At 60.4% G+C, this 57516-nt stretch carries 51 protein-coding genes (1 of these 51 only partly in view); 33 read left to right on the forward strand and 18 right to left on the reverse strand.

All coding sequences use genetic code 11. The features are described 5' to 3' along the window. The coding region (locus F451_RS0107645; protein ID WP_020680768.1) for a transposase at nt 1-119 on the reverse strand (119 nt) is incomplete at its 3' end. A gap of 1393 nt (nt 120-1512) precedes the next feature. Between F451_RS0107645 and F451_RS0107650 the strand changes: the two genes are divergently transcribed. From F451_RS0107650 to F451_RS0107725, 15 genes are all read left to right on the forward strand, one after another. Next, a complete protein-coding gene (locus F451_RS0107650; protein WP_026291594.1) occupies nt 1513-3102 on the forward strand; it encodes a phage tail sheath family protein in 1590 nt (529 codons plus the stop codon). A gap of 116 nt (nt 3103-3218) precedes the next feature. Next, complete coding sequence (locus F451_RS0107655) at nt 3219-4259, forward strand: alpha/beta hydrolase family protein (RefSeq protein ID WP_020680770.1); 1041 nt, start codon at nt 3219-3221, stop codon at nt 4257-4259. Between the two features lie 225 nt (nt 4260-4484). Further along, nucleotides 4485-6686, forward strand: a complete 2202-nt coding sequence (locus F451_RS25030; protein WP_020680771.1) for an ExeM/NucH family extracellular endonuclease — start codon at nt 4485-4487, stop codon at nt 6684-6686. Nucleotides 6687-6925: 239 nt separating this feature from the next. Continuing rightward, on the forward strand, nt 6926-7828 hold the full coding sequence (locus tag F451_RS0107665; RefSeq protein WP_020680772.1) for a sulfotransferase domain-containing protein: 903 nt from the start codon (nt 6926-6928) through the stop codon (nt 7826-7828). Nucleotides 7829-7986: 158 nt separating this feature from the next. Further along, nucleotides 7987-8340 carry a RidA family protein gene (locus F451_RS0107670; RefSeq protein ID WP_020680773.1) on the forward strand — a complete coding sequence of 118 codons (354 nt, stop codon included), beginning with the start codon at nt 7987-7989 and terminating at the stop codon, nt 8338-8340. A gap of 170 nt (nt 8341-8510) precedes the next feature. Next, nucleotides 8511-8831 (forward strand): GNAT family N-acetyltransferase, encoded by a 321-nt coding sequence (locus F451_RS28065; RefSeq protein WP_169434467.1) that lies wholly within the window; start codon nt 8511-8513, stop codon nt 8829-8831. Between the two features lie 129 nt (nt 8832-8960). Then, nucleotides 8961-9161: a GNAT family protein gene (locus tag F451_RS0107680; protein ID WP_020680775.1), complete on the forward strand. Its 201-nt coding sequence runs from the start codon at nt 8961-8963 to the stop codon at nt 9159-9161. Nucleotides 9162-9249: 88 nt separating this feature from the next. Next, a complete protein-coding gene (locus tag F451_RS0107685) occupies nt 9250-9567 on the forward strand; it encodes an antibiotic biosynthesis monooxygenase family protein (RefSeq protein ID WP_026291595.1) in 318 nt (105 codons plus the stop codon). A 298-nt stretch (nt 9568-9865) separates the two neighbouring features. After that, nucleotides 9866-10444 (forward strand): HD domain-containing protein, encoded by a 579-nt coding sequence (locus F451_RS0107690; RefSeq protein ID WP_020680777.1) that lies wholly within the window; start codon nt 9866-9868, stop codon nt 10442-10444. Nucleotides 10445-11017: 573 nt separating this feature from the next. Next, on the forward strand, nt 11018-11269 hold the full coding sequence (locus F451_RS0107700) for a hypothetical protein (protein WP_020680779.1): 252 nt from the start codon (nt 11018-11020) through the stop codon (nt 11267-11269). Nucleotides 11270-11495: 226 nt separating this feature from the next. After that, nucleotides 11496-12416 carry a glutaminase gene (locus F451_RS0107705; RefSeq protein WP_020680780.1) on the forward strand — a complete coding sequence of 307 codons (921 nt, stop codon included), beginning with the start codon at nt 11496-11498 and terminating at the stop codon, nt 12414-12416. Nucleotides 12417-12873: 457 nt separating this feature from the next. Next, entirely contained in the window at nt 12874-13437 is a 564-nt protein-coding gene (locus F451_RS26645) for a dimethylamine monooxygenase subunit DmmA family protein (RefSeq protein WP_020680781.1), read from the forward strand. Next, nucleotides 13437-14387: a PDR/VanB family oxidoreductase gene (locus F451_RS0107715; RefSeq protein ID WP_020680782.1), complete on the forward strand. Its 951-nt coding sequence runs from the start codon at nt 13437-13439 to the stop codon at nt 14385-14387. The genes F451_RS26645 and F451_RS0107715 overlap by 1 nt, the downstream gene beginning before the upstream one ends. Before the next feature lie 11 nt (nt 14388-14398). Then, the gene (locus F451_RS0107720) at nt 14399-15418 is read left to right on the forward strand and encodes a heme-dependent oxidative N-demethylase family protein (protein ID WP_020680783.1); all 1020 of its coding nucleotides are present in this window, start codon (nt 14399-14401) and stop codon (nt 15416-15418) included. 26 nt (nt 15419-15444) lie between these two features. Further along, nucleotides 15445-15774 (forward strand): DMT family transporter, encoded by a 330-nt coding sequence (locus F451_RS0107725; protein ID WP_020680784.1) that lies wholly within the window; start codon nt 15445-15447, stop codon nt 15772-15774. Between the two features lie 785 nt (nt 15775-16559). Here the strand turns inward: F451_RS0107725 and F451_RS0107730 are convergent. From F451_RS0107730 to F451_RS26650, 4 genes are all read right to left on the reverse strand, one after another. Beyond that, complete coding sequence (locus F451_RS0107730) at nt 16560-17927, reverse strand: NAD(P)-binding domain-containing protein (protein WP_020680785.1); 1368 nt, start codon at nt 17925-17927, stop codon at nt 16560-16562. 138 nt (nt 17928-18065) lie between these two features. After that, a complete protein-coding gene (locus tag F451_RS0107735; protein ID WP_020680786.1) occupies nt 18066-18848 on the reverse strand; it encodes a PAS domain-containing protein in 783 nt (260 codons plus the stop codon). After that, on the reverse strand, nt 18845-19525 hold the full coding sequence (locus tag F451_RS0107740; protein WP_020680787.1) for a response regulator: 681 nt from the start codon (nt 19523-19525) through the stop codon (nt 18845-18847). Before F451_RS0107740 ends, F451_RS0107735 begins: the two co-directional genes overlap by 4 nt. Continuing rightward, a complete protein-coding gene (locus tag F451_RS26650) occupies nt 19522-20718 on the reverse strand; it encodes a sensor histidine kinase (protein WP_169434469.1) in 1197 nt (398 codons plus the stop codon). Before F451_RS26650 ends, F451_RS0107740 begins: the two co-directional genes overlap by 4 nt. A gap of 298 nt (nt 20719-21016) precedes the next feature. Here F451_RS26650 and F451_RS0107750 point away from each other — a divergent pair, with 298 nt between their 5' ends. From F451_RS0107750 to F451_RS0107765, 4 genes are all read left to right on the forward strand, one after another. Further along, a complete protein-coding gene (locus tag F451_RS0107750; RefSeq protein ID WP_020680789.1) occupies nt 21017-23314 on the forward strand; it encodes a DUF1989 domain-containing protein in 2298 nt (765 codons plus the stop codon). Between the two features lie 337 nt (nt 23315-23651). Continuing rightward, the gene (locus F451_RS25050; RefSeq protein ID WP_020680790.1) at nt 23652-24977 is read left to right on the forward strand and encodes an ammonium transporter; all 1326 of its coding nucleotides are present in this window, start codon (nt 23652-23654) and stop codon (nt 24975-24977) included. Between the two features lie 82 nt (nt 24978-25059). Then, nucleotides 25060-25227, forward strand: a complete 168-nt coding sequence (locus tag F451_RS28070; RefSeq protein WP_020680791.1) for a hypothetical protein — start codon at nt 25060-25062, stop codon at nt 25225-25227. A gap of 145 nt (nt 25228-25372) precedes the next feature. Continuing rightward, nucleotides 25373-26503, forward strand: a complete 1131-nt coding sequence (locus F451_RS0107765) for an aminomethyl transferase family protein (protein WP_020680792.1) — start codon at nt 25373-25375, stop codon at nt 26501-26503. 255 nt (nt 26504-26758) lie between these two features. Here F451_RS0107765 and F451_RS0107770 read toward each other — a convergent pair whose 3' ends face one another. Further along, on the reverse strand, nt 26759-27352 hold the full coding sequence (locus F451_RS0107770) for a helix-turn-helix domain-containing protein (RefSeq protein WP_020680793.1): 594 nt from the start codon (nt 27350-27352) through the stop codon (nt 26759-26761). 250 nt (nt 27353-27602) lie between these two features. Between F451_RS0107770 and purU the strand changes: the two genes are divergently transcribed. The 10 genes from purU (at nt 27603) to folD (ending at nt 38742) form a co-directional block, all read left to right on the forward strand. Continuing rightward, on the forward strand, nt 27603-28475 hold the full coding sequence (gene purU, locus F451_RS0107775) for a formyltetrahydrofolate deformylase (protein WP_020680794.1): 873 nt from the start codon (nt 27603-27605) through the stop codon (nt 28473-28475). A 28-nt stretch (nt 28476-28503) separates the two neighbouring features. Continuing rightward, nucleotides 28504-29745, forward strand: coding sequence for an FAD-dependent oxidoreductase (locus tag F451_RS0107780; RefSeq protein WP_020680795.1), 1242 nt, complete (start codon nt 28504-28506; stop codon nt 29743-29745). A 9-nt stretch (nt 29746-29754) separates the two neighbouring features. Further along, nucleotides 29755-30021, forward strand: a complete 267-nt coding sequence (locus F451_RS0107785) for a sarcosine oxidase subunit delta (RefSeq protein WP_020680796.1) — start codon at nt 29755-29757, stop codon at nt 30019-30021. After that, nucleotides 30005-32914 (forward strand): 2Fe-2S iron-sulfur cluster-binding protein, encoded by a 2910-nt coding sequence (locus F451_RS0107790; RefSeq protein WP_020680797.1) that lies wholly within the window; start codon nt 30005-30007, stop codon nt 32912-32914. The genes F451_RS0107785 and F451_RS0107790 overlap by 17 nt, the downstream gene beginning before the upstream one ends. Before the next feature lie 79 nt (nt 32915-32993). Continuing rightward, nucleotides 32994-33470: a hypothetical protein gene (locus tag F451_RS0107800; RefSeq protein WP_020680798.1), complete on the forward strand. Its 477-nt coding sequence runs from the start codon at nt 32994-32996 to the stop codon at nt 33468-33470. Continuing rightward, entirely contained in the window at nt 33467-34801 is a 1335-nt protein-coding gene (glnT, locus tag F451_RS0107805; protein WP_020680799.1) for a type III glutamate--ammonia ligase, read from the forward strand. The genes F451_RS0107800 and glnT overlap by 4 nt, the downstream gene beginning before the upstream one ends. A 37-nt stretch (nt 34802-34838) precedes the next feature. Continuing rightward, entirely contained in the window at nt 34839-35744 is a 906-nt protein-coding gene (locus F451_RS0107810; protein WP_026291597.1) for a class II glutamine amidotransferase, read from the forward strand. Between the two features lie 14 nt (nt 35745-35758). Continuing rightward, a complete protein-coding gene (locus F451_RS0107815) occupies nt 35759-36442 on the forward strand; it encodes a GltB/FmdC/FwdC-like GXGXG domain-containing protein (protein WP_020680801.1) in 684 nt (227 codons plus the stop codon). Between the two features lie 76 nt (nt 36443-36518). Continuing rightward, nucleotides 36519-37847 (forward strand): FMN-binding glutamate synthase family protein, encoded by a 1329-nt coding sequence (locus tag F451_RS0107820; RefSeq protein ID WP_020680802.1) that lies wholly within the window; start codon nt 36519-36521, stop codon nt 37845-37847. A gap of 10 nt (nt 37848-37857) precedes the next feature. Then, entirely contained in the window at nt 37858-38742 is an 885-nt protein-coding gene (gene folD / locus F451_RS0107825; RefSeq protein WP_020680803.1) for a bifunctional methylenetetrahydrofolate dehydrogenase/methenyltetrahydrofolate cyclohydrolase FolD, read from the forward strand. Nucleotides 38743-39294: 552 nt separating this feature from the next. Here folD and F451_RS28075 read toward each other — a convergent pair. Genes F451_RS28075 through F451_RS0107845 form a run of 4 tightly spaced genes read right to left on the reverse strand, consistent with a single transcriptional unit; the run spans nt 39295 to nt 43130 of the window. Continuing rightward, the gene (locus F451_RS28075) at nt 39295-39459 is read right to left on the reverse strand and encodes a hypothetical protein (protein ID WP_020680804.1); all 165 of its coding nucleotides are present in this window, start codon (nt 39457-39459) and stop codon (nt 39295-39297) included. Between the two features lie 2 nt (nt 39460-39461). Beyond that, nucleotides 39462-40829 (reverse strand): ammonium transporter, encoded by a 1368-nt coding sequence (locus F451_RS0107835; protein ID WP_020680805.1) that lies wholly within the window; start codon nt 40827-40829, stop codon nt 39462-39464. Between the two features lie 16 nt (nt 40830-40845). Continuing rightward, nucleotides 40846-41694 carry an ethanolamine ammonia-lyase subunit EutC gene (gene eutC / locus F451_RS0107840; protein WP_020680806.1) on the reverse strand — a complete coding sequence of 283 codons (849 nt, stop codon included), beginning with the start codon at nt 41692-41694 and terminating at the stop codon, nt 40846-40848. After that, nucleotides 41691-43130, reverse strand: coding sequence for an ethanolamine ammonia-lyase subunit EutB (locus F451_RS0107845; protein WP_020680807.1), 1440 nt, complete (start codon nt 43128-43130; stop codon nt 41691-41693). The genes eutC and F451_RS0107845 overlap by 4 nt, the downstream gene beginning before the upstream one ends. 188 nt (nt 43131-43318) lie before the next feature. Between F451_RS0107845 and F451_RS0107850 the strand changes: the two genes are divergently transcribed. Continuing rightward, a complete protein-coding gene (locus F451_RS0107850) occupies nt 43319-44296 on the forward strand; it encodes a helix-turn-helix domain-containing protein (protein WP_020680808.1) in 978 nt (325 codons plus the stop codon). Between the two features lie 178 nt (nt 44297-44474). On the opposite strand, the gene F451_RS0107860 is transcribed toward F451_RS0107850, so the two are convergent. From F451_RS0107860 to F451_RS0107885, 6 genes are all read right to left on the reverse strand, one after another. After that, nucleotides 44475-44960, reverse strand: a complete 486-nt coding sequence (locus F451_RS0107860) for a hypothetical protein (protein WP_020680810.1) — start codon at nt 44958-44960, stop codon at nt 44475-44477. A gap of 574 nt (nt 44961-45534) precedes the next feature. After that, nucleotides 45535-47703 (reverse strand): multicopper oxidase family protein, encoded by a 2169-nt coding sequence (locus F451_RS0107865; protein ID WP_020680811.1) that lies wholly within the window; start codon nt 47701-47703, stop codon nt 45535-45537. A gap of 65 nt (nt 47704-47768) precedes the next feature. Further along, the gene (locus F451_RS0107870; RefSeq protein ID WP_020680812.1) at nt 47769-48863 is read right to left on the reverse strand and encodes an NAD(P)/FAD-dependent oxidoreductase; all 1095 of its coding nucleotides are present in this window, start codon (nt 48861-48863) and stop codon (nt 47769-47771) included. After that, nucleotides 48863-50701, reverse strand: coding sequence for a LodA/GoxA family CTQ-dependent oxidase (locus tag F451_RS0107875; protein WP_020680813.1), 1839 nt, complete (start codon nt 50699-50701; stop codon nt 48863-48865). The genes F451_RS0107870 and F451_RS0107875 overlap by 1 nt, the downstream gene beginning before the upstream one ends. A gap of 358 nt (nt 50702-51059) precedes the next feature. Next, nucleotides 51060-52139 (reverse strand): sensor domain-containing diguanylate cyclase, encoded by a 1080-nt coding sequence (locus F451_RS0107880; protein ID WP_020680814.1) that lies wholly within the window; start codon nt 52137-52139, stop codon nt 51060-51062. A 238-nt stretch (nt 52140-52377) separates the two neighbouring features. Then, on the reverse strand, nt 52378-52713 hold the full coding sequence (locus tag F451_RS0107885) for a putative quinol monooxygenase (protein ID WP_020680815.1): 336 nt from the start codon (nt 52711-52713) through the stop codon (nt 52378-52380). A 326-nt stretch (nt 52714-53039) separates the two neighbouring features. Here F451_RS0107885 and F451_RS0107890 point away from each other — a divergent pair, with 326 nt between their 5' ends. The 3 genes from F451_RS0107890 (at nt 53040) to F451_RS0107900 (ending at nt 55825) form a co-directional block, all read left to right on the forward strand. Further along, nucleotides 53040-53459, forward strand: coding sequence for a group I truncated hemoglobin (locus F451_RS0107890; RefSeq protein WP_205623990.1), 420 nt, complete (start codon nt 53040-53042; stop codon nt 53457-53459). A 54-nt stretch (nt 53460-53513) separates the two neighbouring features. Next, nucleotides 53514-54326 (forward strand): EcsC family protein, encoded by an 813-nt coding sequence (locus F451_RS0107895; protein WP_020680817.1) that lies wholly within the window; start codon nt 53514-53516, stop codon nt 54324-54326. A 233-nt stretch (nt 54327-54559) separates the two neighbouring features. Continuing rightward, nucleotides 54560-55825: a DEAD/DEAH box helicase gene (locus tag F451_RS0107900; RefSeq protein WP_020680818.1), complete on the forward strand. Its 1266-nt coding sequence runs from the start codon at nt 54560-54562 to the stop codon at nt 55823-55825. Between the two features lie 59 nt (nt 55826-55884). On the opposite strand, the gene modF is transcribed toward F451_RS0107900, so the two are convergent. Beyond that, on the reverse strand, nt 55885-57306 hold the full coding sequence (gene modF, locus F451_RS0107905; RefSeq protein ID WP_020680819.1) for a molybdate ABC transporter ATP-binding protein ModF: 1422 nt from the start codon (nt 57304-57306) through the stop codon (nt 55885-55887). A 107-nt stretch (nt 57307-57413) separates the two neighbouring features. Further along, a protein-coding gene (ilvC, locus tag F451_RS0107910; protein ID WP_020680820.1) for a ketol-acid reductoisomerase crosses the window boundary here: on the reverse strand, nt 57414-57516 show its 3' portion. It continues 1373 nt past the right edge of the window; only the last 103 of its 1476 coding nucleotides appear in the window; its start codon lies off the right edge, out of view — the gene reads right to left on this strand; the stop codon is at nt 57414-57416.

Here is a 57516-nt window from a genome sequence, read left to right on the forward strand (position 1 = left end):
TTGTAGTAGGTTGCATCTGATATCCCATGTTCACGACAGACGTCTTTGACCATGCAGCCCGCCTCGACGGACTTCAGGATCTGAACGATCTGTGACTCGGTGAAGCGTGACTTCCGCATCGTGTGTTCTCCATCAGCATCGTTGAAGTATGCCGGAGAACTCTAGTTTTGGCTGGTCCGATTTTAAGGGAGGGTTACAATACTAAGTAATGCATTTATAGTCAGTAATTTTTCCTAACACCTATGAGCCGTCCCCACGTCAATGGGCATTAAAAATTCTAGGCCTTTTGGAATTCCGCGGACAGTAAACCCGGTTCCGCGATCCGTACTAATATCGTCACATTATCGAACCCTCGTTGGACAAGGATGTTGATCGAAACGCCGGAAGGCAATCTCATGGCCGAGGTCCAACGGCCTGCGTGTCTAAAACACAAATGTTATGTTTAAAATGGGCCGACATGGCTACATCGATATAGAGAATCATCGAAATGGCACCGAGCACAACAAAGACTATCAAGATATACGGTGGCTGGGTATTGGTCTGTCAGGCCGTTTCGGCGTACGGAGCATTGTTCGAAAGCCATGGCGAATACGGAATTAGTTCTCATATGTGGCTGACAATCACGGGTTTACCCTCGTCGCTATTGTCATGGTTCATTGTTCCAAACGGCACATTTACAGGTGCACTGGCAGCAGGTTCCTTAGGGCTAGTTCAATGGGCGGCGATTGCTGAAGGCGTCGTGAGGTGGCATGCTTGGCGCAAATAAAAGCTAAATGAAAAATAGCAATGGGGTCAAGATCCTCACTGTTGTTCACTGGGCGTTATGTGTTACAGGGATGTATGAAACTTAGTGCTTTTCAAGCGATTATTCTATCTGTAGCCGCTCCCGGTCTAATAGTTTTTTTGGGTGTGCAATCGTCGTACTGGCTAAATCTACGATCAAACCTCGCTACGGTCGAAATGGCGTATTCGTTGTTAGCTATTCTTATTGGCGTTTACTCATTCAAGAACATAAAAATTATTTCAAAGCCAAAGCTTTTGATAGCATGGCTAATTTATTTGTTGGTTTTAGTTTTCATTATTTTTTGGGTTTGTTTATTAACTGCATGTGGTAATGGTGACTGCCTATGATAAAAAAACATCGCGCAGGGAACGAGCGAACCTTTCTTAATGGATCTATTGAGATTACGTTTGATCAGCAGCACCGAAAAGACAGACGTTATTAACTTGGCCTGCCAATAGGTTCATTCATATTCCTATTCGGGGATTAGGCGCCTATTACTGTGCTGCCATCGGTGGATGTATAGCTGTTTGTAAGAAGACCACTCCGCGGGCGAATAGGGCTTTGGTGAGCAACCGATTCTCTGAAGACCGGGCTTCTACAAATTTTCGGCACTGCTCCGGCTGAGATGTATTTGTCAGCCGGGTTAATAATATCTTTTTATGCAGTGTGGCTGTATAACTATAGCGACGCAGATTATTTGAAGACTCTAACCCAAGGGAAAGAAAGGCATGACCACCTCTAATATAAAAACACCCGGCGTGTACATAAATGAGATAGATGCATTTCCCAATTCTGTTGTCCCCGTGGCAACGGCGGTGCCGGCGTTTATCGGTTACACGCCCGCGGCGGAATGCGAAGGAAAGTCTTACTTTGATAAGACACAGAAAATTTCCTCGTTCGCTGAGTTTCAAGCCATATATATGAAGCCCGATCCGGCACCGCCGGCTGATCCTGCGTCGCAATATAGTCCAGAGTATTATCTGGTCGAACAAGAGCAGAAACCGTCCCAAGGGGATTATCTGGCGATAAACGGCACTTTTTATGCTGTCATCCCTGACGCAAGCACCCTCTACTATCTCTACAACAGCGTTCGACTGTTTTATCAAAATGGCGGCGGGGATGCGTACATTGTTTCTGTAGGCTCCTATGGCGCGCCAAGTCGCAGGGCGGCGGATGTAGGAGCACAAATTGTCAATCCAAATGTTCAGCTGGCCGATTTGCAGCGTGGCCTGGAGCTGCTCAAACATGAGCAGGAGCCAACCCTGTACATCTGTCCCGATGCGACTCTGTTGTCAGTGGACGACAACGGCACGCTAATGCAAAGCATGTTGTTGCAGGCTGAGGAACTTCAAACAGCGATGTGCCTGTTCGACGTTATTGGCGGCAAAGCACCAGACCCCGTCACCTATACCCAGGATATTGAGACATTCCGCAATCATACCGGGTCCAATGGTTTGATGTTTGGCGCCGCCTATTACCCGTTTATTGGCACGACCATCATGGGGAATGGCGATATCAACTATACCCATCTGTTTGGTGGTGATATCAAACCACTGGCAGCTATTCTGAACCCGCCCTCTGCGCCCAATGCCGCGGTTGAGAAGATCATTGGCATGATCGAAAATCCGCCGAATACCGGTGCATTGACCCGCTCTCAGCTTAATGCGGCGCTGCTATATGCGTCCAGGACCTATGGGCAGATTATTGAGCATGTGCTGGCGGACGCCAATATACTTCCGCCAAGTGGCGGTATGGCTGGGGTCTATACGGTCAACGATAATGAAAATGGCGTTTGGCATGCACCTGCCAATACCAGTATCGTCGGCGCGGCCAGTCTGCCCATTCGTTTGAATGATACACAGCAGGCAGGTCTGCATGTCGATGCGGTATCAGGCAAGTCCATCAATGCGATTCGCTTTTTCAACGGTCAGGGGATTCTGGTGTGGGGCGCCCGCACGCTGGATGGCAATAGCCAGGACTGGCGCTATATTTCGGTTCGCCGCACGATTACGTTCATCGAACAGTCCGTCAGGCTTGCAGTGCGGGCTTACGGCTCTGAACCAAACGACGCTAATACATGGCTGGCGGTTCGAAGTGTGATCAGCAGTTTCCTGACCGATATCTGGAAACAGGGCGGGGTGCAGGGCGCGAAAGCGTCGGATGCTTTCCAGGTTGAATGCGGCCTGGGTACAACCATGTCGTCGCAGGATATTCTCAACGGTGTCATGACGGTGACGGTTAAGGTCGCGGTCGTTCGTCCGGCTGAATTTATTGTCATCAGCCTTCAACAGGAAATGACGGACAATGTTTCCCGGTAGCAACGCACAGGGCTGATGGGTGACCCTTTGACACGCCCATCCAGCCAAGTGCGCCCGTTTTGTCGTTATTGCGGACATCCAGGGAGTAAAGGTAATGAATAGCCGCAGGAATTCATATGAAAATTAGCAGCGGTTTGCTAACCGCCATGCTGCCCCTTGCGCTGGTCGTGGGCAGTGTTGAGTCATACGCGACAGATGCCGTGGGTTTGCAGGTCAGGGAACTCGCGGTGCCGGGCCGGGACAATCCCATTAGCGTGAAGTTTTGGTATCCGGCACGAAGCGACGGCGATTTGCGTCGGGTTGGTGAAAACAAGGTTTTCGAAGGCGTCGCTGCCAGGCAGGACGCGAGTATTGCTGAAGGGCAATTTCCGCTTGTGCTGCTTTCCCATGGCGGCCTGAGGGCTGCACCGCACATGAGCAACTGGATTGCCGCTGACCTGGCATCGCGTGGCTTCCTGGTGGCTGTACCGCAACCGCCCCGCCTGGAATACAGCGATGCCGGTGTTGCTGTGCAAGAAATCTGGCGTCGGCCCAGCGATCTGAGGGCAACGCTAACCGTACTGGAGCGCGACGCAGCACTGGGCCCGCACCTTGATCCGAATAACGTGGGCGTTGTCGGGTTTTTCCTGGGTGCGACGTCGGCGCTTGCACTGGCCGGTGCACGGCTGGATCCGGCCAGTTACAAGCAATCATGCGACAAGCCCGGTCTGGCAATGGACTGCGCATGGTTCGAGAAAAACGCGGTGGACCTGAGCCTGACCGACAACCATGACCTGGCACGTTCGCACAAAGACGCGCGGGTAAAGGTCGCTGTTGCAGTTGATCCTGAGCTGAGTCACGCCTTTACAGAAGCCAGCCTGGCCGAAATCACGATCCCGGTGGGTATTCTCAACCTTGGGCAGCCCGGTGGCATAACGCCTGAACTTGATGCCTCGGGTCTGGCGGTACGCATATCGGCATCCCACTACCAGACTGTGGCTGATGCCACCCCATTCAGTGCTTTTAGTCTGTGCAAAAACGGCGGGGCAGAGATCCTGCAGGATTTGGGTGAGGATGGAAGTATCTGTCGTGAAGAGGGCAAGCGCTCAGGTGCAGCAATTCATGCGCACCTGACCGACTTGATCGAGGCCGCTCTTATGAACTCGGCAGGCAAATAGGGATCGCGGAGAACAGCATAGCGATTTGTGCGATTCGGAATTTCAGGCAAATACGGAAATTCGGGACTAAGCTGTCTGCTTTGGTGTCAGAGCCTTAATCGCATTGCTACCCAACTGCAATGATTCTGGCGTTAACTGACTAATCAGATGTGGCTGCGCTGTACCACCTGTGCGTGTTTGTGGCCGAACTTGCGGATTCCATGTAGAAGGGCGAGGTCGATGCGAATGATAACGCGAGCAGTCGGGAGACTTGTCGGGGGTGGTACCCTTGCGGCGCTACTGACAGTCACGGCCACCGCCAGCCAGGCGGCAGAACCAACCGGCCTGGCATGCGGCGATCCGGCGACATTGATTCACCAGATTCAGGGCAGCGGCACGGTATTTGATTCCGACTATGGCGGCGTTCAGAGCGTCGAGGCGGTGGTCACCGCGGTGATGCCCGGTTTGAACGGTTTCTATGTTCAGGAAGAGGCGCCGGATGCGGATGGCGATGCGGCGACCTCAGAGGGGCTCTTCGTCTTTGTCGGCAATGCGTCGTTACCCGGCATCTCCATCGGGGACCTGGTGCGCGTGACCGGTACCGTGCGGGAGTCTGTCACTGCGGGCGGTGCCAGTTCGCAAACCGAGATCAGCCAATCGCCGGTGACTACCGTTTGTAGCACGGCATCGCAGATAACCCCGACCGATATCGAGCTGCCGCTCGCCGACAGTGCCGATCTGGAAGCGGTCGAGGGCATGTTGGTGAGGCTGCCGCAGGCGCTGACCATCAGCGAATATTTCAATTTCGATCGCTTCGGGGAAGTGGTGCTGAGCCTGCCTAAAGAGGGGGATGATCGGCTGTATACGCCGACGTCGGTGGTGCCGCCGGGCGCAGAGGCCAATGCGCTGGCGCAGGACAACGCCCTGCGCTCTATTCTGATCGATGACGGTCGCAGCATTTCGAACCCCGATCCCGCCATACACCCCGGCAACGGCGAAAGCTTCGATCTCGGCAACCGTTTCCGTGGCGCAGATCGCATCAGCGCCATCCAGGGCGTGATCGACGATTCCTTTGGCAGTTACCGCCTGCAGCCCAGCCTTTATGGCAGCTATGAAGCGGTGAATTCACGCCCCGAGACGCCGAACGATGTCGGTGGCAACGTGCACGTGGCCAGCCTGAATGTGCTGAACTATTTCCTCACGCTTCGCACCGGTGGCAGCTGCGGACCTGCGGGAGATCTGAATTGTCGTGGCGCCAGTACAGCCGCGGAGCTGGAGCGGCAGCGGACCAAGTTGCTGGCCACGCTGGAAGGTCTCGATGCTGACGTCGTGGGCCTGGTTGAACTGGAAAACAGCATCGCGGTGGAGCCGGCCGCCGACCTGGTGGCGGGGCTCAATGCCCTGGACGGGGCCGGGAGCTGGGCCTACGTCGATACCGGCGTGATCGGCAATGATGCGGTCCGGGTCGGTTTAATCTACCGTCCCGCGATAGTTCAGCCCGTGGGTGGTTTCGCGATTCTGGATGCGAGTGTCGATCCCCGTTTTCTGGATAACAAGAATCGTCCGGCGCTGGCCCAGACGTTCGCGACGGTGGCGTCGGGTGAGCGCTTCACCCTGGTGGTGAATCACTTCAAGTCCAAGGGCTCGTCCTGCGACGATGTGGGCGACAGCGATGCCGGTGACGGCCAGGGCAACTGCAACCAGACCCGGACCAAGGCGGCCGCGGCGCTGGCAGACTGGCTGGCCAGCGATCCGACGGGGCATGGCGAGGGCCGGACGTTGATCATCGGCGATCTCAACGCCTATGACCAGGAAGACCCGGTCGCGCTGCTGAAGGAGCAGGGGTACATCGATTTGATTGCCGCTTTCAACGGCGAGAAGGCCTACTCCTATCTGTTTGATGGCCAGCTGGGGTACCTTGACCATGCCCTGGCAAGCCCGGCCCTGGCGGGTGCGGTCACCGGTGCCACCGTCTGGCATATCAACGCCGACGAGCCCGATATCCTCGACTACCGCACCACCTTCAAGAAGCTGCCGCAGCAGGCCCTGTTCGAGGACAATGCCTTTCGCTCGTCCGACCATGATCCGGTGATCGTTGGGCTCGATCTGACACCGCCACAGCTGGAGGTTTCGGTCACCCCGGACCTGCTCTGGCCGCCGAAACACCGGTATGTCGAGGTGGTGGCGACCGTCACCGCAACGGACGAAACGGATGCGACCCCGCTCATCAAGCTTCTGTCCGTGGTCTCCACTGAGCCCGACAACGGTGATGACGATGGCAACACGACGGACGATGTCCGGATTATCGATGATTATCATTTCGAGCTACGCGCCGAACGCTCGGGCAGCGGGCTTGGACGTGCCTACATCATCACCTATAGCGCAGAGAATGCTGCCGGTACCAGTACCGAGGCTTCGGCGACGGTATGGGTTCCGTTGCAACGATAAGCTGCAAAGTACGCCAAAACGGGCGCCAGGCCGGCTCCCGCAGGCTTTTTGTATAACAACGCCAGGACCTTCTTTGGCTTCGTCACTTCCCGCATCGGCGGGGTCTATACTGGGCTGAGATTTTTCAGCCCGTATTGATAACGGGTACTCGAACAGAAAAATAACCGCTCGTTCCACGCCTTGTTTTTTGGCTTCCGATTATGTGAAGCCCTCTATGCACTTAAATGGGAAGGTCAACTATGGGTAGTGCCGCCAGTCCGGTCAAAACGAGAGAGCTCAATAACCATCATTTCGATTCCACGATCTGGAATGATTTCAAGTTTCGAAATGACGATATCATTATCTCGACCTATGCGAAGTCGGGCACAACCTGGATGCAGCAAATCATTACGCAGTTGCTGTTTAATGGCGAGGAAGGGTTGGAGGTTGCGGAAATGTCGCCGTGGCTGGACCTGCGGGTTCCTCCCAAGGACCTGAAGCTCGCGGCTGTCGAGGCGCAGACGCATCGACGATTCCTGAAGACGCATTTGCCGGTAGACGCCTTGGTATTTGGCGCCAAGGCAAAATATATCTACATTGGCCGGGACGGCCGCGATGTTGTCTGGAGCCTGTACAACCATCATGTAAATGCCAACGCTGCCTGGTATGCAGCCTTGAATGATACGCCGGGCAGGGTCGGCCCGCCTATCGAACCACCGCCTGCCTCGATCCTTCAGTATTACAACGACTGGCTTGAAAAGGATGGCTTTCCGTTTTGGTCATTCTGGGAAAATGCCCGCACCTGGTGGGAAATCCGGGATTTGCCCAACGTGCTGTTCGTGCACTTCTCAAACTTGAAAAAAGACATGCCCGGTGAAATACGGCGGATTGCCGAATTCCTGGAAACACCGATAGACGAGTCCAAGTGGGACGATATATTACGCCACTGCAGTTTCGATTACATGAAAGCCCACGCGACCCAGTCCGTACCCCTGGGCGGCGCTTTCTGGGACGGCGGCGCAGAAACCTTTATTCACAAGGGCACAAACGGCCGCTGGCGCGACGTACTCTCGGCTGAAGATAGCGCCCGATATGAAAAACGTGCCGCGTCTGAGCTTGAAAGTGACTGCGCACACTGGCTCGCGACAGGCGAATTGAGGTAATGGCATAGAGGTGGGCGCTCCGCCTGGATACCGCCGGCTCGCGCTCTGACCCTTGCGCCTGATACAACGCTGGCAGCAGGATGCATCCGTGACAGCCGCAGTGGTAGTTCGTTACGATACCGGATTGATATGATCACCCGGTTTGGAAGGGCTTTTCTATGGATATTCAACGTGTTAATCCTTGTGCTCGCTGGTCTGACGCCACGGTGTACAACGGCATCGCGCACTTTGTCGAAGTGGCCGATACGGATACCAGCGCGGACATGGCAGGGCAGGTTGCGCAGATATTCGCACAGGCCGAGGCGTCGCTTGCAAGTGTCGGCAGCGACAAGTCGCGAATTCTGTCGGTGACCATTTATGTCACGGATTTTGCCAATTTCAACGCCCTGAACGAAGCCTGGGAAGCATGGCTGCCGGCGGGCTGTGCGCCGAGCCGGGCCTGTGTGAAGGCGGAGCTCGCGAATCCGGCGTTGCTGGTGGAAATTGCCTTTGTTGCCGCGGCGGGGCAGTAAAGCGCGGGCCAAAATGTTATCGCCGGGTTGCTGCATGGATGCCTCTCTATAACGTGGCAAACCACTGCCCGGCGGCTGGCGCGATACGAATGGTAGCGCCATTCGGTGCTGAACAGGAGTCAGCACCGAATAGGCGCGTAAAAGAAATCGAGATATGGAAAGGCCCGAGCATGATCAGGGATGTCGTCTTCCCCGCGGACAGTAACGCGCTGCGAACGCTCATTTATGAATATGTGGACTGGCTGGGCATTGACCTGAGCTATCAGGATTTTGCGGGCGAGATGGCAACACTTGAAAGTCTCTTCTCACTGCCCAGCGGCCAGTATACCTTTGCGATTGAGAACGCCGAGGTGGCGGGTGGGGTGGGGTTTCGAAGGATCGATCAGTTCACGGCGGAGGTCAAGCGGCTCTATGTGCGCCCCCAGTTCCAGGGCAGGGGTCTAGCAGCCTGTCGGACTTGGCCGGTCGTAGCGAGGGAAAGTCCGTTTTGAGGCAGTTTTTGGGCTCTTTTGAGGCGAATAGTGGTTCTATTTAACGAGAAAGAGTACGCAAAATGACCAAAATCGCCTTTTCCGCAGTAGATCAGTGTTAAGTCGGACAGGCTGCCAGGGTTGGCACTTATGGATAACCTGCTGGCCAGACTCCGGGGGCTGGGATACCAGCGCGTCGTGCTGGATGCCGTGCCGCCGACCCAAAATGCCCAGCAATTGTATGAGGCCATGGGCTTCTACGAGATACCGCCCTATTTTGTGAATCCAACGCCCAATACCCGGTTTTATGCCTTTAATCTGCACGATGATGCCGCGAAGGCGCGTGCCTGATTTGAGCCGTCTGGCCGGGATCAAGCTGGGCCCTTTTCAATGAGCCGAAATGCCGCCTGGCATGGGCTGGAAGTCCGGGAGAACATCAGTGTCCATGATCGCAGCTACACCCCAACCCCCTTACTATGCCGTGATTTTTACGTCTCACCGTACGGATGGGGACCATGGCTATGATGCCATGTCGGAGAAAATGGTTGAGCTTGCCGCCCGGCAACCCGGCTTTTTGGGAATTGAGTCCGCCAGGGACACCCTGGGCATTACCGTTTCCTATTGGTCCGATCTTGAATCCATCCAGCGCTGGAGGGCCAATATCGAGCACCGGCAGGCGCAAGCATCCGGTCGCGAGACCTGGTATTCGTCCTTCAGGGTAAGGATATCCAGGGTGGAACGTGATTACGGCATCTAGCAGGCTGAGAAGTCACCGCCAGGGTGACGGCCAGCGGCCAGGGCCAGCGTGCTCCTGAGTTTGGGCAACGTTGGTGGTTGCCGGCACACTGCGGCTTGCCTCTGCATGAGCGGGGGCCCGCCGGTTCTCAGGCCGCGAGTGTTCCTTCATAATGACAGGCGTTCACACAAGGAGGTGAAGCCGTGCAGCACAGAGGAAGCCGTCTTGGTGTCGGTATTGAACATGGATAGGTGGCATGTCGGGGTTGTAAAGTGTGCTGTGCGTGGCCGAACACGCTATGTTGTCAAAGGAGTTTCTTTTGAATCCCATCGATAAGGTTCTGGATTTCATTGTTGAAATCGAAAAGCTCAAGAATGTTCAGCGCAAAACCCGTCCTGTCGGCCTTGATCGTTACGAAAATTCCGCCGAGCATAGCTGGCATGTCTGCCTGTCGGCGCTGATGCTCAAGGATTATGCGAACGAGGCGGTTAATATCGATCGCGTGATTAAAATGCTGCTGATCCATGACCTGGGCGAAATAGACGCGGGTGACACCATCATCTATGCCAGCGAGACGCCGGAAATGAAAGCCAGTGAGGCCGCCGGGCTCAAGCGCATACTGGATATGCTGCCCGAAGGGGATGGAGAGGCGTATATGGCGCTGTGGCACGAATTCGAACAGGGTGAAACGCCTGATGCGGCCTTTGCCAAAGCCATCGACCGCGTTCCTCCGCTGCTGCATAACCTGCATGGCAATGGGCACAGCTGGAAGGAAAATAATGTGCCCAAGGAAAAGGTATTTGAAATAAACAGCCGTATCGCTAAAGGCAGTGAAACGCTGTGGGCGTCGTTAGAGGAAAAGCTGGTGGCCGCGGTTAATGATGGCTTGATTAAATAGGTTCCGCCTCCAGAATCCAGGCTATTGCGGCAGGAAACTATTAACCAGGTGATGAAACAGGCCGTCCTGGACTGTTCCATCACCAGACGACAGGCGAGTGTGTAATGGAGTCCAACGATACCCCGGAGTTACCGTCTGCCATTGAGACACTAGACATCTCGACGACTGATGCGCCGGCGCCCATTGAAGTCGCATCGATGGATGAGTTCCATCAGCACGTCTTATCAAGGGAGCCTATGAATAAGTCTCAATGAGTCTCTGGCGTTCAGCGCGATCCGGAATCGCGGCGCAGTTTCGAAGGCATGCCGGGGCCTGTCGAGAAGCTGCAACAAAGAGTCCGGTTCGCGCTGAAAGCCCCGAAGGGCGGGGCCTGAGGCATGCATCTGCGTTGTTGCAGCGCTTGCCAAGGACTAAGGCCAAAGTGCCCTTTAGGGTATTGCCGGCACACTGCGTCGGGGTGCCGCATCACTTGCAGCTGCACGCTTCAGGACCCGCAGAGGACAACTGGGGCTTGTTTATAGGTTCCCTAGACTGCTTGCTTCGGCGGACACGCCGCTGCGTCTGAAAGGGAATGTGGATTTCATCAGGCCGCTGACCGCGGGTCTTGAGTCCAGCCTCCCTGTTTTGTTATTGCCGCCCGTAGAGCTGCAGGGCATAAAATCCATTGCGGACACACTGGATGCCTTGCTAAAGGCGATAACCGACTGGCTGCAGCACAATAGCCAGTTTTTACCCGGCACGTTGTCGGTCAGCCTGGGCGTTTCTGCGGCTGCTTGCGCTAAAGACGATGAGCGCTATGTTTACCTTATTGCCGTCAACCACTGACCTGGTGGTTCAGTAGTTTCGACTTACCGCCTGGCCGAGCCCTCTTCGTGCGGTGATGCCCGGCTTTGATTTTGGCCCGTTGGCTTAGAATTTCGATACCTTTTCACATACACCCCTGCTCAGCTTCAAAACCCCGCAATACAGGGTAGAACCCGCCTTCAGACCCCGGCTATAATGCGCCCGCCAAACGATAACCGTTACAAAACAGGCGCCTGCCGGAGCACCCATGCAAGACATCCTGGACGATATCACCGCAACCCTGAGCACCCGGGAAGACCGGGGGGAAGTGGCGCAGTATATTCCGGAACTGGCCACCGTTGACCCGCAGCAGTTTGGTATCAGCGTGGCGCTGGCAGACGGGCGGGTGTTCAGTGCCGGCAGCGCGAACGAGCTGTTTTCCATCCAGAGCATTTCCAAAATGTTTACCCTCACCATTGCGCTGGGCAAGCTGGGCGATGCGGTCTGGTCGCGGGTCGGGCGGGAGCCCTCGGGTGACCCGTTCAATTCCATCGTGCAGCTCGAGCATGAGAGCGGCAAACCGCGCAATCCCTTCATCAACGCCGGTGCCATCGCGATTGTGGATGCCATCATGATGGGGCACCAGCCCAAGGAAACCCTGGCGGAAATACTGCAGTTCGTGCGCTTTATCGCCAATGATTCGACCATCGGCATCGACGAGACCGTAGCGCGCTCCGAGCTGAAAACCGGTGATCGAAATGCCTCGCTGGCGCACTTTATGGCTTCGTTCGGCCGGCTCAAGCATCCGGTGGACCAGGTACTGGGGACCTATTTCCATCACTGCTCCATTTCCATGACCTGCCAGCAGCTTGCCCAGGCCGGTCTGTTCCTGGTGGCCGATGGCGTGAACCCGAGCACCGGTGTGCGGGTGGTGTCGGCCCAGCGGGCGCGGCGTATTAATTCCCTGATGCTGATGTGCGGCCATTACGATGGCTCCGGCGAATTCGCCTACCGGGTCGGCCTGCCGGGCAAAAGCGGTGTCGGCGGCGGCATTCTGGCCGTTGCCCCCGGCAAGGGGTCCATCGCGGTCTGGTCACCGGGACTGGATCAGATCGGCAACAGCAAGCTGGGCACCGAAGCGCTGGAAATGCTGGTGCAGAAAACCGGCTGGTCGGTGTTCGGGCACTAGGCTTTTATCATGGCGACTACGGTGCAATGCCGTGGCCGCCGACGATTCGACTGCAACCCCTCTCCTTCGAATTCCCCCCCCCTCCAGGCGTTCCCCGATACATTCAGCACGAGCTGTCGCTAGCCGGCAGGCTGAGCATGACGGGGACCTTGCGTTCTCTTCCGGCCGCGCAATGTAGTGCACATTCTTTGTGGTGCCGCTGCTGTGCAGTGATGCCCACTGTGAGCGGGGTTTTCATTAAGTCTGCTGCTGGCACTGAACCGGTGCGGGAACCATTGGGAGGCACCCGCGTCGGGTTCTGCACCTTAATGGAACCGAGAAATGCACCTCTGCTGACCTCTTTTTATAAAATAATCAATAAATACAGATAGATAAGGGTATTGGCGCAAAACTTGTATATTCCTGCGGTGAAAATAACTATCTCTTTGGTAAACATTGAGTTCTTACGGGAGGTTATATGCAAGCCCCACCTGCGATCAAAAGCCGGCCGGTGTATGCGCCGGTCTGCCTGCAGCGGCAGGCGCAGTTTCATCTCTTTATCTGCGAGGCCGACGGGCTGGATATACTCAGGCCGCTGGTCCGCGAGGCATCCTGCCTGTCCAGTGCGCTGCTGGTGTTCGGTCGGTCGCCAGCGGCCAATATAGAGACTGGCCGGTTCTGCGACCCTGAACAGGCGTCGGCCGAGGTGGCAGCGACGCTGTTGCAGGCGCCGCTGGCGAGTGCGATCTATGTGGCCGGTCGCGAGGCCTTTCTCTGGCAAGTGCGCAATCAGGCACGGGAAGTGGGCTTTGCCGATGAGCAGATCCGGCTTTGTAGCCCGGTGAACCGGTTGCGCCGTGTGTTCTGCACGCACTGCTATGAGCTGACGGATGATGTCGGCCATACGCCTGTTACCTGCGCCGGTTGCAAACGCCCGTTGCTGGTGCGCGATCACTTTTCGCGCTTTCTTGGCGCCTACGTCGGGGTTCAGATCAATGCCGAGGACCCGACCGAGGAGCACGCTACAGAGGAGCTTTGCTGATGACTGTCTCCAAGCTCAGAGTCCGGGTGACCGGGGTTATCCCGGTGGCGCCGGCAATCCGGGAATTCCGCCTGGAACCCATTGAGGCGCAGCTGACGCCTTTTTCTGCAGGCAGCCATGTGATCGTTGAAATGCCGGGGGCGGGGCGCGTACTGCGTAACGCCTATTCACTGCTCAGTGATCCCGCAGATACCGGTGCCTACCGCATTGCCGTGCGGCTGCAGGAGAGCTCGCGCGGGGGATCGAAATTCATGCACGAGCAGGTCTCGGAGGGAACCGAGCTGCTGATTAGCCCGCCGGCGAATCTGTTTGCGCCGTCGTGGCAGGGGCGCAAGCATCTGCTCATTGCCGGCGGCGTCGGCATTACGCCCTTCCTGTCGTATATCCCCGAAATGCTGCGCCGCGACGCCGATTTCGAGCTGCATTACCTGTATCGCAGCAGCCAGACCGGTGCCTATCGCGAGGCGTTGGCAGACCAGCTGGGCGAGCGCTATTTCGGTTACGACTCCGCCACGGGCGAGCGCTGCCGGTTAGAAAAGGTACTCGGCGGGCGAGCGCCCGGCACCCATGTTTATGTGTGCGGCCCGCAAAGCCTGCTTGAGGCGGTACGCCGGACTGCAGCAGAGCTGGGCTGGCCGGCCAGTCACATTCACTTCGAGGCGTTCGCAGCGGCGCAGCCGGGCGAGCCTTTTCAGGTGGAACTGGCTGCGTCCCGGCAACGGCTGGAGGTGCCGGGCGAAAGCAGCCTGCTCGAGGCACTTGAGGACGCGGGTATCAACGTACCGAGTCTCTGTCGCGGCGGCGTCTGCGGCCAGTGCATGACCCGCGTACTGGACGGCGATATCGAACACCGTGACAGCTTTCTGTCCGAGGCCGAGAAGGCCAGACAGGACTGCATCATGCCTTGCGTATCCCGTGCCGCGAAGGCCGGGCTGACACTTGATCTGTAGGAGTAGAATTCATGCGTTTGCACCCCAAACCGATTCAGACCTTTCGCGATGACTTCAGCTACAGCAACAGCGAAGAGGCGATCGCGCGCTTTCCGTTTCCGTTCCCGCAGGACGACTACATGTACTCGGTGAACATCGAACCCCATGTAACGCCCGGGCCCGAGGGCTCTGTTTTTGAGCACCTGCTCGATATCGACGAGCACTACCTGTCCGAAATGGCTGAACGCGATATCGTATTACGGGAAAACGCCCAGCGCTGCCTGGCGATGCCCCACATGGACGTGGCGTGCTGGGATCTGATCGAACGGGCAATGACGAGCCTGGCGGCGGATTATCCGCAACACTTCAGCCTCGTGCGCGAGGGCGAGCGCTGGACCTGGCAAAACCGGCTGCTCGATATTCACGACAGCTTTACCTTTGGTGACAGCAGCACGCTGCCGCTGCCGCCGCTGGAATATATCGGTCGCCAGTTGCAGGGGGATTTCGCATTGCTGGATCAGCGTGACGGCGACCTTTTCATGGACGCCGGTATCGTAACCTGCCCGGCGGACTGGTCATTGCGCTTTGACGCCGGCATGAGCTTTTCCGAGTGGCATGGACCGGTGCCGCTGGCCCACGAAATGGGTGTATTCGAGCGCGCCTTGAAATACCTGACGGCGATCCCCGTGGGCCGGCCGGTACGACGGCTGAACTGGACCCTGACCATCAATGCGCGCATGGACTCCTCGCCCGAGACGTTTCCGAGCTGGGGGTCAGACCGCACGACGGTCACGCCGGACAACGTGGGCGAAAAGGTCTATCTGCGCGTTGAACTGCAGGTGCTGGACCGAATGCCGCGCAGCAACGCGCTCATGTTCAGCATTCGTACCTACTTGATGAGCTTTGACGACCTGGTGACCAACCCCGACTGGGCACGCCGCCTGCACCGGGTCATGAAAACGCTGCCGCCTGAGCTGGTCGAGTACAAGGGTCTGAGCCGCTTCCACCCCGCCGTGGTCGAGTGGCTGAGCCGCTTCGATCCGGCCAATTGAACCGAACACTGTAACAGGGAGGTTTGATGCAAAACTGGATTTATCTGTTACTGGCCGGTGTGCTTGAGTGTCTCTGGGCGATCGGCCTCAAGTACAGCGACGGTTTTACCCGTTTGTGGCCGTCGCTTTTCAGCGCGGTGCTGATCGTCCTCAGTCTTGGCCTGCTCTCGCTGGCTATGCGCACCATCCCCGTAGGAACCGCCTACGCCATCTGGTCCGGCATCGGTGCTTCGGCGCTGGCCGTGACCGGAATACTCTTCCTAAACGAGCCGGGCAACTGGGCCCGGATCGCCTGCATCCTGCTGATTGTCTTCGGCGTCATCGGTCTCAAACTGTTCGGCGGCGAGACCGCCTGACCCCGTAGAAATTGCGCCTCCGCCGAGAATGATTCTGGTCTTCCCGGCCAGGCTGTTCGCCGCGGGGACGCGGCTCCTACGAGGTATGAAGGTACGTTGCATGATCGTAGGAGCGACGCCCCGTCGCGAATAATTCTGGTCTTTCAGGCAACGCTGTTCGCCGCGGGGGCGCGACTCCTACGGGGTATGTAGGTGCGTTGGAGAATCGTGGGAGCGACGCCCCCGTCGCGAATGCTTCCGGTTTCACAGGTGAACGCTGTTCGCCGCGTGGGCGCGGCGCCTACGGGGTATGTAGGTGCGTTGGAGAATCGTGGGAGCGACGCCCCCGTCGCGAATGCTTCCGGTTTCACAGGTGAACGCTGTTCGCCTCGTGAGCGCCGGCGCCGACGGGAGCTGCGGTTGCGGTGGAGAATCGTGGGAGCGCCGCCCCGTCGCGAACGCTTCTGGTCTTCCAGGCAACGCTGTTCGCCGCGAGGCGCGGCGCCTACGGGGTATAGAGGTGCGGTGGCGAATCGTGGGAACGGCGCCTCCGCCGAGAATGATTCTGGTCTCTCCGGCCACGCTGTTCGCCGCGGGGACGCGGCTCCTTGTATAGAGGTGCGGTGGAAAATCGTGGGAGCGACGCCTCGTCGCGAATGCTTGCGGTGTTTCGGGCGATGCGGTGCGCCGCGAGGGCGCGGCGCCGACGGGTTGGTGGATGCTCGTAGGAGCGGCGTCTCGCCGCGAATGATTGGGTTGAGGCCACTAGGGCACAGAGCGGGGCCGCACAGGGCCCCGATGATGCGTCAGCTCGCCTTGCGGGCGTCGGCCGGTGTGTCGGCAAGGTAGGCTTCGAGGGAATCGTCCAATGCTTCGAGCCAGGGGGTGTGGTGGGGGGGCGCCAGGGTTCCGGTCATTAACGAGCGGTAGGAGTGGTTGCGAAAGCCCATGATGTCCTCGTGCTTGTGATGCTCCCACGCCAGGAAGGTATCGCGCACGCCGTCAATATCAAAGCTGGGGTAGTCGGTGGCGTCGATCAGAGAGCGGATGTAATCGCCCTGGAAGGTGATCATCTCCTCGTCGGTTTGCAGGGTTTCCTCCCGGGCACGCCAGGCCAGGCTGTCAGCGGTCATCACATCCTTGGCCGGCAGCGTGATCTGGCCAAGAATGATATCGCGCACGTACCAGGCCTGTGCATCGAACATGTTGAAGGTGTACCACTGATCCTGCATGCCGAGATAAAAGAACTTCGGGTTGTCTTCCCAGACCACGCCCTTGTACAGGCCCAGTGGCCAGAGGCGATTGTTGGTTTTCAGCCGCAGGTCTTCGGGCAGGTAGGGGAAGTGGTGCAGGTAGCCGGTACAGAGGATGATGGCGTCAATTTTTTTCGAACTGCCATCGGAAAACCAGACGGTGTCTTTGTCACAGCGCACCAGCAGGGGTTTTTCTTCCCAGTTTTCAGGCCATTTGAAGCCCATCGGCGCGCTGCGGTAACTGGTGGTGATGCTGCGTGCGCCATACTTGTAGCACTGGGAACCAATGTCTTCGGCCGAGTAACTGCTGCCGACCAACAGGATATCCTTGTCCTGGAATTCCAGTGCATCGCGGAAATCGTGCGCATGCAGAATGCGGCCGTTGAATGACTCGAAGCCCTCGAATGTCGGCACGTTGGGGGTGGAGAAGTGGCCGCCGGCACAGATCACATGATCGTACTGTTCGCAGCTGAGGGTATCGGTGTTGTGGTCAAAGGCACTGACGCTGAATTTGCCAGTGGCCTCGTCGTATTCGACCTGGCGCACCGGGCAGTTGAAGCGAATTAGGTCACGCACGCCGGCTTTTTCGACGCGGCCCTTGATGTAGTCCCAGAGTACGGCCCTGGGCGGATAGGACGCGATGGGTTTGCCGAAGTGCTCCTCGAAGCTGTAGTCCGCGAACTCAAGGCATTCCTTGGGGCCGTTCGACCACAGATAGCGATACATGCTGCAGTGTACCGGTTCGCCGTTTTCGTCCAGACCGGTGCGCCAGCTGTAGTTCCACAGACCTCCCCAGTCGCTCTGCTTTTCATAACAGACCAGCTCTGGAATCTGCGCGCCTTTGGCTGCTGCGGACTGGAAGGCGCGCAACTGCGCCAGACCGCTTGGACCTGCACCGATGATGGCTACTCGTAACGTCATGGGTCTCTCCTTGTGCTTTCGCTGTGAAGCTTGGCGGCCCGTGTTGAACGGGCCCGGATAGACTTAACGGTAAAAGCTTGGGACGGCGGCTGAAATTCCCCGTTGAAGGTAGGTAAAAGGAGGTACCCCTGGTTCGATTCAGTTGCCGTCCAGCGCGAGAATGATTCCCTCGACACCGAGGATTGCACCGGTTCCGGCATAGAGACCACGGCCTTTTTCGCTGACTCGGCGAATGCGCCCGTCTGCGTGCTGCAGGCGATAGTGCAGTTCAAAGTTGTTGCGCTCGGCGAGCGCCAGCTGGACCTGTTGCCATACGGTACCGGCATCTTCGGGGTGGATAAGGGCGCCGAAGCTCGGTCCGGTCTGGTTGATTAATGCCTCGGGGCAGTAGCCGGTAAGCTCCAGGCAACCGGCACTGACGTATTCCATGCTCCAGTCGTGGTTGTTACGGGCGCGGTAGAGCATGGCGGGCAGGCCGTTGAGCAGCTGTTCGAGACTGCGGTGGCTGGCATCGCGCAGCTGCTGCTGGCGCACTCGGGCACTGATATCGCGCAGCGTCAGGCTGACCGGCCAGGGGTTGCCGGCTGCCAGCGGGCGGGCCTGCAGTTCGCACCAGTACAGTTCGGCGTCTGAGCCAAGCAGGCGTAGCGACAGGGGCGCTGATACCTCGTTCGTGTTGAGCCTGGCGAAAAAACGCTGCCAGAGTGGCCGGTCGGCCGGATGCAGACAGTCAGAGAACAGGAAGCCGAGCCCGCGCGGGGTGTCGGCCCGCAGATAGTTCCAGCTGCGGTTGGCATATAACAGTCGTTCATCGGCATCGATGACCAGTACGGTTTCATCCAGGCTGTCGAGCAGCCTGTGTGGATCTATATCTTCCTGCACGTGGGGCCAGCAGCCGAATGCCCCGAAGTGTTCGCTCATGACTCAAGTTCCAGTTCAAATTCGGGATGGTTATGGACCCAGGCGGCGAGTTCCAGCCGAGTGTGCAGATTGAGCTTGCGCAGCAGTGCCTTGACGTAAACCTTGACCGTGCCATCGCTGATGCCCAGTTCCCGCGCGATCAGCTTGTTGCTAAGACCGCGGGCAATCAGCGCCAGCGTTTGATGTTCGCGCAGCGTCAGGTCTGCGCAGTGCTGGGGCTCGGTGCCGGTGGGCCTGTCTTGCGGGGCTTCACGTAATCCCAGTGTCAGGCGCTGCAGCGACTCGTCGTCCAGCGCGACCTTGCCTTCGAGCACCGCGTCCAGCCGTGTCAGGATCACGTCGGCGTCGGTTTCCTTTAACAGATAGCCATCGGCACCGGCGCGCAGCGCCTGCAGCAGGTGCTGGCTGTCGTCGGAGGCGGTCAGCAGCACGACGCGGATGCGATCGTTGAATGCCTTTACCTGCGGTAAAAGCTCAAGGCCGCCGATACCGGGCATCTGCAGATCCAGCAACAGCAGGTCCGGCTGCAGTACTTGCAGTTGCTCCATGACCGACTCGGCCTGGTCGAATTCGGCCAGCACCTGAAACCGGCCGCTGTCGTTCAGTAACTCGGCGACGCCGCGGCGAAAGAGGGGGTGGTCGTCTACCAGCACGACGCCGGCTCGGTTCTGCTTCATGGCTGTGGGCTCTTGTTAAGGTCGTCCAGTGACAGGGCTATTTCGATGCGCGTGCCGCCGCCCGGCCTGTCACCGATACGGTAGCTCGCGCCCATGCGGCGGGCCCGCTCCTGCATGATGCCCAGACCAAAACTGTCCGGGCGGGCCGCCAGGGTGTCTATGCCACGGCCGTTGTCGTCGATGCGCAGCACCAGACTGGCGCCTTGCGGACGCAGCAACTGAATGCGCACGTGGCTTGCATGGGCATGGCGCACGGCATTGCTTAACGCCTCGCGCACAATAAACAGCAGTTGCACCGCGGCTGCCTCTGGCAGGTCGAGCGGGTGGGAACGGTCGTCCAGTTCAAAAACCAGCGCGGAGCCCTGCTCGAACACCCGTACTGTGGATTCCAGTGCACTGTGCAGGTGCCCGCCGTCGAGTTCCAGGCGTGCACTGCCAATCAGTTCGCGGGTCTGGCGACAGGCGAGCCGGGTTTGTATTGCAAGATCGTCCGCCAATGACCGCAGCTCTGCATTCTCCTGCGCATGGGCCAGGGACTGCAGTTTCGAGGTCCGCAAGCGTAGATACCCCAGTACCTGGGTAACGGAGTCGTGCAGTTCGGCGGCGAACGCCCGCCTTTCGTCGCAGACGGCCCTGTCCCGCCAGTGTTGCTGCCGGTGCCAGATGCTCAGGCCGCGCTCAAGCGCCTGCTGCAGCGGTGCAATTTGCTCGGCAATCCTTTCAGTGCCCGGCAGCGGGCCCAAAAAATCGAGCAGCAGCCAGGCACTGTTTTCGGGGCCGGCCTGCAGGCGCAGGGCCTGCAACGGTGCGCCGCCACCGGGTCGGCGAAATGGCAGCAGCGCGGTTTCCTCGATGGCAGGGCCGCTGAGCTGGTAGGTGATGGCTGCGGCCAGGCCCGGTGCGGGCAGCGTTCGAGGGGCGTGAAACAGTCGCAGTGCAGGGCTTCCCGCAAACTGCAGGGCAACGTAAAGATTGCAGGCCGGCAGTTGTGGATTGCCGAGCGCCAGTGTCTGTTGCAGCGGCGCGAGCAGTGCCGGCAACTCGGCGGGCAGGTCTTCGCAGCCGGCGATTTCCAGTGCCAGCGATCCGACCAGTGATGCCGGCAGCAGGGGGGCCGCCGGGCGTGCTTGCACCTCAGGCGATGTGCGACTTGTGCCGATACGATGGATCCAGTAAGCCAGGCCTGTATTCACGCTGTTCATTCCTCCGCGCCGATCGCGCCTGGCTCCCTGTTTGTGGGGCGCCAGATGCCTGATTTGTCGCTGTTTTCGCAGCAGAATTCATGCCAGACAGCAAGGGTACCCCTTCGGAGGTACGTCTTAAGGCACATTGCCTGCGCAATCACTGTAGGTAAATATTTTTTATCGAAAGGAAATAACCAGTCGGCTCTGATCCTCACAGGTTCCAGTGCACCGGTTTGGCGAAGCACGCTGGCGCATGCGCCTAAATAAGGCGCGATTGGGCCGGGAAAACGAATCACGGAGGTTACGCATGAACAGTGGCTGGACAGGACCGGCAGTGCCGGTCAGCCGGCGTTACGCAGTGCCAGGGCAGCAGGCACTTTACCTGGAGCTGATGCCCGGGGAGCGCTTGCAGTTACGCAGCGAGGACGGCGAGCAGTGCTGCGAGCTGATTCCGTTCGATGCACAGGCCCGCGACACGCTTGTGCCGCTCCTGGGCGAAATGACGACTGCCGTGGCGGCACGCGCGCAGCTGGCCGGGGCGGGGCACTCGGCACGTGCATTGGGCGAGCAACTGGAACGCTGGCAGTTGAGGGACGAGCAGCTGGACCAGGCTTGGCACCTCGTGCCTTCGCAACTGCCGCTGACGCTTGCGCTGCCGCCAAAGGCATCTTCTGTGCGCGTGCTGGTGCTGGCGCCCGGTGTCGATATGCCGGTGGATGGGCAGATACCGGCCACCGGGCTGCAGCTTGAGGTCACCGGCGCGACTGCAGCGGCGCTGCCGCCACCGCTGGCCACACCGTTGCGCGAATTGCGTGTGCCACACAGCAGCGCCCGTGCCTACGAGGTAAAGGCGGGTGAGTGGATCCAGGTGATTGATGTTGCCGGCAAGCAGTGCTCGGACTTTGTTGCCTTTGACCGGGCGGCCCTGGAGGCGGGTGAGGAGCTGATGCTGGACGGCACGGCTACGCGCACGCTGGCCGGCACTGCGCTGCCGCAACCGGGCCTGTTTTCGCGTTTCTGTGACCAGCGGTTACGGCCGATGCTTGAAGTGGTGCAGGACACCGTTGGGCGCCACGACAGCTTTCTGCTCGCCTGCTCGCCGAAATATTACGAAGACAGCGGCTATTTCGGCCATTCCAGTTGCACTGACAACTTCAACCGGGCACTGGCCCCCTTTGGCATTGGGCCACGATTTGGCTGGCCGGCAATCAACTTTTTCTTCAATACCCGGGTGGAGCCGTGCGGAGCCATCGGCGTTGACGAGCCCTGGTCGCAACCCGGTGATTATGTGCTGATGCGGGCCCAGCGGGATCTGATCTGCGCCTCGTCCGCCTGCCCGGATGATATCGACCCGGCCAATGGCTGGTGTCCGAGCGATATTCATGTCCGCATTTATGGCGCCGAACACCGGTTCCCGCGGGCGATTGCCCACCGAATCCGACCCGAGGAACCTGCGCTGATGACCAGGCAAACCGCTTTTCACGACCCTGTAACCGCCCTGACCCGGCAGCTTGTCGAATACAAGGGGTACTGGCTTGCGTCCGCCTTTGATGGCTGGGGGGCCCGCGCCGAGTACCTCGCGTGCCGCGAACGCGTGGCGGTGATGGACCTGTCGCCGCTGCGCAAGTTCGAGGTGCTGGGGCCGGATGCCGAGGCGCTGCTGGATCTCGCGCTGACCCGCAACGTGCGCCGCGTGGCCGTGGGCGAGGTGGTCTATTCGGCGTTGTGCCAGGCCACCGGCGGCATGATCGACGACGGCACCCTGTTCCGCATGGGGCAGCAGGCGTTCCGCTGGATTTGCGGCGACCCCTACAGCGGCACCTGGCTGCGCGAGCTTGCCGTTCGGGAGGGCATGCGTGTCAGCGTGCGTGAATCCACCGACCAGCTGCACAACCTTGCCGTACAAGGCCCCGAGAGCCGGCGCCTGCTTGAGTCACTGATCTGGAACGCGGAAGCGCAGCCGTCGGTGACACAGCTGCGCTGGTTCCATTTCATGATCGGTCGCCTCGGCGGGCCTGAGGGTATCCCGCTGATGATTTCCCGCACCGGCTATACCGGAGAGCTGGGGTTCGAGGTCTGGTGTCATCCCGATCATGGCGCACAGCTGTGGGATTCGATCTGGCAGGCCGGTCAGCCGCTGGGCATCGCGCCGCTGGGGCTGGAGGCGCTGGATATGCTGCGCGTTGAGGCCGGGCTGATCTTTGCCGGCCACGAGTTCTGCCCTGAAACCAGTCCGTTCGAGGCCGGTATCGGCTTCACTGTTGCGTTGAAGACCAAGGAGACCGATTTCGTCGGCCGGGCGGCACTTGTGGCGCAGGCGCCGGCCAGTCGCAAGCGGCTGGTCGGGCTGCGGCTATACAGCGACGAGCCGGTGGCACACGGCGACCAGGTGTACAGCGGGCGCTTTCCGGTCGGAGTTGTCACCAGTGCCGTGCCGTCGCCGCTGCTCGGGTACCAGATCGCTCTGTGTCGGCTGGCCCCGGAGCACGCTGAAGCGGGCACTGAACTGGAGGTCGGGCAGCTGGACGGCCTGCGCAAGCGACTCAAGGCGGTGGTCGCGCCGTTGCCATTCCATGATCCGCAGCGCCTGCGGGTGCGCAGCTAAGCCGGTCGGGCGTCCATTCTGGTGCGCCCTGCTGATAAAGGCGCCGTTATGTAGCGCAGGTTGCATAGCGGGACACGGGTGCCCGCCCGGATTCAATCCGGCCTGGATCGACGGGGCTGCTCTTAATTATCAATGAAATTAACGGCTTATCGAAAAAAAGGGGTGCGAGGCGAGGGTGAATGATTGGAATAATCGGCATCTGGCATACACATTGCTTTTCCTGGTGGGAAATAAAATTTATCTAAAGGAATTTTAAGTCCGCTCCGGTTGGGCCTGAAAGCCGCCGGGAATGCCCTGAAACTGCTCATATTTTGATTCCATAAACGAGGATAAGGCTATGTCGCTGGAAACACTGCAAAGCACTTTCGAGATGCACCAGGCCATGAACGTGGAAGTGTTCTATTGGTGGTGCACCGCCATCATGTTCATGATCCACACCGGGTTCCTGGCGTATGAAATCGGCGCTTCGCGCGTCAAGAACGCACTGACGTCGGGAATGAAAAATATCCTCACGCTGTCGGTCATCATTCCGACCTTTTATTTCTTCGGCTGGTGGATCTATAACGCTTTCCCGGGCGGCCTGGTGCCGGGTGATGCAGCATCGTCATTGCCCTGGAGCCTGCACATGGGACCGGATGTGCAGGATATGGGCACGGGCATCTTCTTTGCGGCCTTTGCACTGTTCGGCGCCACAACCGGTTCGATCCTCTCCGGTGCGGTAATCGAACGCATTCGTCTGAGTGCCTTTCTTATTCTGGCGGCGATACTGGGGTCGGCCGTCTGGATCCTGGCCGCTGCCTGGGGATGGCATCCGCAGGGCTGGCTGCTGACTGAGCTGGGCTATCACGATGTCGGTGCCTCCGGCGTAGTGCATGCGGTGGCGGGCTTCTTCGCCCTGGGCGTGTTGCTGAACCTGGGCGCGCGCGTCGGCAAGTACGAAAACGGCACCCCAATGTACATTCCGCCCCATAACCTGCCCATGGCCCTGATCGGCCTGATGATGATTATCGTTGGCTTCTTCGGTTTCCTGGGCGGCTGCATCATCTTTAACGGTGGCGAGACTGGCTGGACCACCATCTATGGCAACCCGACCAACCTGTCTGCCTTTGGTTTCAATACCCTGATGGGCTTTGCCGGCGGCGTGATCGGCGCCTATCTGGCCTCCCGCGAGCCGTTCTGGACCATGTCCGGCGGCCTGGCCGGCATCATCACTGTGGCGGCTGGACTGGATCTCTACTACCCCGGCCTGACTTTCGTGCTGGCGGCCAGCGGCGGCGTACTGATGCCGATGATCGGTCGCAAGCTCGAGAAAATGGGCGTCGATGATGCGGTCGGCGCCGTCGCGGTGCACGGCTTCTGCGGTTTCTACGGCGTGGTGCTGGTCGGGGTTTTCGCAGCGGGCTTTCCAAACGTGGGCGAAGGCATGCCGTCCATCACCTTCAGCGGACAGGTCACCGGCGCCATCATCATGGCCCTCGTTGGCTTCATTCCGGGCTGGGGCATCTCCTGGGCGATGAAGAAATTCGGTGCGCTGCGGGTACCGCCGCAGGTTGAAGTGCTGGGTCTGGATCTGGTTGAAATCCCGGCCAGGCCCTACCCCGAATCGGTGCCGGCCCAGGCCATTGTCGAAAATACCCTGAAACCGGGCCAGGAAGTGGCCTGATGACCCGAGCCGGGTGGTGTTTGCATCACCCGGCTTTAATTCCTGCAATGAACCGGCGCCCTGCGCGCCACTGGAGACTGCGATGAATACAAGTCCGATTACCAGTTGGGAAGGCGTGTCCGCATACTTCACCTTTGCTGACAGCCCGACCGGCATCGCCATCAGCCTGGCTGCGGCGGTGGGGGTTTACCTGCTGCTGAACGCCACCATCATCCGTCACGAAAAGGCGTCATTCGACAAGCACAAGTAAGTGTATCCAGGTGTTCGGCCGCTCGGTCGGGCACCTGTGCTGCGCAACCGGTTGTAGTGGCCGGTTCCTGTTCAGATTTTCAGCTACATCGGCCCGGAACCGCTCGGCGGTTCCGACAGGCCTACTTTATTTCAAGGAGAATAACATGGCTCAATCCTGGCGATTTTCCGCGCTGGCTGACCGTCATCGCGCCCTGGGGTCCAACCTCGAAGACTGGAACGGCATGGGCACGGCCTGGACCTATAACAGCGAGCTGGCGGATGAGCATGAGGCGATTCGCACCCGTGCCGGCCTGATGGATGTTTCGGGCCTGAAAAAGGTGCATTACGTGGGGCCCCATGCCGAAAGCCTGCTCGAATACGCCACGACGCGCGATATCTCCAAGCTCTATCCCGGTAAGTCGGTGTATGCCTCCATGCTTAACGAGGCCGGTAAATTTGTCGATGACTGCATCGTCTATCGCACCGGGCCCAATGCGTTCATGGTGGTGCACGGTACCGGTAGCGGGCATGAAATGCTGGTGCGCTCGGCCCAGGGGCGCCAGGTAGCAATACTGTTTGATGACGATATGCACGACCTGTCACTGCAGGGGCCGCTGGCGGTGAATTTTCTCGCCGAGTACGTGCCGGGGATTCGCGACCTGCCGTATTTCCATCACCTGCAGACGCGGCTGTTTGACCGCCCGGTGATGATCTCCCGCACCGGCTACACCGGCGAGCGCGGCTACGAGATCTTCTGCAAGGCGGCCGACGCACCGGTTATCTGGGATTCGATTGTCGAGAAGGGACGGGCCATGGGGATTGTGCCCTGTTCGTTCACGGCACTGGACTGGCTGCGAGTCGAAAGTTCACTGCTGTTCTTCCCGTACGACAATTCAGAGATGTACCCCTTCGCCGACCAGCCGGCGGGCGACACGCTGTGGGAGCTCGGGCTCGATTTCACGGTCTCCAGGGACAAGACGGAGTTTCGTGGCGCAACGGAGCACTTCAGGCTCAAGGGCAAGGAGCGCTTCAGGATTTTTGGCGTCATGCTCGAGGGGGATCAGGCTGCGGAAGCCGGCGATACCCTGCATGTCGACGGCACGGAGGTCGGCGTGATTACCTGTGGCATGTATTCGCGCCTGACCGGCAAGTCGATGGCCATTGCCCGCATGAAGGTGGATTGTGCCGAGCAGGGCATGCCGCTGCAGGTGCAGGGCAGCCTCGACGTCGGCGCCATTGCCCATACGCTGCCCTTCGATGACCCGGAGAAAAAGAAGCGCACTGCCAGGGGCTGAGTTCATTCTTGCCCCCATCGAGCCCGAAGCATGTTGCGTGCGTCGGGCTTTTTATTGCGCGCACGTCAGAGTCACATTCCCGGCGGGCACGCCGGTCCTACGAGGGGAGAAGTCCCGCAGGCGCGGCGCCTCGCCGCGAACAGGCCTTGCGCGGTAGCGAAGGACGTTCCTTGCCGGAGCGCCGCTCCCAATCAAGGCCGTGCTTCCGTGCTTCCGTGCTTCCGTGCTTCCGTGCATCCGTTCACCGAACCCAACTCAATCCTCGTCGTAATGGATGACCGACAGCAGCTGGATCGGTACTTCGCGCAGCAATTCCGGTCCGTGCGGTACCTCGGCATCGAAGGAAAGGGCGTCACCGGGTTCCATCTCATAAAGATGGTTGCCGTGGCGGTACTGGATGCGCCCCTGCAGCAGGTAAATGAACTCCTGACCCGGATGCGAAAAGGTCGGGAACACCTCGGCGGCATCGTCCATGGTGATCAGGAAGGGCTCGTAACTTTTCTTTTTACCGCGATGGTAGCTCAGCAACTGGTAGGTGTGACCTTTCTCGGTACCGCGGCGCACCACCTCCATGCCTTCACCTGCCTTGACCAGCTGAGCACTGCCGGTGGGGCGGTCGTAGTCGCTGAACAGCTGCGAAATCGACAGTCCGATAGCGTCGCACAGGCGGTTGAGGGTATCGAGGCTGGTGGAGACCTGGGCATTTTCGATCTTGCTGATCATGCCCTGGCTGAGTCCGGCGATTCGCGCCACATCGGTGATCTTGAGCCCCTGTTCCGAGCGTTTCTGTTTCACCTTCATGGCGATGTACTGCTCCAGCTGGAGCTTCGGGTTCTGCGCTTCATTCATGATGACGTTGCTCTTTATCAGTGCAGCTCTGTGACAGGTTGGTGCATCTTTTCGGGCCTGTCGGGCTCGATTTCAGAGCAGCTGACCCGCTCTGCGTATTCCTCATGAGAAAAAATATTTCTTTATAGTAACCAAATCAACAGTTTAGGGCATCTTCGCATTTTTTGCCTGGAGCCTTTAAAAGTTGGCAAAGAGATTGCTTTATCTTTGGTAATAAAAATTTCCTGCTAAGAAAATTAGGAGCAAGCACATGGCTAACGATATTGAAAGTGCCCGCAAGTACCGCCTTACGATCTCCTGTCCCGATCGTGTCGGGATTGTCTCGACAGTGACGCAGTTTCTCTCCGCGCACAATGGCTGGATCAATGAGGCCCATCAGTTTGCCGATACTGAAACCTGCACCTTCTTCATGCGCTACGAAGTGCTGGCCGACTCGCTGCCGTTCGATCTCGAAACGTTGAAAGCGAAATTCGCGCCAGTTGCCAAAGAATTCGACATGCAGTGGCAGATTACCGATTCGTCGGTGAAAAAGCGCGTGCTGCTGATGGTCTCCAAAGAGGCGCACTGCCTGTCCGATCTGCTGTACCGCTGGCGCAGTGGCGACATGCCGTTCGAGATTCCCTGCGTGTTGTCCAACCACGATGATCTGCGTCCCTACGTGGAGTTCCACGATATTCCCTATATTCACCTGCCCGTGGACAAGGATAACAAGGAGCCGCATTTCCGGGCCATCAAGGAGCAGATTGCAGCGGCCGATGCCGATGTGATCGTGCTGGCGCGCTACATGCAGATATTGCCGGAAGACCTCTGCGAGCTTTACCCCTCAAGGATCATCAACATTCACCACAGCTTCCTGCCGTCCTTTATCGGCGCGCGGCCGTATCACCAGGCCGGCGTGCGCGGCGTCAAGCAGATCGGCGCGACCTGTCACTACGTGACCTCGGAACTCGATGGCGGCCCGATCATCGAGCAGGACGTGCATCGCGTGACCCATCACAACACAACCAGCGACATGGTGCGTATCGGCAAGGATGTCGAGAAGGCAGTGCTGGCCCGCGGCCTTCGGTACCACATCGAGGATCGCGTACTGGTGTACGGCAATAAAACCGTCGTTTTTGCCTGATAGCCGTTTAGTTTAACAGGAGAGCAACATGCCCTGGCGCTTATTGAAATACGGCCTGAAGAAGACGCATGACGAACCGCGTTTCTTTCCCGCAGCCAAACCGCTCAAATCCGGCTACGACGTCGTCATCATCGGCGGCGGCGGGCACGGCATGGCCTGCGCCTACTATCTGGCCAAGGAACATGGCATCACCAACGTTGCGGTGCTCGAGCAGGGGTATATCGGTGGCGGTAACACCGGGCGCAACACCACCATTGTGCGCTCCAACTACCTGACCCCCGAGGGCGTGCGGTTTTACGACACCAGCCTCAAGCTGTTCGAGGACCTGTCGGACGATTTCGATCTGAATATTTTCTATTCGACCCGGGGCCATTTCACCCTGGCGCACACCGACAGCGCGCTGCGCACCATGCGCTGGCGCGCCGAAGTGAACAAGCGCCACGGTATCGACAGCGAGGTGGTGGACCGCGAGTTTATCGCCCGCGAAGTGCCGTACATGGATCTTGACTGCGCCGGTCACAGTGCCGTGCAGGGTGCGCTCTACCATGCGCCGGGAGCGGTGGCGCGTCACGATGCGGTGGCCTGGGGTTACGCCCGTGGTGCCTACAACCGCGGTGTCGAGATTCACCAGAAAACCCGTGTCACCGAGATCCGTACGCAGGGCGACCAGGTGGTGGGTGTACAGACCGACCGCGGCTTTATCAGCTGCAACAGGGTGATCTCGATGGTGGCCGGCTCTACGCCCCGCATCACCGAGATGGTCGGGCTGCGCACGCCCATCGAGATCTTTCCGCTGCAGGCCTGCGTGTCGGAGCCGGTCAAGCCGTTCATGGATACCATCGTCGTCTCAGGCAGCCTGCACGTGTATGTCAGCCAGTCGTCCCGTGGCGAAATGGTCATGGGCGCTTCGGTGGACCCCTCGGTGCTGCACTCAACCCGCTCAAGCTTCGATTTCGTCGAGGGCCTGACCGACAAGATGCTGGACCTGTTCCCGTTCATGAGCCGCATGAAGGTCATGCGCCAGTGGGCCGGCATGAGCGACATCACGCCGGACTTCGCGCCGATCATGGGCAAGACACCGATTAAGGGTTTTTACCTCGATGGGGGCTGGGGCACCTGGGGCTTCAAGGCCACGCCCGTCAGTGGCAAGACCATGGCCTGGACAATTGCCCACGACAAGACACACGAACTGATCGAGCCCTTCCGGCTGTCCCGTTTCGCCGACTTCGACCTGGTCGGCGAGAAGGGTGCGGCATCGGTCGGGCACTGAGGAGGGGTTATGAAACTGTTCGATTGTCCCGTGATCGGCAAGCGCCCGATCAGTGAGTTCGATTACTGCGGCGAGGTACGCCGGCCGCCGCTGGATGCCGACGAGACGGCCTGGGCGGACTTTGTCTTCAACCGTAACGGCGCGCCCCAGGTGCTGCGCGAATGGTGGTACCACCGGCCGACCGGGCGCTGGTACATCATGGAGCGCGACACCCTGAAGGATGAAGTGCAGCGTTTTATTGACCCGCAGGAGGTGCGTTATGACATCCCGGCTTGATCCGCAACCGCTGGAATGGCTCGATCGCAACGAGACCTACCGTTTCACCTTTGAGGGCCAGGCCTATACCGGCTTTCGCGGTGACAGTGTGACCTCGGCGCTGCTGGCCTGTGGCCAGACGCTGCTGGGGCGCAGTTTCAAGTACCACCGTCCACGCGGTGCCCTGACACTGGCCAACCACGACGTCAATGCACTGATGCAGAGTGCGGACGCCACCAATATCCGCGCCGATGTGACGCCGCTGCAAGCGGGGCTGGATTTGCGGGCGTGCAACGTCAACGGCACGCTTGTAAACGATCGCGACCGCTTTATCGAGCGCCTGTCGGCCTTCCTGCCGGTGGGGTTTTACTACAAGACGTTCCACAAGCCCAAGCGCTTCTTCCCGTTCTGGGAGCGCAAGATCCGCGAAAAGGCGGGCCTTGGCAGCATTGATACCCGCTGGACGGCCAGGCGTCAGGCCAAGTCCTACGGCTTCTGCGACCTGTTGGTCATTGGTGCCGGCGCCTCCGGCATGCAGGCGGCGCTCACCGCGGCCGACGCCGGGCTCGATGTCGTGCTGGTGGATGAAAACCCCCGCATCGGCGGCAGCCTGGACTATCAGCTGGCGAACGACGCCGATGCGGCGCCCGTGCGCGAACGCCTTAAGACGGGCGTTGAGGGGCACGCCAATATCCGCGTGTTGCCGTCGCACTACGCCGCCGGCTGGTACACCGATCACTATGTGCCGCTGTCTGGGCCGACGGGCATCATCAAGATGCGCGCCGGCGCCGTGATCAGCGCCACCGGGGTAATGGAGCAGCCGTCGGTGTTCCGCTTTAACGACCTGCCCGGCGTGATGATGGCTTCCGGCGCGCAGCGCCTGATCGCCCGTCATGCGATCAGGCCGGGCAAGCGCGCGGTGGTGCTGAGCGCCAACGGCGAAGGCTATCGTGCCGCCTTGGACCTGCTGCAGGCCGGTATCGACGTGGCGGCGGTGGTGGATCTGGAACAGGGGGCCGAACGCGGCCACTGGGCGTCCCAGCTGGCAGCGGCGCGCATTCCGGTCATCGAGGGGCACGCGATCTACGAAGCCCAGGGCAAGGGGCGGTTGGAGCGCGTCATTGTTGCGCCGTTCGATGGCCATCGCTGCAACCCGGCAACCGCCCGCGAGATCCCCTGCGATCTGCTGCTGATGAGTGTGGGCTGGGCGCCCGCGTCACAGCTGCTCTATCAGGCCGGCGCCAGGCTGGCGTACGACGACACACTGCAGCAGCTGCTGCCACAGCAGTTGCCCGCCGGCATTTTCGCCTGCGGCCGCCTTAATGGCGCCTTCAGCCTCGAGCAGCGCCTGGCAGACGGCCAGCGTGCGGCAAAAGATGCCTGTGCCCATCTGCGCGGTGAAAGCCTGCAGCCGGATCTCGCAGCCTGTCGCGACACACGCGCACACAGCCACCCCTGGCCGATCATTGAACATCCCAGGGGCAAGAACTTCATCGACTTTGACGAAGACCTGCAGCTCAAGGATCTGGTCAACGCGGCAAAGGAAGGCTTTGACAATATCGAACTGATAAAGCGCTTCTCGACCATCGGCATGGGGCCGAGCCAGGGCAAACACAGCAACATGAACGGCATTCGAGTGCTGGCCTCGGTGATTGGTCGCAGCATCGACGAGACCGGATCGACCACGGCAAGGCCGATGTTCCATCCGGTGCCGGTCAGCGACCTGGCGGGACGCCGTTTTCGCCCCGAGCGCCTGAGCGCGCTGCATGATCGTCACTTGGGCCTTGGCGCGCAGATGATGGAAGCCGGCGCCTGGTTGCGTCCGGAGTACTACGGTATGCCGGACCAGCGCGAGCCGTCGATTCTGCGCGAAGTGCAGGCCGTGCGCACCGCGCTGGGCCTGATCGATGTCTCGACGCTCGGCAAGATCGAGGTGATGGGGCCGGATGCCGCCAAGCTGCTCGATGGCAGCTACACCATGCGCATGTCGACCATCAGAACGGGTATGACTCGCTACGCGCTGATGGTCGACGACAGCGGCGTGATCGTCGATGACGGCATCGTTGGCCGTGTGGCCGAGGATCGCTTCTATGTCACCGCCACCACCAGTCACAGTGAGGCCACCTACCGTACCCTGTCGCGCCATATCGTCGAGTGGGGTCTCGATGTCCGGCTGGTGAACCGCACCGGCGTGCTGGCGGCCATGAACCTGGCCGGTCCCCATGCCCGCCAGTTGCTGGCGCCGCTGACCGACATCGACCTTGCCGAAGACGCATTCCCTTATCTGGGCATGCGTGAAGGGCAGCTCTGCGGCATTCCTGTACGGCTGATCCGGGTCGGCTTCGTCGGCGAACTGGGTTACGAGATTCACCTGCCGGTTGATGCGGCCGCCACACTATGGGACCGCCTGATGAGCGCCGGTGCCGAATTCGGTATTCGTCCGTTCGGCGTTGAAGCCCAGCGCGTGCTGCGCCTTGAAAAGGGTCACATCATCGTCGGTCAGGACACCGATGGCCTGACCAATCCGTTCGAGGCCGCCATGGCCTGGGCCGTGCCGCTCAAGAGCAAGCCTTACTTTGTTGGCCGCCCATCGCTGGCGCTGCTGAAGGCGCGCTGCAGTCGCAAGCTTATCGGCTTTCGGTTGCCCAAGGGCTACAGCGGCGAAAGGCCCAAGGAGTGTCATCTCATTATCGAGAACGGCGAGATGGCCGGACGCATCACCAGCATCGCCTACAGCCCGAGTCTTGGGCAGCTGATCGGCTTGGCGATGGTTGACCTGCCGCTGGCCGAGGCTTCGCTGTCGCTGAGCGTCTGTGTCGACAGCGGCGACCTGATTCAGATCGAACCCTGCGCGCTGCCGTTCTACGACGCCGAAGGCAAACGACAAACCGCAGATCTTACGGAGGTGGCCTGATGGATTGCATGACTCGCACGACACCGCAGTACAGCCAGGGCAAAAGGTCCACGGCCGCAGATCTTACGGAGGTGGCCTGATGATCGCAACGAATGTAAGCGTGCGCGACGGGCTGGGCTGCTATCTGCTGACGGGGCCCGAGAGCGCCCAGGCCCTGGACGGTGCCGGACTGCCGGCACCGTCCCAGGTGATGAGTGCCCGAATGGAGCAGGGCGCGCTGGTTGCCCGTACCGGACGCGACGAATTCATGGCAATCCTGCCGTTGGATCGCCGCGCGCCCGAAGGCGACTGGTGCTTTCGTCGCTTCGACCGGGTGCTGGCGATCGATGGGGACTGGGTCGGCGTGATGGCCCAGTTGTGCCAGTTCGATTTTCGCACGCTGCAGCCCGGTGACTGGCTGATGAGTTCGGTTGCCGGCGTCAGCTGCTGGCTTTACCGCGACGGGGAGGTGCTGCTGATCGGCTGCGATCCCGGCTACGGCGCCTACCTCAGTGAAACGATTCAAACCGTGGTCGAAGACCTCGGCACTGCTTACCTAACAGGAGGTGCATCATGATGCCCGCAGAGATTGGAAAAATCATCACCGATACCAAGATCAAGTACGTGCTGGCCCAGTTCGTCGACATTCATGGCGTTGCAAAAACCAAATCCGTACCGGCACGTAACCTGATGGATGTCGTGGAGAAGGGGGCGGGCTTTGCCGGTTTCGCGGTCTGGGGACTGGGCATGGAGCCCCACGGGCCCGACTTCCTGGCCCGTGGCGATCTCAGCACCCTGAGCGCCGTGCCCTGGCAGCCGGGCTATGCCCGTATCGTCTGCGACGGTTATGTCAATGATGAGCCGCACCCTTACTGCAGCCGCGTGGTGCTGAAGCGCCAGCTGGCACGGCTGGAAAAGCGCGGCTGGACCCTGAACACCGGTCTTGAACCCGAGTTTTCGCTGTTCAGCCGCGGCCCCGACGGTGAACTGCTGCCGGTCGACAAGAGCGATACGCTGGACAAGCCCTGTTACGACTACAAGGGCCTGTCCCGTGCCAGCGAATTTCTCGAACAGCTGGTCGAGTCGCTGCAGGCGGTCGATTTCGACGTCTACCAGATCGACCACGAGGATGCCAATGGCCAGTTCGAGATCAACTATACCTACAGCGATGCGCTGACCTCGGCCGACCGCTTCACGTTCGTGCGCATGGCCGCCGGCGAAATCGCCAACAAGCTGGGCATGGTCTGCTCCTTCATGCCCAAGCCCGCCTCGAATCGCCCCGGTAACGGCATGCACTACCACCTGTCGATCACCGACAGGGATGGCCGCAACCTGTTCAACGACGACAGCGACGCCAACGGCATGGGCCTGTCGAAACTGGCCTACCACTTCACCGCCGGCATTCTGGCCCATGCCCCGGCGCTCTGCGCCCTGGCGGCACCGACCGTGAACTCCTACAAGCGCCTTGTCGTAGGTGGCAGTACCTCCGGGGCGACCTGGGCGCCGGCCTACATCTGCTACGGCGACAACAACCGCTCGGCGATGGTGCGCATTCCCTACGGCCGGCTCGAGTTCCGTCTGCCGGATTCAGGCTGCAACCCGTACCTGGTGCATGCGGCACTGATCGCTGCGGGTCTTGACGGCGTCGAGCGTGAACTGGACGCGGGCGAGCCGACCAACTTCAACCTCTATGGCAAGAGCCTCGAGGAGATTCAGGAGCTGGGCATCGGCATCTTGCCGCAGAACCTCGACCAGGCCCTGGATGCGCTCGAAGCGGACACGCTGTTCACCGACGCCATGGGGCCGGAGATCGTGTCGGAATTTATCAAGGTCAAGCGGGCCGAGTGGATCGAGTACAGCCGCCATGTGTCGGACTGGGAACTCAATCGCTACGCCGAATTTTTCTAATCGCGGTGCTGACAGTGTTTTTTCGAGGTAATCGACTATGTGTGGAATCGTAGGACTCTATTTGAAGAACCCGGCGCTGGAAAGCCAGCTGGGTGAACTGTTCGCACCGATGCTGATCGCCATGACCGACCGCGGTCCTGACAGCGCCGGCTTCGCCATCTACGGCGATGAGGTGGACGCGGGCTGGACCAAGCTGACGCTGCGTCACCCCGATGCTGATTTTGACTGGGAGGCGCTGGCTACCGCGGTGAAGACGTTGCTCAACGTCAACATCAGCTGGTTCCAGAATGCCAACGTGGCGGTTTTCAAGGTGGCCGCCGACGAAACACGGCTACGCACCTGGCTCGAGGCGCAGGCGCCCGAGGTGCTGATCCTGAGTGTTGGCCAGTCCATCGAGATCCTCAAGGAGGTTGGCCTGCCGGAGCAGATCGTCGACACCTTTAACCTGGCGGGCATGAAAGGCAGCCATATTATCGGCCATACCCGCATGGCGACCGAGTCGGCGGTGACCATGGAAGGCAGCCATCCGTTTTCCACCGGCATGGACCTGTGCCTGGTGCATAACGGGTCCCTGTCCAACCACAACCGCCTGCGCGATGTCCTCAAGCGTGAAGGCATCGCCTTCCAGACAGAGAACGACTCCGAAGTGGCAGCCGGCTACCTGGCCTGGCGCCTGCGCAACGGTGACAGCCTGAAGCAGGCGCTGGAAAACGCGCTCAAGGATCTGGATGGTTTCTTCACCTTCACCATCGGTACCCGCGACGGCTTTGCCGTGATGCGCGACCCGATTGCCTGCAAGCCTGCGGTGCTGGCTGAAACCGACGACTACGTGGCGATGGCGTCCGAATACCAGGCGCTGACGACGCTGCCCGGCATCGAGAATGCCCGGGTATGGGAGCCGGAACCGGCGACCTTTTACATCTGGGAACGTGGCAGCCACTGAGGGGAGAGAGAACGATGAAAACAATTGATCTGACAAGCAGCACCGTACGCGACCTCAACCAGGCGCTGCACGAGCAGGCCCTGGAGTGCACCGAGCGTGAATGGGCGGTGACCAACCCCAAAGGACAGCACAACCTGGCGGTGGGCCTGGATCAGAAGCTGGCGGTCGATATTCATGGCCACGCCGGATATTTCTGCGCCGGCATGAACAAGAAGGCGCACATCGTGGTGCACGGCAACGCCGGCCAGGGTCTGGCCGAGAATATGATGTCCGGCACCGTGCGGGTGAAGGGCGATGCCTCCCAGGCGGCCGGTGCCACGGCCCAGGGCGGCCTGCTGGTGATCGAAGGCAATGCCGGCGCGCGTTGCGGCATCTCGATGAAGGGCGTCGACATCGTCGTCAAGGGCAGCGTGGGTCACATGAGCTGTTTCATGGGCCAGTCCGGCTCCCTGGTGGTGTGTGGCGATGCCGGCGAGGCGCTGGGCGACTCCCTTTACGAGGTACATATCTACGTCAAGGGCGAGGTGAAGTCCCTCGGTGCCGACTGCATCGAGAAAGACATGCGTGCCGAGCATATCGAAGAGCTGAGCGGCCTGCTGAACCGCGCCGGTGTCGACGAGGATCCGGCGGCGTTTCGTCGCTACGGCTCCGCGCGCCAGCTGTATACGTTCAAGGTCGACAATGCATCTGCTTACTGAACAACGGGCTGAGAAAGCGACCTGCGTTGCCAGCGCTTTTACAGCCCGTTGATTTTGCATGATTGAGGATTTGGATATGAGCAATGACAACAGCGTAAAAACCGGCCTGCGTGAATCGGCAACCTTTGATCGCAACACCATGGCGGAGATTCGCCGTGCCGCCGACACCGGCATCTATGACATCCGCGGCTTTGGCGCCAAGCGCAAGCTGCCCCATTTCGACGACCTGCTGTTCCTGGGTGCCAGCATGTCGCGCTACCCGCTGGAAGGCTACCGCGAGAAGTGCAACACCTCGGTGACCCTGGGTGATCGTTTCGCCAAGAAGCCCATCGTGCTGGATATTCCGGTGACCATCGCCGGCATGAGCTTTGGTGCACTCTCGGCCAATGCCAAGGAAGCCCTGGGCCGTGGTGCCTCGATCGCCGGCACGTCCACCACCACCGGTGACGGCGGCATGACGCCGGAGGAGCGCGGCCAGTCGAAAAAGCTGGTGTACCAGTACCTGCCATCGCGTTACGGCATGAACCCGGATGACCTGCGCAAGGCCGACGCCATCGAAGTGGTGCTGGGGCAGGGCGCCAAGCCCGGCGGCGGCGGCATGCTGCTGGGTCAGAAAATCACTGACCGCGTGGCCCAGATGCGCAACCTGCCCAAGGGTATCGATCAGCGCTCTGCCTGCCGCCACCCGGACTGGACCGGTCCCGATGACTTGGCGATCAAGATCCAGGAACTGCGCGAGATCACCGACTGGCAGGTGCCGATCTACATCAAGGTCGGTGCAACCCGAACCTACTACGACGTCAAGCTGGCGGTGAAGGCCGGTGCCGATGTCATCGTCGTCGACGGCATGCAGGGCGGTACCGCGGCGACCCAGGACGTTTTTATCGAGCACGTCGGCATTCCGACCCTGGCGGCCATTCCGCAGGCCGTGCAGGCGCTGAAGGAAATGGGCATGCACCGCAAGGTGCAGCTGATTGTCTCCGGCGGCATCCGTAACGGTGCCGATGTCGCCAAGTGCATGGCGCTGGGTGCTGATGCCGTGGCCATCGGAACCGCCGCCCTGGTCGCGCTGGGCTGCAACGACCCTAGATGGGACGAGGAGTACCAGAAGCTCGGTTCGGCTGCCGGTTTCTACGACGACTACCAGGAAGGCAAGGACCCGGCCGGTATCTCGACCCAGGATCCCGAACTCATGAAGCGGCTCGATCCGGTGGAGGGCGGTCGCCGCCTGGCCAACTACCTGCGCGTGCTGACGCTCGAAGCCCAGACCCTGGCACGGGCGTGCGGCAAGAACGATCTGCGCAACCTGGAGCCGGAGGACCTGGTGGCCCTGACGGTTGAATCCGCCGCCATGGCACGGGTCCCGCTGGCGGGCACGAGCTGGATTCCCGGCCAGTCATTCTGAGGAGCCAGAGATGAATCAGCAGCTGAATATTGACGACAAACGGATCGATGGCAAGGCAGTCGCGGCGCAGTTGCGCCGCGATATTGCCGGCCAGGTCCGCGCCCGGCGCGAGGCTGGGCTTGCACCACCGGGACTCGCGGTGGTGCTGGTCGGGGAAGACCCGGCTTCAAAGGTCTACGTCGGCAGCAAGGTCAAGGCCTGCGCCGAGGCCGGCTTTGTTTCAAAGACCTATCGTCTGGAAGCCGACACCGGTGAGGCAGAATTGCTGGCACTGATCGATGGGCTCAATGCCGATGCCGAGATTCACGGTATTCTGGTGCAATTGCCGCTGCCACCGCAGATCGATGTGCAGGCGGTGATCGAGCGCATCGATCCGGCCAAGGATGTGGATGGCTTCCATCCCTACAACCTGGGCCGCCTGGCCGGCAAGGCGCCGACGCTGCGGCCCTGTACGCCCTATGGCTGCATGCGCCTGCTGAAAAATGCCGGCGTGGACTGCGTTGGCAAGAAGGCGGTGGTGATCGGGGCGTCGAACATCGTCGGCCGGCCAGTGGCGCTGGAGCTGCTGCTTGAGCGCGCCACTGTCACCGTCTGTCACAGCAAGACGGTCAATCTGGCCGATGAGGTGGCCCAGGCCGATATCGTCATTGCGGCGGTGGGTATTCCGGGCTTTATCAAGGGCAAGTGGATAAAGCCCGGCGCGGTGGTGATCGACGTGGGCATCAACCGTCTTGAGAGTGGCAAGCTGGCAGGGGATGTCGAGTACGACAGCGCGCAGCTCAGGGCGTCGAAGATCACCCCGGTACCCGGCGGCGTCGGGCCCATGACCATCGCCTGCCTGCTGCAGAACACGCTGGAGGCCTGCGAAGCGGTGGAAGCGTCGTTGTTGCACTGAGCAAATGCTGCACTGAGCAAAGCCGCCCCCCGAAGATCCGGTGGGCGGCTTTTCTGTTGCAGCGCCGATTTTCAGGCAAGCCCGGCGGCGTAACACCATCGGTGCCGGCGACATTCTCGGTGCTGAACAGAGGCCCCATGATGGGTTACACGTCGCACGGGCGGCATCAGGCGCTGATATGCAGTGCCCAGGCGTCGTTCCACCCATCCTGCCTGATGTGAGCGGTTGTCCGGGTTAGCACGACATCAGGTGCAGAAACCGTACGATGGGCTACAGGCCGCACGGGCGGCATCGGGCGCTGATATTCACTGCCCAGGCGTCGTTCCACCCATCCTGCCTGTGTGCGCGGATTTCCGGGTTAGCGCGACATCAGGTGCAGAAACCGTAGGATGGGAGAAGCGATGACGCTGGTGCCGCTTGAGGTTTTCGCGGAATGTGCGCATCGCGTAGCCCATCAATGTCGCCAGTTTTAGTGCAGGTTCGCTACCCGAACAAACGGAAAAACCGCACGCCGGGTGGCCGGCGTGCGGTTTTTGTTAGCGGGGCCGGCCCCTATTTATGCTGCTTGAATGCTTCGTTTTCGTGCTTGATGATCGAGCGGATCAGCCCGACCACGATCACCGTGGCGCCGGCGACGAAGAGTCCCAGGGCCATTGGGTTGTCGGCGAAAGTGAAGTAGGCGCTGACGTTTTCCCAGGTGGTAATGGAGGTTCCCATGATCAGGCTCCCTGCAGTTCAGTGTTGGCCAGTTTGTTCGGCACGTCGCTGGCGGCAATCGCCGGGACGCCCGCTTCCGGGTAAGGCTTGGCAAGGATCTCGACTTCGTCGATGCCGAGCTCTTCGCACTTCTCAGGTACCCGCAGCATGTTGAGCTTCTTCAGCAGCAGCGACAATCCGTAGCCCGGCAGGAAGCCGAGCGCAATCATCACGCCGGCAGAGGTCAGCTGGCCCATGAAGCTGATCGGCGGCAAGCCGTTGACGTTGGGTGTACCGGCGGCGAACACGCCGACCAGAATCACGGCAACAACACCGGTGAATCCGTGCACGGCGACCGCACCAACGGCATCGTCAATACCGAGGTTTTCCAGCAGTTTGGCGAAGTAGACTGCGGCGACACCCATGCAGGTGGCGATGATGAACGCCAGCCCCGGGTCGTACAGATCCAGGCCCGCGGCCACGGAGATGATGCCGACCAGGCCGCCGGACATGGTCCAGAACGGGTCGCGGGTGGCAACGTAGCAGCCGATGATGCCGCCGGAAAAGCCCATCAGGGTATTGAAGGCAAACGCGGACAGGTTGGTCGGGTTACCGTAGATGGTGGTCCAGCCGGTGTCGCCGCCGTTGAAGATGATGCAGCCACCGAGAAAGCCGAAGAAGCCGACGATGATCAGCATCAGTCCGATCAGGGTCATCGGCAGGCTGTGCGGCGAGATGGTCTGCGCCACGCCGTCGATAAACTTGCCTTTGCGCGCACCCAGGTTGAGCAGAACGCCAAGGGTGAAGAAACCGGCAATGGCATGCACCACACCGGACGCGCCCACGTCGTGGTACCCAAGCTTAGTCAGCAGCCAGCCATCAGGATGCCAGCCCCAGGCCCCGCCCAGAATCCAGACCCCGCTGCCGAGTACGATGGTCAGGATAAGGAAAGCGCTGACGCGAATACGCTCGATCACGGCGCCCGACAGAATCGAGCCGGTGGTGGCACCAAAGAGTGCAAAGGCGGCCCAGAACACGCCGGTGCCCAGGTCCTTGGCATCGGGGCCCATGCTCTGCGACCAGGGCAGTGCGGCCGACGCCTCGGCGGGAATGAATCCGCCCGGGAAGGCGTTGTAGATCCACCAGCCGAACAGGTAGAAGGTTGGGATGATCACCACCAGGGCGAGAATGTTCTTGATGCCGGCGGCCAGCGCGTTCTTGCTGCGCGAAGCACCCATCTCGTAGGCCAGGAAGCCTGCGTGAATCAGGAACATAATGGCGGTACACCACCAGTAGAACACTTCCATGTTCATGGACTGGTGCATTTCGAAAATCGCTTGCTGGGCATCAAGCGCTGCCTGCAAGGACTCCAGGGTTGGCGTTTCAGACATGGTTGTTTCCTCGTCTTTAGCAGTGGGAAAGGTTGGGGAGCAGAAAATTAGTGGCGGCTTTTGCGCCTTCGATAACAGGGTCTTGCGAGCGGTCTTTGAGCTGTACGCCGGAGAGCCGGCGCTGGCGTGATTCCTTGAGCAGCAAGGTCAGTTTGTGCACCGCATCGCCGTAGATCAGCCCTGCCTTGCGTACATTGGATATGCAGTTGCGGCTGGCGTCGGTCAGTCCGACACGCGGCGCCCAGGTCATGTAGAGCCCCAGGCTGTCGGGCGAACTCAGGCCCGGCCGCTCGCCCACCAGGACCAGGGTGGTACGGGCATTGAGCAGTTCGCCCACCTCATCGCCGACAGCAACCCGGCCCTGGCGCACGACGGTCAGCGGTGCGACGCTCCACTCTTCGCTGTCATGTTTGAGTGCGCTCAGCAGTGCGGTGAGAAATGGCAGGGTGTTTTCGCTGATTGCGCGGGAAGACAGGCCATCGACAATCGCGATCGACAGGTCGAACCCGCTCGAGAGACTGGAGGCGCAGTCACGCAGGGCTTCGGCCGAGGTTTCATCCAGCCTGCGCCCAAGGTCAGGGCGTTGCAGGTAGGTGGGGCGATCTGGCGCTCGGCTATGCACCTGGAGTGTTTCGCCCAGGTTATAGGCCTGGGCCAGCGGCGCGAGCTGTGCCTCCAGCGCTGCCGTGTCCAGTGCCTGGTGTACTGCATCCTGGGCCTGGGCATGGGCCAGCTGGAAGTCAAGCAGGGCGGCGGTGGGAAGACTCACCCCGGCCCGCCCCAGGCCGATGCGCGCATCGGTATGGACGCGCAGTGCCTGCCACGCATTGGCGGTAACGAACCCGGCCTGTTTTCGCTGGCTCATTGCATGTCTCCCTGCAGGGCCCGCGCGAGCGAGCCTGCGAAGGACGGCGGCATGCCCGCATTGGGGGTGAAACGCCCGGCATCCTGGAAAATCTGCATGCGTGTGAGCCAGTGCCCGAACTCGGGGGCCGGGCGCAAACCCAGGGCGCGGCGGGCGTAGAGCGCATCGTGGAACGAGGTGGTCTGGTAGTTCAGCATGATGTCATCGGAGCCGGGGATGCCCATGATGAAGGTACAGCCGGCCACGCCCAGCAGGGTGAGCAGGTTGTCCATGTCGTTCTGATCCGCCTGGGCGTGGTTGGTGTAGCAGATATCGCAGCCCATCGGCAGGCCAAGCAGCTTGGCACAGAAGTGATCTTCCAGGCCCGCGCGGATGATCTCCTTGCCGTTGAACAGGTACTCGGGGCCGATGAAGCCGACCACGGTGTTCACCAGCAGCGGCGAGAACTTGCGCGCCACCGCGTACGCGCGGGTTTCACAGGTTTGCTGATCCAGGCCATGGTGAGCATTGGCGGAGAGCGAGCTGCCCTGGCCGGTTTCGAAATACATCACGTTATTGCCCACGGTACCGCGCTTGAGCGACAGGGCGGCGTCCTGGGCTTCTGCCAGGGTCGCGAGGTTGAAGCCGAAACTGCTGTTGGTGGCCTCGGTACCGCCGATCGACTGGAACACCAGGTCTACCGGTGCGCCTTTTTCCATGGCCTCCAGCGTGTTGGTGACATGGGTGAGGACGCAGGACTGGGTCGGAATGCCGTACTCCTGTATCACCCCGTCCATCATCTTCATCAGCTTGATCGCCTGGGCCAGGTTATCGGTCGCCGGGTTGATGCCGATGACCGCGTCGCCGTTACCGTAGAGCAGGCCGTCGAGGATACTGGCGGCGATGCCGGTAACGTCATCGGTGGGGTGGTTGGGTTGCAAACGCGTCGAAAGATGACCGGGCAGGCCGAGCGTATTGCGAAACGCCGAAGAGACATGGCACTTCTGTGCCACCAGGATCAGGTCCTGGTTGCGCATCAGCTTGCACACGGCGGCGGCCATCTCCGGTGTAATGCCGGGGCGTAGCGCGATCAGGCGCTCGATGCTGGCGTCGTCGCTGAGCAGCCAGTTGCGAAAATCACCCACGGTCAGGTGGCTTATCGGCGCAAAGGCGACGGGGTCGTGGTCGTCGATGATCAGGCGGGTGACCTCATCCTGCTCGTAGGGGATGAGCAGGTCCTGCAGGAACTGCTGCAGCGGAACATCGGCCAGCACCCGCTGTGCCACGGCGCGTTCTTCGGCCGATTCGGCCGCGACACCGGCCAGCCGGTCGCCGGAGCGCTCGGGCGTGGCTTTGGCCATCACATCGGCGAGATCGCGAAAACCGTAGGTGCGGGTGCCAAGCACGTAACGGTAAGCGCTGCGTGCGGGTCGGGTTGGGTGTGGATCGGCAACCATGCGTTTACCTTTATGTCTAACCCCGCCAGAGGATATGGCGGGAATGGTTTTTGCTTATAACCAAGGTATCAAGGTGACGATGCTGCCCGTTATCGGATTTCGGCAAATCGTTAAAAATTCATTTAATTCAATTACTTATGATGGATCATTGCGATTGTCCGTAATATCTGGCGTAGATAAGCACCGACATGAATCACCTGAACCCGCGCACCTTTGCACCAAATGAGTGCCCCCATCTGGCCACCGCCATCGCATACGATGCCGACGAGCACGCCTGCAACCTGACCAACTGGCAGCAGCGCTACGATCAGATTAGCGCCGGCCAGTTTCTCGGCAGCATTGCTGAGCTGAGTGGGGAGCAACTGCAGGTGTTCCACGAGTTCACCAACCAGAGCCTGCATCAGACCTGCAACGTATGGCCCGACAGCATTTGGCTGGGGATTGCCGCAGAGCCCGGCGCCGATAGCCGGATCAACGGTATCGGGGTGGGTGACAATGAACTGATGTGCCGCCCCGGTAATTGCGAATTCGAGCTGATGACGCCGGAACAGCACCATATCTACGGTATCGTCGCGCGCAAGGCGGAGCTGGTTCGCTCAGCCGAGCTACAGGGCATCGAAATCGACTGGCGCGACTTCAGCGCCCATGCGCGTTTGAGCATCCCGGCGCAGACGATGGCCAACCTGCGCTTCCTGCTGCACCGCTTGCTGCGCGAACCCACGGTACTGCCAGGGGCGCGCCTGCAGCAGGACATCATCATGATGGTGCTGCTGGAGATTCTGGATCGGGAGAGCCCGAGCGCGGAAACCGCCCCGAGCTACACGCGGCGCAAGCGCGTGGTCGATCGGGTTATCGCCTATATGGAGGCGAACCGGGAACAGCCGGTGATGATTACCGAGCTGTGCAGCCGGGTTGGCGCCAGCCGGCGCACACTGCAATACAGCTTCGAAAGCATTGTTGGCCTCAGCCCCGTGCAATACCTGCGTGCGACCCGCCTGAACGGGGTGCGTCGAGGGCTGCTGAAGGCGAAGCCGGGGACGACCGTGGCGGATGTCGCCGCCGAATGGGGCTTTGTGCACCTGAGCCAGTTCGCCAAGGACTACCGCGAACTGTTTGGCGAGAAGCCTTCAGACACACTGGAAAAGTACGCGCCGCTCCCGTTTTAAGCAGCACTGCCCGTTACTGGGTGAAGGGCGCAGGGCGCAGGGTGAAGGACGCAGAGGTGCAGGCATCGCTGCGCGTAATGTTGCAGGCACAGGGCGGACGTTTCAGTGAGTGCGGCCAGGATACTCTGCATGGCACAGAGCGTCTCATTGAAGTCACAGCCGCCGATATCCGGTCGCACTAAACCAACAGTGTCACCAAGCCGAGTAAAAGCACCCCACCCAGAACGACATATCTGGCATACGGCCTGGTGGTAGCTCCGGGTTCCTGTTCAGCCTGTGAGGCAGGCACCGGCTGCGCTTGCAATACTTCAGCCTGCGGTAACGCCTCGATTTGCGGAACGGTTTTATGCACCGGTGCCGCTGTTGAATCTCGCCCGAATTCCCTCTCATCTGCTGGCACCGGTGTGGATTCTGGCGACCCTGGCTGGACTAACGGTGGTTCCGGATCGGGTGCAATCTGGAACACGGGCGCCTGTATGGTGCCCAACTCCGGTGCAGCCTCCTGTGCCCTTGCTCTATCAACCGTATCATCGGGAACCTGGGCGGTTTCGGTCCTCTCGGTCTCAAGCGAAGCCTCTTTCTTCTTCCATGCCGCCGCCTCTTCAGGCGTCAAGGGCGCAAGTTGAGCGGCAAAATCTTCAAGCTCATCCAATCCATTAAACATTGAAAGGTTGCTCCTTAATCCCGATGAATCCCAGGTCGACACTCCAGCTAGAGTAGCCAGCAATCTTTATTCCATGTCGAGACTTACTGTTGATGACCTCACAGATGTGACGCGACCAGGCTGCCGAAGACGCACGGTCACGGTGTCCAGGCCCATTGAGCCAGATGGCATTGTGGCAAAAGACGATGAACCTGGGCTTGCACCGAATACAACCGAAGGAGCAGGCCAAAAGAGCGCCGTTGAGCGACCCGGCTGTGTCGTGCCTCGACGGTGGATTCAATGGGTGAGCTGGGTAACAGGTATGCTGTCCACGGAAATAGGCCCGGTAATCGGTTTCAGCCCATTAATGGCTGGAACAGTCTGTGTAGGAGCCAGCTCCGCGGGCGAACCCAGTATTCATCCAAGCCTGATTCGCCCGCAGCGCGGGCTCCTGCAATTTTTGGATACCACCTTGACGGCCTGACTGAAAACAGTCGGCCAGGTGGCACGGGGCATGTAGAAAAAAGTGCGAACAAGATGCGCCTGCGGCGGTGAAAAACCGGGCAGTGGACTGCCCGGTCGTGTGCCTGCTTACCTAGTGATGTCCCTGCGTGGTTGTGCCGCCCTTGCCGTCGGGCAGGGCGACCATCACGTTCTGCATCATGCCTGCGTCTTCGTGGTCGAGGATGTGGCAGTGCAGCACGTACTCGCCGATGTAGCGCTGGTAGCGGGTGCGGGTCTTGATCACCACCCCGCTTTGGACAAAGAGCGTGTCGCGCCAGCGACCCTGCAGGCCGTAGTACTGGCTGGTGGGATCGGCGGTGAGATCGACCCAGCTGGCGGGATCGGTACAGTTGCTCTGGGTGCATTGCTGTATCGAGACCACCTGGAAGGGATTGACGTGGATATGGAAGGGGTGACCGGCGAGGAAGGACGTCAGGGTCCATTCGTCCACGCCGCCGAGCCGCAGCACCCGGTTCACCTTGTTGGCGGAATAGGGGCTGGCGTCCTGCAGGCTGTACAGCCCGGTGGCGGGGTCATGTTCAAGGTTGCCGATCTCAAAGCTCGTGGGGTTGGCGCTCGTATCGATGTTGAATCCCAGGGACTGGCTGCCGGTGACTTCAGCTGCCTCGATGGAGGGGTGGTCGACAAAGGCCGTGAGCCTGAGCCCGTTTTCAAGGTCCGTTACCACAGCGTCTTTCACATCGTCGGGCATGAATTTGAGTGCCGACGCGACCAGCCAGTCCCGTACCCAGTCCCGCAGGGCATCTGTGAGGGAGCGGCCTTCGAGGGAGGCCAGGGTTTCCATTGCAGCGCTACTGCTTTCCAGGGCGGGAAGTACCTCCACATACCCCAGCAGTTCGCGGCTGTGCGCCTGGGTGTTGACCGTCTGATCAGCGGTCACGTCGCTGTCGATCACGCAATAGATACCGGGGGCGGGAAAGACCATGAGCAAATCTTCCCGGTAGCCGGGCTGCAGCAGGGTCTTGTCCTGGCTCGCAATCTTCGCCCGGGTCAGGCCGTCCGAGGCAACGGAAAACTGGGGCAGGGTGGCACCGTCGCAGAATTCATCCACCCGGTCGGCACGGGCATCGAGTGAGCCGGGTTGATAGAGCGCCTCGGTAGCGCCGGCCCTGGCTTTGCGCAGCTGCAGATTGATGGTATCCCGTACGCCGGCATGGATAAGGCGCCAGCGCTCCAGATCGCCGGCCCTGGCCTGGCGGAAGGTCGGCATCACCACGCCATTGATGCTGGTGTAGCGGCCGGATGCGTTCCAGACGCTCGTAGTGGCACCGACGCCAAACTGGTCGTAAGACTCTATCTGGCCGACCCTTTCGGATTCGTGGGGGCTGTTCTTGTCGCAGATCCAGTTGCCGTCCTTGTCTTTGAGGATGGGGCCCAGCGCATTCGGTTGGTCACCGGGTTTGCGGCAGGCATAGCCGATCTGCTGGAACACCAGGGTGCGTTCTTCGATAGGGTTGGGCGCAGGGGCGTTTACCTTGACCAGCAGGGTATCCAGATCGCCCGACTCGATTTGCCCGTCGGCCGGCCGCGGGTAGCGGTTGCCGCGGATGATCAACGGGCCCGCCATGCCGCTGGATACCTGCAGGGCGGTGGAGCCGTGCACGTGCGGGTGGTACCAGAAGGTGCCCGCCGGGTGATCGACCGGGATGTTGTATTCATACTGGAAGCTGACGTCCGGCTGGATGCGCAGCAGCACGTTGTCGCTGTTGCCCGCCGGGCTGATCCACAAACCGTGGGTGTGCATATTGGTAGTGTTGAAGCAGTGCCCGCCGTTGCCGTCTGCGCTGGTGCCGGGGCAGGAGGGATCGTCGGCGGGCAGGTTGTTATTCAGTGTCAGGCGGAAGGTTTCGCCGGGGTAGAGTTCCACCACGGGGCCGATGTAGGGCACGGCCTTGCTCGTCACGCTGCCGGTCAGGGCCCTGAGCCGGGTGGTATCGTATTGCTGGGTGGAGGGGTTGAACAGTTCGCCGTCCACGTATCGCAGGGCCAGGTCATAGAAGACTTCGGTGCCGGGCCCGCGCCTGGGCGGGCTGACCAGCTTGGCCATGGGCTGCACCGATTCGCTTGATGCAGGTTCTATCGCTTCGTCCACGAATTGCAGCTTGGCGAGGGGCAGTTCGGGCAGATCCCGGGGTTCGGCGGCCGACAGACTTGCCGGCAGTTGGGCGCAAACGAGCAGGCTGGCGACAGCCACTGGCCGCCAGCACGGTGGTTTTTTATGGGTGGAATGCGTGGTCATGTTGACACCTTCCCTGATGATGGTTGGTTTATTTTTTTAAGGTGGTTACGAATATAGCGCCAGGCTCAGGGGCCTGGCAGCTGTTGCCGCCGCTGCCAGAAGGGGTAGCGGCTAAAACGGCTCGGGCCCCGGTAGGTCCCCTGCCAGTGCCAAAGGTAATGTTCGGCCACCGCCTGCATTTCCCGCCGGTGATCACGCAGGGCGTCGGCCGAACCCGCCTCGATGGCTTTGGCTGCACTGGCGGCCGAAGCCAGGGAATGAAACAGCCCCTGGGACGAGATGGGGTCGAACGCGAACAGCGCATCGCCGATGGCCAGAAAGTCGTCCCCGGCCTGGTGCAATTCATCAACGTTGAGCAGAACGGTACCCGCGGCCCGGCATTGCATGCGACCAGGGACAAGGCCCTCCAGGCATTCTGCCAGCAGCGGGTGCTGCCGGGCCCGGGCCAGGAACTGCGCCGGCCGTTTCAGCTGCCGCCAGAGCGGGTTGTCGGTATCCAGATGATAGGCCAGCACCCGCCTGCCCAGCGGTAGCGGCACCGTGTACCACCAGCCGTGTGCATCGGCCTGGATGCGCATGGCCCTGTCCGGTGCATTCGGGGGGCTGGCCAGAAAGCTGTAGAGGCACAGCAGCGGATCGGCGGCGGTTTTTCGCAGCCCCAGCTGGCGGGCAATGCCGCCGGAACGGCCGGTGGCGTCCACCAGTACCGGCGCCCGGTACAGGGTGCTGCCGGTATCCAATTGCCAGCCGCCCGAGTAGCGGCCGATGCGGGTTTGCCGGCAGCCTTGTGCCAATCCGGCGCCGGCTTGCAATGCCCGCCGGCGCAGCATCAGCTCAAAGCCCCGCCGGTCAAGGTACCAGCCCGGTCCCGCCGGATCGCTGATGGCATCCTTCCACACCGGCGTTTCCGTATCCCAGACCGCAATGGCCGGTCCGCGTTCGGGATGGCCGGCCAGACGAAAGTGCTCCAGCACCCCCAGCCTGTGCAGCAGCGGGGCCGCGGCACCCGGCAGGGATTCACCAATGTGCGGGCCGTTGCCGGGGCTGGCCCTGCGCTCCACCACCTGCACCCGCATTCGTGGCGCCAGCAGGGTGGCCAGGGCATGGCCTGCTGGCCCCGCACCGCAGATGATCACGTCGGCGTCGTGCTGCCTGGCCATCAGGGTTTGCGGCGCCGGCTTGCCAGTACTTCGCGCATGGCACGGTCGGTGTCATGGCGCTCTTTGGGCGTCATATCCTCGCCGCCACGGTCTTCGACCTGCATCACCGGCGGGAAGTCGGGGTCCTCGGGTATGCCGGGGCGCAACTCGACGATGCCCTGGTTATCGAAGTGCTTGACCATGTTGGCCAGCTGGGTGGGCTTGCCCACACCCAGGGTGCGGTCCCAGTCCGAGCGCGTATGGTAGGCGGCCAGGCGTTCTTCGCGCGTCAGGTCCGTGTTGAGCACTGTCTGGTAGTTCTCTTCGCTGAGCACCTGGTTGGGTACTCGGGCGGGCCAGAAGGTGGGCAGGTACGGATCGTACTCGGCGTCATAGCCGGAGCGGCAGCTCGCCGTGTCGGTCTGCCAGGGAATGGCCATCCAGCGGGTGATGCTACCGGGCGACTGGCCATAGAGCGGGCCGTCGCAGGACAGCGCCATGGCCGGGGTCAGGGTGGTGCCGTAATCGGGCTCGGGGTTGTTCGCGGCGCGGTGACGCCAGCGATAGGGCTCCATGTACATGGTGCTGTGGCGTACCGGCCAGGTCATCTCGCAGCCGGGGTGGAAGGCATCGGCGAGACAGAACTCCAGCGCAGCGCGGTCCAGCATGGCCGGTTGTTCGGCCAGGGGCACGGCATCAATAGACGGCGGCGGCTGGTAACAGGGGTCATAATCCGCCTCGAAGTCGCCATCGGCCCATTTTTCCAGCAGCGCCAGCTGAACCGGGGTCAGGGCATTCATGGCATTGGCGAGCTGCGGCATGGGCACATCCATGGTATCGCCGTATACCCAGGGCCAGGGCTTCATGGATATATCTTTCTCTGGGTTGCGAAAGCCATGGAACACGGTGCGCCGCAGTTCGGCGTAGGTTTCCTCGGGGGACGCCAGCTGGCCGAGGTAGCGCGGCTCAAGAAAATGCTGTGGCATGCCGTAACCGAAGCCGGCCGCAAAGCCCGCGTTCATCCATTGCAGGTCGCACATGGCCTTGAGCACCGGCAGTATGTCGCGGCTGAAGGACGGTCGGCTGGGGGCCGGTAACTGGCCGGCGCGAATGGCGAGATCCGTCATCAGGGCATACAGGGTACGCACGCCTTTTTGCTGGGGACCGTAGTTGGGTGGCGCCACCACCACCCAGGCGGGTGCCACCTTGATGGACTGCCCATCCACCACCACAGTGGCCGTGACGGGACCGTCACTGGTGTCGTCATACCAGGTATCGTTATTGGCAAAGGTAACGGGTGGCTCATTGAGGTAGGAGGCCGATTTACCCTGACCGCCAAAGACATGCAGGCGGCCGGCGTTGTCGGTGCGCAGCTCCCCCAGCGAGACGTCAATGGCCATGAAACGGCCGCCACTGAACCGGTATTCGGGCCCGAGGCTCGCAGCGGTACAGATGCTTCGCGGGCCCGGGGTAATGGAGAGTTTGTGCCTGTCTTCGAGGGCAATATCGGCATTGCGTCTTGTCGAGGGCGGTGCGGTCGCTGCCTGAGGAATGTCCAGCGCCAGTTCGAAGTTGTACCAGGCCGCCTTGTGGTTGGCGAGTTCCACCGTCCATTCAATGCGGGTGTGTTCGTCCATGCTGAGTTCCCGCACCACCTGACCACTGGCGTCGTAACCGTAGATGCGAAATTCCGCCACCTCGCGCTTGAGGGCGCCGGTGTCGTCCCGGTAGGCGCCGGGCTCCCTGGGAGGCGGTTCTGTTACCTGGGGGCCTATATAGTAGCCGTCGGTCTGGGTCGAGTTGCCCACCCTGGCGATGCCGATGGCAGGGTGGATCTTGGCGTAAACAATCTCAGCCATCTGTCACTCCCTTGTACAGTGGTAATGTGTAGTCCAGACCGCGAGCCTATGGCAAAAGCGCAACCAGTGAACAGGACAGGCAGCCGGGGCGTCTTGCCGAACCAACCGGATCTTGCGTAAACGATACTGCCAGATCAGTCAGAGGGCAGGGGAAGTATAGGAGGTGATGGCGATCAGGGGCTGCGCCCCGCGTTTTTGTTTAGCTCGGATTAGCCTGGAGTGAACCGGGGCTGTCACGGCAGCAGCTCGCCTGGCCATGGGCCTTGATTCTCAGGCGCAGGGTGCGCGCAGCCGGGCTAACGTTCGCTGCGCCGCTGCGCTCGCTGATCCTGGCACCTGGGTTGAGCCTCGCTGTGTTTCAGGTCGTGGATGTCTCTTGCGGCGGGCTTTCGTGTCGCACAGGCCTGGACCTGATTTCGCTTTCAACCCGGTTGCGGCCCAGCGCCTTGGCGCGATAGAGGGCCTCGTCGGCGCGGCGCAGCAGGTCTTCGAAGGTGTCATCGGGTTGAAACAGACTGACGCCAAAGCTGGAGGTGATACAGAGCCCCGGTTCTATCTGGTGCTGCTGGATGAGGGTGCGCAATTTCTCGCATGCCTGCACGGCCTGCTCCAGTTCCATACTGGGAAAGATGAGGGTGAACTCCTCGCCGCCCCAGCGGGCGAAACAGTCCACGCTCCTGATATAGCTTCGCACCAGGTTGACGGTGCTTCTTAGCACGTTATCGCCGGTATTGTGACCATGGGTGTCGTTGATTTCCTTGAACAGGTCCAGGTCGAAGATGGCCAGTGACAGCGGATGCTTGTAGCGCCGGGCGCGGTAGATTTCCTGTTGAATTTCCTCTTCGAAACGCTTGCGGTTGGCGATCTCGGTAAGCTGGTCGATATTGGATATGTATTCCACCTCGCGGATTTTTGCTTCTAGCTCGTGGTTCTTGGCTTCCAGTTCACGTGCTTTCTGCTGCAAGGTGTTTTCCAGCGTAAGGCTGCCATCGCGCAGGTGCCTGTTTTGCTCAATCAGCTCATCCTCAATGTTTTTCTGCGCCTGAATATTCTCATGAGCGCCGATAATCCGGGAGGCGGTGCCGTCGGGGTAGCGGGTGATAATCCGGGCACGATCCCGTATCCAGAGATAATCGCCATTGGCTTTCTTGCAGCGATACTCGATGCTGTAATCATCCCGCGCGCCACTGATAAAACTCTCTATGTAACTGATTACGCGGGTATAGTCGTCTGGGTGAATGATGTTTTCCCAGGTAAAGACGTCTTCTGTCAGGCTGCCGACCGTATAACCCAGCATGCGGTACCAGCCGGGGCTTCGCACGACCTGACCGGTGTCGGCGTGCCAGTCCCAGGTACCTTCAGCGATAACGTCCAACAGGTGATTCAGGGTTGCGTCAGCATCGCTCAGGGTGCCGTGATGGTAGGTTCTGTGCATCATTTACAGCCCCAAATTGCTGCAAATGAATGCCTGAAAAGGCCACGATATCGGGAGTCTGAACCGGGCAGGCAGGTTATGAGAGTCATGTTGGCCGGCTTCCTTACGGTCATGCGGGATACAAATACCTTGTACTCGCACAGGGGTAACCGGCCCGTCGGTTGCCAGAATACCCACTGTCGCTTTATGGATAATCCTAGCAGGAGTTGCGATTTTCAACCGGATTGTTTTTCAGCTTGCGTCAAGCCGGCTCATCCGCTTCATCGGAATAAACACAGACATTCCAGGCTTCCGCCAGGCCGTCGGGTGACTCGCAGTAGCGACTGAAGAACTCGCTGATCTCGCGGCGCTGGCAATGTTGTTCAAATGCATTCATGTCCTGCCAGATTTCATGGAACACGACGGGGTAGCTTGTGCCTTCGGCAAACGGGCTGCTTATCTGGCGCGTGAGGCGGTACTGCACACATCCGTCTTCACGCAGGGAGTTGGGTTCAAGGGTCTGCAGCTTGGCAAAAAGTTCAGCTTCCTTGCCGGGGCGGGGTTTGAACTGGGCGGTACAGTAAACGAGGGATGACATCACTTGGCTCCTTGTGGTGTGAAGTACAAGGCTGAAAGTATACTGTCTTGCTGCGGTTTTGTGGCCCCAGCAACGGCATGGCCGCCCGGCGTGACGGTATTCTGCATTGGCGTTTGTATTTGGCGTTTGTATTTGGCGCGGTACAGCGACGTTGTTGGTTTTTTTATCCTATACACTGAAAGTTAGCCACAGCAGACCTGCTGTGGTGGACGCGGCCTTGTCTTGGCATAAGGCAACGTTATTCGTTTTGTGGCAATCAGGCGGAGGTGTGTATGTTTATTTTCAGGCGCAAGCACCTGAGTGTGTACTGCTTAACGGTGTTATTAATGACCGGGTCGGTCGGGGCACTGGCGCAGGATGAAACGCCAGCGGTATCCCTGTTCGACAGGCTGGGCGGGCTTATGCCCCTTTCGGTGGTGGTGAGCGACTTCATTGATGTGGTGGTCACGGATAGCATGCTCAACGCAAATCCGGCGGTGGATGCCAGCCGCAAGGTGGTCCCGGCGCCTTACCTTAAATATCGGGTAACGGCGATGGTCTGCGAGGCGACAGGTGGGCCCTGCACCTACCAGGGCCGTGACATGAAATCGGCCCACGCGCATCTGAACATCACGGCAGCGGAATGGGACCAGATGGTCATGCTGTTTAAAGAAGTGTTGGCAAAGCATCAGGTGCCCGAGACCGAGACCCAGGAGTTGCTGGATATTGTTGGCTCGACCCGCGCGGATATCGTGGCCACGCCCTGATGGGTGCGGTGCGTGCTGGCTTTACCTGACAGCGTGAAAAATGCAGGAGCCTTTATGCCACAGACGCTGGCAGCGAAGGACATGGATGCGTTAGTCGTTGCAAAACGGCTGCTGGAAAACCCCGGCGTGGCGGCGCGCATTGCCGGGTCACTGGCCATGCCGATCGACCGGGCGATGGCGCTGGTGCCGGCACCGGCTCAAAAGACCGTCCTGGCGGCGGCGACCAAGTCCCTCGAGATGGCACTCGACATGGCGCTGCGTACCCTGGGTGAGCGTCAGCAGGCGCCGTCGATGCGCAGTCACAGGATCGGGGCTGCGCTCAGTGGTGCCGCCGGCGGTGCCTTCGGGCTGGCGGCCCTGGCCATTGAACTGCCGGTTTCCACCACCATCATGCTGCGCTCCATCGCGGATATTGCCCGCGGGGAGGGGGAGGACCTGGCGCTGGCGGAATCCAGGCTGGCCTGCCTGGAAGTGTTTGCGCTCGGGGGAAGCAGCAAGAGCGATGACGCGGCGGAATCGGGCTACTTTGGTGTCAGGGCGGCGCTGGCCAGTGCCATCACTGATGCCGCACGCTACGTGGCAACCCAGGCGACCATAAAGGACGGTGCACCGGTGATGGTGCGGCTGGTCAGCCAGATTGCCGCCCGTTTCAGCATTCCGGTGACGCAGAAAGCGGCGGCCCAGGCCGTACCGCTGGTGGGTGCCGCGGGGGGCGCACTGATCAATACACTGTTTATCGGACATTTCCAGGATGTGGCCCGCGGGCATTTTACCGTGCGCCGGCTGGAGCGAATCTACGGCGCGGACCCGGTTCGGGCGGCCTATATGTCGTTGGAGCTTGCGACGGGCAGCAACGGGCAGGATTGAGGTCAGCGCGGCGTAACGTCCTCGTTCGAGTGTCCTGCGCCCACCTGATGGCTGCTGCTCCCGGTTTTGCTCTCGTGAGCGAAGCAGCAGCGATTTTATCGCTGTGCTACGCCGCCTTGATCTACCCCGAATCAGAGCACAGCTGTTACACTGCCGGCGCCTAATTCTGGCGGGTCGTACACGCGCAGTCATCGTTCAGATCAACAAACAGATCAACAGAGCCGAGCAACGCTATGGGATTTTCCACCACCGGTCTTCACCCGTCACTGATTGATGCAGTCACGGAGCAGGGCTATACCGAACCCACGCCGATTCAGGCGGCCACCATTCCGGCCATCCTGGCGGGGCAGGACATCATGGCCGGCGCCCAGACCGGCACCGGGAAGACCGCTGCCTTCGCGCTCCCCATCCTGCAAATGCTGAGTCAGGCGCCCATCGCAGGCACCGGCAGGCGAGCCATACGGGCGCTGGTACTCACGCCGACACGCGAACTGGCCCAGCAGGTGTATAAAAGCTTTGTCGATTATGGCAAACACAGCCCGTTACAGACGGCGCTGGTGTACGGGGGGGCCAGCGTCAATACCCAGATGGCGGCGCTGGCGGGTGACGTGGATATTCTGGTGGCTACCCCCGGCCGCCTGCTGGACCTGATCGGCCGTGGCGCTGCGGATCTGTCCCGGGTACAGCACCTGGTGTTCGATGAAGCCGACCGTATGCTCGATATGGGGTTTATCGACGAGATCCGTCGTATTCTGAAGCCGATCCCGGCAGTCCGGCAGACACTGCTGTTCTCCGCCACCTTTGATGCGGAGATTTTTGACCTCAGTAAAAGCCTGCTGACTAACCCCACCCTGATCGAAGTGGATGCCCGCAACACCGTTGCCAGCCAGGTTGAGCAGATGGTTTACGCGGTCGATGCCGACCGCAAGCGCGAGCTGCTCTCCTACCTGATCGGCAGCAAAAACTGGCACCAGGTGCTGGTCTTCACCCGCACCAAGCAGGGTGCCGACGAGCTGGCCAGCGAGATGTGCAAGGACGGCCTGAAAACCCAGTCGATCCACGGCGACAAATCCCAGGGCGCGCGTGAACGGGCGCTGGAAGCCTTCCGGGAGGGCGCCATCCGCGTGCTGGTTGCCACCGATGTGGCGGCACGCGGGCTGGACATCGATCAGCTGGCCTATGTGGTCAACTATGAGCTGCCCTATAACGCCGAGGACTACATTCACCGTATCGGTCGTACCGGTCGCGCGGGGGGCTCCGGCATTGCGATCTCGCTGCTGAGCCCGGCGGAAAACTACCTGCTGGAAGAGATCGAGACCATCCTCGACAGCCGTCTGCCGCAGCAATGGCTGCCCGGTTATGAACCGGACCCCACGAAAGAGGTGAAAAGACCCCGCAACGCCAGCAAGGGCGCCCAGAAAAAACGCGCCCGGGAGCGCGCCCTGGGACAGAAACCGGGCAAGAAACCGGGCCAGCAGCAGGGCCGGGGCCGCCGTTAACGGTAGGCTGCTAGCGCGGGGAAAGGTGCCCGAGCCTCACTGAGGCTCGCAAAGCAGTTTTATTTCGCAGCTTCCAGCGCCAGGTAATTGTCGATCCCCTGGATCTGGTCTTCCGGGTGATGGTTGACGTAAATTACCGAGGTTTCGGTACCGGCACAGATCTTCTCGATCAGGGCCAGTACCAGCTGGCGGTTCATGTCGTCCAGACCCAGGCAGGGCTCGTCCAGAATCAGCAGGGGCGGGTGCTTCACCATGGCGCGGGCGATCAGCAGCAGGCGCTGGTCACCGTAGGACAGCTTGTTGAACGGCTGGTCGGCCCGCCCGCTCATGCCCAGCAGCGCCAGCCACTGGTCGGCAATCTGGCGCTGGCGTTTCGTGCTCTTGGTGTACAGGCCGATACTGTCGTAGAAACCGGAGATGATCACATTGCGCAGGCCCGTGCCGACCCGGTAATCCCACTGCAGGGCCGTCGACACGTAACCGATATACTGCTTGATCTGCCAGATACTTTCACCGCTGCCGCGCTGGAAGCCAAACACGAAGATATCGTTCACATAGCACTGCGGATGGTCGCCGGTGATCAGCGACAGCAGGCCGGTCTTGCCACTGCCGTTGGGGCCGCTGAGCTGCCAGTGCTGGTTGCGCTCGATGGTCCAGTGCAGATCCTTGATCAGCTCCCGGTCACCGTACTTGATGTTGATGCCGTTGAGTTTTACCAGCGGTTGCGTCGGGTCCAGCGCTGCAATGGCGGCGTCCGGGTCGGCCCCGGGTACCTGCAGGTCGGTGGTTTTCAGATGCAGCAGCTGGTAGAGATCGGCATACGCACTCGCATCGTTGCGATCCACCTGGTGTTCCAGCCGGCCTTTGTCGACATAGGCAATATGGGTGATGAAGTCCGGGAATTCGTCGAACCGGTTCAGTACCAGCACCATTGGCGTGGTCTCGACCAGTGTTGCGAGGTACTGCTGCAGCATGGCCAGGGTGTGTACATCCAGGCCATCGAACGGCTCGTCCAGCACCAGCAGATCCGGTTGGCTCGCCAGGGCGCGGACCAGCAGCATTTTGCGTGACTCCCCGGTGGAGAGCTTGCGAAAAGGCTGGTCCAGCAGGGATTCCAGGCCAAACAGGCTCGCCAGTTCGGCCACCAGGGCCGGATCGGTTTCACCGTTGAGCAGAATCTCCCGCACCGGGGTGCCTTCGGCGATGACGTCCATAATGTCGGCATCGTCCTTTTTCAGTTCAGCTTCGATCAGTGCTGCCTGGGCTTCAAATGACACCAGCCCGACCCGGGGGGGCACGCCGGACAATTGCCCGCCAACGCAGTTACCGGCGCCGGCGAGTACTGCCGCCAGTGCAGACTTGCCCGAACCATTGGCACCGGTCACGACCCAGTGCTGGTTGTCTTCAATCTGCCAGTTGATGTTGTTGAGCTGGAAACGTTCGTCGAAATTAACGGTTAGATCTTCTAAACGAATAGTCATGGGCCCGCCCGTGCGAATTCTGCCTAAAAAAAAGGCCAGGAATCACTTCCCAGCCTTTATTTTTCCGTCGATCAACCGGGCAGTGCCCGGTTGATAGTGCGGCTGTCTTAAACGATTTTCTTCATGTCAGCCATGTGGCCGCGCAGAGTCGCACCAATCGCTTCAACCGGGTGGCTGCGCAGGGCAGCATTCACCTGGATCAGGCGGGCG

Origin of the sequence: Marinobacterium rhizophilum DSM 18822, from assembly GCF_000378045.1 — a bacterium.
GTDB classification, from domain to species: Bacteria; Pseudomonadota; Gammaproteobacteria; order Pseudomonadales; family Balneatricaceae; genus Marinobacterium_A; species Marinobacterium_A rhizophilum.

What these genes read in the sequence shown, in the direction of transcription:
- F451_RS0107845 (WP_020680807.1), bottom strand. Translation starts at nt 43,130, where the DNA reads ATGGTTGCCGATCCACACCCAACCCGACCCGCACGCAGCGCTTACCGT.
- F451_RS0107875 (WP_020680813.1), bottom strand. Translation starts at nt 50,701, where the DNA reads ATGGCTGAGATTGTTTACGCCAAGATCCACCCTGCCATCGGCATCGCC.
- F451_RS0107735 (WP_020680786.1), bottom strand. Translation starts at nt 18,848, where the DNA reads ATGAGCGAACACTTCGGGGCATTCGGCTGCTGGCCCCACGTGCAGGAA.
- F451_RS0107750 (WP_020680789.1), top strand. Translation starts at nt 21,017, where the DNA reads ATGAACAGTGGCTGGACAGGACCGGCAGTGCCGGTCAGCCGGCGTTAC.
- F451_RS0107870 (WP_020680812.1), bottom strand. Translation starts at nt 48,863, where the DNA reads ATGGCCAGGCAGCACGACGCCGACGTGATCATCTGCGGTGCGGGGCCA.
- F451_RS0107705 (WP_020680780.1), top strand. Translation starts at nt 11,496, where the DNA reads ATGCAAGACATCCTGGACGATATCACCGCAACCCTGAGCACCCGGGAA.
- F451_RS0107765 (WP_020680792.1), top strand. Translation starts at nt 25,373, where the DNA reads ATGGCTCAATCCTGGCGATTTTCCGCGCTGGCTGACCGTCATCGCGCC.
- F451_RS25030 (WP_020680771.1), top strand. Translation starts at nt 4,485, where the DNA reads ATGATAACGCGAGCAGTCGGGAGACTTGTCGGGGGTGGTACCCTTGCG.
- F451_RS0107890 (WP_205623990.1), top strand. Translation starts at nt 53,040, where the DNA reads ATGACCGGGTCGGTCGGGGCACTGGCGCAGGATGAAACGCCAGCGGTA.
- F451_RS0107860 (WP_020680810.1), bottom strand. Translation starts at nt 44,960, where the DNA reads ATGTTTAATGGATTGGATGAGCTTGAAGATTTTGCCGCTCAACTTGCG.
- glnT (WP_020680799.1), top strand. Translation starts at nt 33,467, where the DNA reads ATGATGCCCGCAGAGATTGGAAAAATCATCACCGATACCAAGATCAAG.
- F451_RS0107665 (WP_020680772.1), top strand. Translation starts at nt 6,926, where the DNA reads ATGGGTAGTGCCGCCAGTCCGGTCAAAACGAGAGAGCTCAATAACCAT.
- F451_RS0107815 (WP_020680801.1), top strand. Translation starts at nt 35,759, where the DNA reads ATGAAAACAATTGATCTGACAAGCAGCACCGTACGCGACCTCAACCAG.
- F451_RS0107790 (WP_020680797.1), top strand. Translation starts at nt 30,005, where the DNA reads ATGACATCCCGGCTTGATCCGCAACCGCTGGAATGGCTCGATCGCAAC.
- F451_RS0107850 (WP_020680808.1), top strand. Translation starts at nt 43,319, where the DNA reads ATGAATCACCTGAACCCGCGCACCTTTGCACCAAATGAGTGCCCCCAT.
- F451_RS0107670 (WP_020680773.1), top strand. Translation starts at nt 7,987, where the DNA reads ATGGATATTCAACGTGTTAATCCTTGTGCTCGCTGGTCTGACGCCACG.
- F451_RS0107865 (WP_020680811.1), bottom strand. Translation starts at nt 47,703, where the DNA reads ATGACCACGCATTCCACCCATAAAAAACCACCGTGCTGGCGGCCAGTG.
- F451_RS0107835 (WP_020680805.1), bottom strand. Translation starts at nt 40,829, where the DNA reads ATGTCTGAAACGCCAACCCTGGAGTCCTTGCAGGCAGCGCTTGATGCC.
- F451_RS0107800 (WP_020680798.1), top strand. Translation starts at nt 32,994, where the DNA reads ATGATCGCAACGAATGTAAGCGTGCGCGACGGGCTGGGCTGCTATCTG.
- F451_RS28065 (WP_169434467.1), top strand. Translation starts at nt 8,511, where the DNA reads ATGATCAGGGATGTCGTCTTCCCCGCGGACAGTAACGCGCTGCGAACG.
- F451_RS0107780 (WP_020680795.1), top strand. Translation starts at nt 28,504, where the DNA reads ATGCCCTGGCGCTTATTGAAATACGGCCTGAAGAAGACGCATGACGAA.
- F451_RS0107880 (WP_020680814.1), bottom strand. Translation starts at nt 52,139, where the DNA reads ATGATGCACAGAACCTACCATCACGGCACCCTGAGCGATGCTGACGCA.
- F451_RS0107655 (WP_020680770.1), top strand. Translation starts at nt 3,219, where the DNA reads ATGAAAATTAGCAGCGGTTTGCTAACCGCCATGCTGCCCCTTGCGCTG.
- F451_RS0107680 (WP_020680775.1), top strand. Translation starts at nt 8,961, where the DNA reads ATGGATAACCTGCTGGCCAGACTCCGGGGGCTGGGATACCAGCGCGTC.
- F451_RS0107885 (WP_020680815.1), bottom strand. Translation starts at nt 52,713, where the DNA reads ATGTCATCCCTCGTTTACTGTACCGCCCAGTTCAAACCCCGCCCCGGC.
- F451_RS26645 (WP_020680781.1), top strand. Translation starts at nt 12,874, where the DNA reads ATGCAAGCCCCACCTGCGATCAAAAGCCGGCCGGTGTATGCGCCGGTC.
- F451_RS0107740 (WP_020680787.1), bottom strand. Translation starts at nt 19,525, where the DNA reads ATGAAGCAGAACCGAGCCGGCGTCGTGCTGGTAGACGACCACCCCCTC.
- F451_RS0107720 (WP_020680783.1), top strand. Translation starts at nt 14,399, where the DNA reads ATGCGTTTGCACCCCAAACCGATTCAGACCTTTCGCGATGACTTCAGC.
- F451_RS28070 (WP_020680791.1), top strand. Translation starts at nt 25,060, where the DNA reads ATGAATACAAGTCCGATTACCAGTTGGGAAGGCGTGTCCGCATACTTC.
- F451_RS0107785 (WP_020680796.1), top strand. Translation starts at nt 29,755, where the DNA reads ATGAAACTGTTCGATTGTCCCGTGATCGGCAAGCGCCCGATCAGTGAG.
- F451_RS0107820 (WP_020680802.1), top strand. Translation starts at nt 36,519, where the DNA reads ATGAGCAATGACAACAGCGTAAAAACCGGCCTGCGTGAATCGGCAACC.
- F451_RS0107810 (WP_026291597.1), top strand. Translation starts at nt 34,839, where the DNA reads ATGTGTGGAATCGTAGGACTCTATTTGAAGAACCCGGCGCTGGAAAGC.
- F451_RS0107725 (WP_020680784.1), top strand. Translation starts at nt 15,445, where the DNA reads ATGCAAAACTGGATTTATCTGTTACTGGCCGGTGTGCTTGAGTGTCTC.
- F451_RS0107900 (WP_020680818.1), top strand. Translation starts at nt 54,560, where the DNA reads ATGGGATTTTCCACCACCGGTCTTCACCCGTCACTGATTGATGCAGTC.
- F451_RS0107715 (WP_020680782.1), top strand. Translation starts at nt 13,437, where the DNA reads ATGACTGTCTCCAAGCTCAGAGTCCGGGTGACCGGGGTTATCCCGGTG.
- F451_RS0107650 (WP_026291594.1), top strand. Translation starts at nt 1,513, where the DNA reads ATGACCACCTCTAATATAAAAACACCCGGCGTGTACATAAATGAGATA.
- eutC (WP_020680806.1), bottom strand. Translation starts at nt 41,694, where the DNA reads ATGAGCCAGCGAAAACAGGCCGGGTTCGTTACCGCCAATGCGTGGCAG.
- purU (WP_020680794.1), top strand. Translation starts at nt 27,603, where the DNA reads ATGGCTAACGATATTGAAAGTGCCCGCAAGTACCGCCTTACGATCTCC.
- F451_RS25050 (WP_020680790.1), top strand. Translation starts at nt 23,652, where the DNA reads ATGTCGCTGGAAACACTGCAAAGCACTTTCGAGATGCACCAGGCCATG.
- modF (WP_020680819.1), bottom strand. Translation starts at nt 57,306, where the DNA reads ATGACTATTCGTTTAGAAGATCTAACCGTTAATTTCGACGAACGTTTC.
- F451_RS28075 (WP_020680804.1), bottom strand. Translation starts at nt 39,459, where the DNA reads ATGGGAACCTCCATTACCACCTGGGAAAACGTCAGCGCCTACTTCACT.
- F451_RS0107895 (WP_020680817.1), top strand. Translation starts at nt 53,514, where the DNA reads ATGCCACAGACGCTGGCAGCGAAGGACATGGATGCGTTAGTCGTTGCA.
- F451_RS0107770 (WP_020680793.1), bottom strand. Translation starts at nt 27,352, where the DNA reads ATGAATGAAGCGCAGAACCCGAAGCTCCAGCTGGAGCAGTACATCGCC.
- F451_RS0107730 (WP_020680785.1), bottom strand. Translation starts at nt 17,927, where the DNA reads ATGACGTTACGAGTAGCCATCATCGGTGCAGGTCCAAGCGGTCTGGCG.
- folD (WP_020680803.1), top strand. Translation starts at nt 37,858, where the DNA reads ATGAATCAGCAGCTGAATATTGACGACAAACGGATCGATGGCAAGGCA.